39 protein-coding genes, 1 other RNA gene and 1 pseudogene are annotated in these 43,610 nt (G+C 72.1%); 19 read left to right on the forward strand and 22 right to left on the reverse strand.

Annotation, left to right across the window (positions count from 1 at the left end):
• Nucleotides 1-81: 81 nt before the first annotated feature.
• Together OKJ99_RS38140 and rnpB are read right to left on the reverse strand one after the other, a co-directional pair.
• On the reverse strand, nt 82-1,470 hold the full coding sequence (locus tag OKJ99_RS38140) for an MFS transporter (RefSeq protein ID WP_326023008.1): 1,389 nt from the start codon (nt 1,468-1,470) through the stop codon (nt 82-84).
• Nucleotides 1,471-1,564: 94 nt separating this feature from the next.
• Nucleotides 1,565-1,972: RNase P RNA component class A (rnpB, locus tag OKJ99_RS38145), an RNA gene on the reverse strand.
• Between the two features lie 84 nt (nt 1,973-2,056).
• On the opposite strand from rnpB, the gene OKJ99_RS38150 reads away from it, so the two are divergent.
• Nucleotides 2,057-2,821, forward strand: a complete 765-nt coding sequence (locus tag OKJ99_RS38150) for a MerR family transcriptional regulator (RefSeq protein ID WP_326023009.1) — start codon at nt 2,057-2,059, stop codon at nt 2,819-2,821.
• Nucleotides 2,818-3,600, forward strand: a complete 783-nt coding sequence (locus OKJ99_RS38155; RefSeq protein ID WP_326023010.1) for a hypothetical protein — start codon at nt 2,818-2,820, stop codon at nt 3,598-3,600. The genes OKJ99_RS38150 and OKJ99_RS38155 overlap by 4 nt, the downstream gene beginning before the upstream one ends.
• On the opposite strand, the gene OKJ99_RS38160 is transcribed toward OKJ99_RS38155, so the two are convergent.
• The gene (locus OKJ99_RS38160; protein WP_326023011.1) at nt 3,587-5,032 is read right to left on the reverse strand and encodes an RNB domain-containing ribonuclease; all 1,446 of its coding nucleotides are present in this window, start codon (nt 5,030-5,032) and stop codon (nt 3,587-3,589) included. The two genes, OKJ99_RS38155 and OKJ99_RS38160, sit on opposite strands and share 14 nt — an antisense overlap.
• A gap of 91 nt (nt 5,033-5,123) precedes the next feature.
• On the opposite strand from OKJ99_RS38160, the gene yaaA reads away from it, so the two are divergent.
• Together yaaA and eda are read left to right on the forward strand one after the other, a co-directional pair.
• The gene (gene yaaA / locus OKJ99_RS38165; RefSeq protein ID WP_326023012.1) at nt 5,124-5,906 is read left to right on the forward strand and encodes a peroxide stress protein YaaA; all 783 of its coding nucleotides are present in this window, start codon (nt 5,124-5,126) and stop codon (nt 5,904-5,906) included.
• 110 nt (nt 5,907-6,016) lie between these two features.
• Nucleotides 6,017-6,661, forward strand: a complete 645-nt coding sequence (gene eda / locus OKJ99_RS38170) for a bifunctional 4-hydroxy-2-oxoglutarate aldolase/2-dehydro-3-deoxy-phosphogluconate aldolase (protein ID WP_326023013.1) — start codon at nt 6,017-6,019, stop codon at nt 6,659-6,661.
• A 13-nt stretch (nt 6,662-6,674) separates the two neighbouring features.
• Here the strand turns inward: eda and OKJ99_RS38175 are convergent.
• The 3 genes and pseudogenes from OKJ99_RS38175 to OKJ99_RS38185 all read right to left on the reverse strand — a co-directional run.
• Nucleotides 6,675-7,334: pseudogene (locus OKJ99_RS38175) on the reverse strand (histidine phosphatase family protein); the annotation flags it as partial.
• Nucleotides 7,335-7,365: 31 nt separating this feature from the next.
• Nucleotides 7,366-8,109, reverse strand: coding sequence for a zinc ribbon domain-containing protein (locus OKJ99_RS38180; RefSeq protein WP_326023043.1), 744 nt, complete (start codon nt 8,107-8,109; stop codon nt 7,366-7,368).
• Nucleotides 8,106-8,966 carry a Nif3-like dinuclear metal center hexameric protein gene (locus OKJ99_RS38185; RefSeq protein ID WP_326023014.1) on the reverse strand — a complete coding sequence of 287 codons (861 nt, stop codon included), beginning with the start codon at nt 8,964-8,966 and terminating at the stop codon, nt 8,106-8,108. Before OKJ99_RS38185 ends, OKJ99_RS38180 begins: the two co-directional genes overlap by 4 nt.
• A 200-nt stretch (nt 8,967-9,166) precedes the next feature.
• Here OKJ99_RS38185 and OKJ99_RS38190 point away from each other — a divergent pair, with 200 nt between their 5' ends.
• Together OKJ99_RS38190 and OKJ99_RS38195 are read left to right on the forward strand one after the other, a co-directional pair.
• Nucleotides 9,167-10,345, forward strand: coding sequence for a hypothetical protein (locus OKJ99_RS38190; RefSeq protein WP_326023015.1), 1,179 nt, complete (start codon nt 9,167-9,169; stop codon nt 10,343-10,345).
• A gap of 55 nt (nt 10,346-10,400) precedes the next feature.
• Nucleotides 10,401-10,571, forward strand: a complete 171-nt coding sequence (locus tag OKJ99_RS38195) for a hypothetical protein (protein WP_326023016.1) — start codon at nt 10,401-10,403, stop codon at nt 10,569-10,571.
• A gap of 105 nt (nt 10,572-10,676) precedes the next feature.
• Here OKJ99_RS38195 and OKJ99_RS38200 read toward each other — a convergent pair whose 3' ends face one another.
• From OKJ99_RS38200 to OKJ99_RS38210, 3 genes are all read right to left on the reverse strand, one after another.
• On the reverse strand, nt 10,677-11,615 hold the full coding sequence (locus OKJ99_RS38200; protein WP_326023017.1) for a 3-oxoacyl-ACP reductase: 939 nt from the start codon (nt 11,613-11,615) through the stop codon (nt 10,677-10,679).
• 104 nt (nt 11,616-11,719) lie between these two features.
• Nucleotides 11,720-12,796, reverse strand: a complete 1,077-nt coding sequence (locus OKJ99_RS38205) for a Zn-dependent alcohol dehydrogenase (RefSeq protein WP_326023018.1) — start codon at nt 12,794-12,796, stop codon at nt 11,720-11,722.
• 42 nt (nt 12,797-12,838) lie between these two features.
• A complete protein-coding gene (locus OKJ99_RS38210) occupies nt 12,839-13,693 on the reverse strand; it encodes a MaoC/PaaZ C-terminal domain-containing protein (RefSeq protein ID WP_326023019.1) in 855 nt (284 codons plus the stop codon).
• Nucleotides 13,694-13,955: 262 nt separating this feature from the next.
• On the opposite strand from OKJ99_RS38210, the gene OKJ99_RS38215 reads away from it, so the two are divergent.
• From OKJ99_RS38215 to OKJ99_RS38230, 4 genes are all read left to right on the forward strand, one after another.
• Complete coding sequence (locus OKJ99_RS38215; RefSeq protein ID WP_326023020.1) at nt 13,956-14,903, forward strand: ABC transporter ATP-binding protein; 948 nt, start codon at nt 13,956-13,958, stop codon at nt 14,901-14,903.
• Complete coding sequence (locus OKJ99_RS38220) at nt 14,903-15,619, forward strand: ABC transporter permease (RefSeq protein WP_326023021.1); 717 nt, start codon at nt 14,903-14,905, stop codon at nt 15,617-15,619. Before OKJ99_RS38215 ends, OKJ99_RS38220 begins: the two co-directional genes overlap by 1 nt.
• A gap of 16 nt (nt 15,620-15,635) precedes the next feature.
• Nucleotides 15,636-16,871, forward strand: coding sequence for a sensor histidine kinase (locus OKJ99_RS38225; RefSeq protein WP_326023022.1), 1,236 nt, complete (start codon nt 15,636-15,638; stop codon nt 16,869-16,871).
• Between the two features lie 68 nt (nt 16,872-16,939).
• A complete protein-coding gene (locus OKJ99_RS38230) occupies nt 16,940-17,572 on the forward strand; it encodes a response regulator transcription factor (RefSeq protein WP_326023044.1) in 633 nt (210 codons plus the stop codon).
• A 74-nt stretch (nt 17,573-17,646) separates the two neighbouring features.
• Here OKJ99_RS38230 and OKJ99_RS38235 read toward each other — a convergent pair whose 3' ends face one another.
• From OKJ99_RS38235 to OKJ99_RS38265, 7 genes are all read right to left on the reverse strand, one after another.
• Entirely contained in the window at nt 17,647-19,101 is a 1,455-nt protein-coding gene (locus OKJ99_RS38235; protein WP_326023023.1) for a DHA2 family efflux MFS transporter permease subunit, read from the reverse strand.
• A gap of 108 nt (nt 19,102-19,209) precedes the next feature.
• Nucleotides 19,210-20,403, reverse strand: a complete 1,194-nt coding sequence (locus OKJ99_RS38240; protein WP_326023024.1) for a lipid-transfer protein — start codon at nt 20,401-20,403, stop codon at nt 19,210-19,212.
• 82 nt (nt 20,404-20,485) lie between these two features.
• Nucleotides 20,486-21,667 (reverse strand): CaiB/BaiF CoA transferase family protein, encoded by a 1,182-nt coding sequence (locus tag OKJ99_RS38245; RefSeq protein ID WP_326023025.1) that lies wholly within the window; start codon nt 21,665-21,667, stop codon nt 20,486-20,488.
• Complete coding sequence (locus OKJ99_RS38250) at nt 21,660-23,390, reverse strand: acyl-CoA dehydrogenase family protein (protein ID WP_326023026.1); 1,731 nt, start codon at nt 23,388-23,390, stop codon at nt 21,660-21,662. The genes OKJ99_RS38245 and OKJ99_RS38250 overlap by 8 nt, the downstream gene beginning before the upstream one ends.
• Nucleotides 23,391-23,418: 28 nt before the next feature.
• Nucleotides 23,419-24,777 (reverse strand): MFS transporter, encoded by a 1,359-nt coding sequence (locus OKJ99_RS38255; protein ID WP_326023027.1) that lies wholly within the window; start codon nt 24,775-24,777, stop codon nt 23,419-23,421.
• 155 nt (nt 24,778-24,932) lie between these two features.
• Nucleotides 24,933-25,856, reverse strand: a complete 924-nt coding sequence (locus OKJ99_RS38260; protein ID WP_326023028.1) for a LysR substrate-binding domain-containing protein — start codon at nt 25,854-25,856, stop codon at nt 24,933-24,935.
• A gap of 31 nt (nt 25,857-25,887) precedes the next feature.
• Nucleotides 25,888-28,089, reverse strand: coding sequence for an acyl-CoA dehydrogenase (locus OKJ99_RS38265; protein WP_326023029.1), 2,202 nt, complete (start codon nt 28,087-28,089; stop codon nt 25,888-25,890).
• A gap of 267 nt (nt 28,090-28,356) precedes the next feature.
• Here OKJ99_RS38265 and OKJ99_RS38270 point away from each other — a divergent pair, with 267 nt between their 5' ends.
• The 6 genes from OKJ99_RS38270 to OKJ99_RS38295 all read left to right on the forward strand — a co-directional run bounded on the left by OKJ99_RS38270 (nt 28,357) and on the right by OKJ99_RS38295 (nt 34,649).
• Entirely contained in the window at nt 28,357-30,090 is a 1,734-nt protein-coding gene (locus OKJ99_RS38270; protein WP_326023030.1) for an MFS transporter, read from the forward strand.
• Between the two features lie 97 nt (nt 30,091-30,187).
• The gene (locus OKJ99_RS38275) at nt 30,188-30,685 is read left to right on the forward strand and encodes a GNAT family N-acetyltransferase (RefSeq protein WP_326023031.1); all 498 of its coding nucleotides are present in this window, start codon (nt 30,188-30,190) and stop codon (nt 30,683-30,685) included.
• 115 nt (nt 30,686-30,800) lie between these two features.
• Nucleotides 30,801-31,466, forward strand: coding sequence for a class I SAM-dependent methyltransferase (locus tag OKJ99_RS38280; RefSeq protein WP_326023032.1), 666 nt, complete (start codon nt 30,801-30,803; stop codon nt 31,464-31,466).
• Nucleotides 31,467-31,488: 22 nt separating this feature from the next.
• A complete protein-coding gene (locus tag OKJ99_RS38285) occupies nt 31,489-32,517 on the forward strand; it encodes an N-acetylmuramoyl-L-alanine amidase (RefSeq protein WP_407700844.1) in 1,029 nt (342 codons plus the stop codon).
• Nucleotides 32,518-32,645: 128 nt separating this feature from the next.
• Nucleotides 32,646-33,512, forward strand: a complete 867-nt coding sequence (locus tag OKJ99_RS38290) for a hypothetical protein (RefSeq protein ID WP_326023033.1) — start codon at nt 32,646-32,648, stop codon at nt 33,510-33,512.
• A gap of 126 nt (nt 33,513-33,638) precedes the next feature.
• Entirely contained in the window at nt 33,639-34,649 is a 1,011-nt protein-coding gene (locus tag OKJ99_RS38295; protein ID WP_326023034.1) for an LLM class F420-dependent oxidoreductase, read from the forward strand.
• Nucleotides 34,650-34,673: 24 nt separating this feature from the next.
• Here the strand turns inward: OKJ99_RS38295 and OKJ99_RS38300 are convergent, their stop codons facing one another.
• Complete coding sequence (locus OKJ99_RS38300; protein ID WP_326023046.1) at nt 34,674-35,189, reverse strand: hypothetical protein; 516 nt, start codon at nt 35,187-35,189, stop codon at nt 34,674-34,676.
• Between the two features lie 164 nt (nt 35,190-35,353).
• Between OKJ99_RS38300 and OKJ99_RS38305 the strand changes: the two genes are divergently transcribed.
• The gene (locus tag OKJ99_RS38305; RefSeq protein ID WP_326023035.1) at nt 35,354-35,650 is read left to right on the forward strand and encodes a hypothetical protein; all 297 of its coding nucleotides are present in this window, start codon (nt 35,354-35,356) and stop codon (nt 35,648-35,650) included.
• Between the two features lie 55 nt (nt 35,651-35,705).
• Here the strand turns inward: OKJ99_RS38305 and OKJ99_RS38310 are convergent, their stop codons facing one another.
• From OKJ99_RS38310 to OKJ99_RS38320, 3 genes are read right to left on the reverse strand one after another with little or no spacing between them, the layout of a single operon-like run.
• Nucleotides 35,706-36,779: a prenyltransferase gene (locus tag OKJ99_RS38310; protein WP_326023036.1), complete on the reverse strand. Its 1,074-nt coding sequence runs from the start codon at nt 36,777-36,779 to the stop codon at nt 35,706-35,708.
• Nucleotides 36,776-37,516: a class I SAM-dependent methyltransferase gene (locus OKJ99_RS38315; protein ID WP_326023037.1), complete on the reverse strand. Its 741-nt coding sequence runs from the start codon at nt 37,514-37,516 to the stop codon at nt 36,776-36,778. Before OKJ99_RS38315 ends, OKJ99_RS38310 begins: the two co-directional genes overlap by 4 nt.
• Nucleotides 37,510-38,847 (reverse strand): glycosyltransferase family 4 protein, encoded by a 1,338-nt coding sequence (locus tag OKJ99_RS38320; protein WP_326023038.1) that lies wholly within the window; start codon nt 38,845-38,847, stop codon nt 37,510-37,512. The genes OKJ99_RS38315 and OKJ99_RS38320 overlap by 7 nt, the downstream gene beginning before the upstream one ends.
• 177 nt (nt 38,848-39,024) lie before the next feature.
• Here OKJ99_RS38320 and OKJ99_RS38325 point away from each other — a divergent pair, with 177 nt between their 5' ends.
• Complete coding sequence (locus OKJ99_RS38325) at nt 39,025-39,645, forward strand: TetR family transcriptional regulator (RefSeq protein WP_326023039.1); 621 nt, start codon at nt 39,025-39,027, stop codon at nt 39,643-39,645.
• A gap of 135 nt (nt 39,646-39,780) precedes the next feature.
• A complete protein-coding gene (locus tag OKJ99_RS38330) occupies nt 39,781-40,365 on the forward strand; it encodes a response regulator transcription factor (RefSeq protein ID WP_326023040.1) in 585 nt (194 codons plus the stop codon).
• 9 nt (nt 40,366-40,374) lie between these two features.
• On the opposite strand, the gene OKJ99_RS38335 is transcribed toward OKJ99_RS38330, so the two are convergent.
• Complete coding sequence (locus OKJ99_RS38335) at nt 40,375-42,108, reverse strand: ABC transporter ATP-binding protein (protein ID WP_326023041.1); 1,734 nt, start codon at nt 42,106-42,108, stop codon at nt 40,375-40,377.
• The coding region (locus OKJ99_RS38340) for an ABC transporter ATP-binding protein (protein WP_326023042.1) at nt 42,105-43,610 on the reverse strand (1,506 nt) is incomplete at its 5' end. The genes OKJ99_RS38335 and OKJ99_RS38340, both read right to left, overlap by 4 nt.

A 43,610-nucleotide genomic window follows, 5' to 3' on the forward strand; every position in this document is an offset into this window, starting at 1 on the left:
TCAACGGCACCCTGGCCGTCGCGGCAGTCGTCATCTGGCTCCGCGACACCGTCCAAGAGCCATCAGAAGCGCCCTAGCGCCTCAGATCGACTCCAGGCTCCGCCCCGTCGTGCGCGGACCGAGCAGCCGTACGTTCAGGCACAGGATCAGCATCAGCACGCCCGATCCGATGAACACCGCGTCCGCGCCCAGGTCTTCGAGCACGTCGATCGCGATGAACGGCAGCACCACCGAGGTGAGCCGGGACAGCGAGTACGCGATGCCGATGGCGCTGGAGCGCATGCCCGTCGGGAAGATCTCCGTCTGGTAGACGTGGAAGGCGTTCGAGAAGATGTTGGAGCACACGGTGAGCAGGAAGCCCGCCCCGACGATCAGCCAGGACGCCTCCGCGAACCCGAAGACGAGGCCGAACGCGGCGATGCCGAGCGCCGACAGGATGATGAGCGTGCGCCGCTCGATCCGGTCGATGAGCGGCACGGACAGCGCCGAGCCGATCGGGTAGCCGAGGAAGCTGAGGGCCGCGTACGAGAGGGACTCCGTGACGGTGTGGCCCTTGGCCTGGAGCACGACCGGGGCCAGCGAGCCGAAGCCGTAGTAGCCGACGGTCTGCAGGATCTGGAAGATCCACCACATGACGGTGCGGCGGGCGTACGGGGGCTTGAACATGTCGGTCAGCGGAACCTTTCCGCCCTCTACGGAGGGCTCGGCGCGCGGAGCCGGGATCGCCACGGGTTCCGCGTCCACCCGCTCCTCGATGTCCCGCACGACCGCGTCCGCCTCGGCCGTCCGCCCCCGCGAGGCCAGCCAGCGCGGCGACTCCGGCAGCCGGGTCCGCAGGAGCTGGATGAACGCAGCGCCGAGCGCACCCCCGACGAGCAGCCAGCGCCAGCCGTCCACCCCGAACAGCTCCTGCTTGGCGACGAGCCGGGCGCCGAGCAGCGCCGCGACGGGCACGCCGACGAATCCGAGGGTGTAGGCCCAGGCGATGTAACGGCCGCGCACCTTGCGCGGCAGGAATTCCGCCAAGTACGTGTCGACCAGCACCAGTTCGGCACCGAGACCGAGACCGGCGAGGAAGCGGAGCACGGAGAGCTGGGTGGCGTCCTGGGCGAAGGCGCAGGCCAGCGAGAACAGCGAGTAGAGCCCCAGGTTGACCAGGAACATCTTCCGCCGCCCGAAGCGGTCGGCGAGCACGGACAGCACGTTGGCGCCGACGAACATGCCCAGGAACCCGGAGGCGATCAGCCACGACTTCTCGGCGCCCGAGAGCTGCCAGGACTCGGCGAGCGCGGCGGCGAGCACGCCGCCGAGGAACACCTCGTAGAGATCGAAGAAGGCTCCGATGCCGACGATCGCGGTCAGTCGGCGGTGCCACGGACCGACGGGCAGCCGGTCGAGCCTGCGGACCGGGTCCGTCGTGTCGTTCAGGTCCGGGGTGGCGGCAGCCCCCGTGACGCCCTGCTCACTCATGCTCACAGACGTTAGCTGTAAGCGGCAGCTAAATGAAGACCTTGATTCCGCTTCTGACCTGGCGTATTGGGACAGGTGCCCGGCAGGAAAGGGGCAGACGAGTCGGGCTGTACGCCGGGTTCTGTGCCCCGGGACCTCGCGGTCGTCGGGGCGACGGCCATCCATCTACGACCGGCGTTGCCACCGGCCTCCTGCGGTCTACCCGCGAACATCGGGCGGGCAGCCCTCGATCGTCCGCGCAGAACCGTCTCCGAAGAGGCGGTCCCTCTTGACCTTGCTCCAGGTGGGGTTTACCTAGCCGCCTGAGTCACCTCAGGCGCTGGTGGTCTCTTACACCACCGTTTCACCCTTACCGAGGGCCTTGCGGTCCCCGGCGGTCTGTTTTCTGTGGCACTGTCCCGCGGGTCACCCCGGGTGGCCGTTAGCCACCACCTTGCCCTGTGGAGCCCGGACGTTCCTCGGGAGGTTCCGAAGAACCCCACGCGGCCGTCCGCCCGGCTCGTCTGCCGTGCGGCCATCCTACCTGGCGGCGCGGCGGCACCCGTCCGCTTGACCCTGCCGTAGCGTCAACGTTTCTACTGAAGGCATGCGGATCGGAGAACTGGCCCGGATCGTCGGTGTCACCACACGCGCCATCAGGCACTATCACCACCTCGGACTGCTGCCCGAGCCCGAACGGCTTGCCAACGGGTACCGGGAGTACGGGCTGCGGCATGCCATCGAGCTCGCCCGGATCCGGCGCCTGACCGAGCTGGGGCTCGGGCTGCCCGAGGTGCGGGACGTGCTCGCGGAGGACGCGGGGCGCGACCTCGTCGAGGTGCTCGCCGAGCTGGACGCCGATCTGGCCCGGCAGGAGGCCGCCATCCACGAGCGGCGGGCGCGGCTGCGGGATCTGCTGTCCGACGCCGAGCGGGGGCTGCTGCCCGCCGACGGGCCGCTGTCCCCCGAACTGAGCGCGTTCTTCGGCGAGCTGGGGGACGAGCTGCGCGAGTCGCCGATGGCCGTGAAGGACCGCGAGGTGCTCGCCCTCATCGACACGGCGGCGCCGCCCGAGGAGCGCGAGAAGCTGATGTCGGTGCTGCTGCCCGCCCTCTCCGGCCCCGACGCCCTCGCTGCCGCCCGGGACGTGTACGCGCGGCTCGACGCGCTCGCCGACGCCCCGGTGGACGACCCCCGGGTGACCGAGGCGGCGCGGGCGCTGGCCGCGTGCGTACCGCCGGATCTGCCGACCGGCGAGGCACTCGCGGAGGGGAACACCCTGCTCGACACCTTCCTCGCCGACTTCTCCCCCGCCCAGGCCGAGGCCGTCCGGCGTGCGCTGCGGATGGCCGCCGAGGGTGGTGCGCCGTGACGGCGCTGCGGACGTCGCTGCGCGTCCTCGCCTACGCGGCCCTGGCGGCCGAACTGGTCGTCACCGTATGCCTGTTGGCGGGCACGCGGCCGCCCCGTGCCGTCGAGGCGGCGGTCGTCGCGGTGCTCGTCGTCGAGGTCTGCGGGCTCGCCGTGCTGTACCGGCGCGGTGGCCGGGACGCCGTGCGGGAGGTCGTCCCCGCCAAGGTCCGCCGGATCGCCGGGCACGAGCTGCGGGTGTTCGCGAGCCTCCTGCGGTGGGTGGCCCGGCGGCGGCACGGGGTTCCGGCCGGGGCGAGCGCCTTCCCGTACGCGCGCGGCCAGGCCGTGATGATGTATTCGTTCGCGTTCGTGTGCGTCGTCGAGTCCTTCGGGATGTGGGCGCTGCTGCGCGACTGGCCCACGCTCCACCACATCGTCCTGTTCCTCGACGTCTACACGGTGCTGATGGTGCTCGGCCTGCACGCCGCGTCCGTCACCCGGCCGCACGTGGTCACCGCCGACGCGCTGCGGGTGCGCCGGGCCGCCCATGTGGATCTACGGATACCGCTGGAGCGGATCGCTTCGGTGCGCCGCGAGAACAAGTACACGCACACGCCGCGGGAGGGCGAGCTGAATCTGGACGTCGGCGCCCAGACCAGCATCACCCTCGAACTCTCCATTCCCGTACGGCACTTCACGTTCCTCGGGCGCCCGCGGGACATCCACCTGGTGCGGTTGCACGCGGAGGATCCCGACCGGCTCGCGCGCACCCTGGAGCAGCGGCTCACGCCGGCGTGAACAGCACCTTCGCCGTGCCCGGGTCCGCCTGCGCGAGCCGGACCCGCAGCCGCTCCCCCAGCGGCAGCGCGGACGCGCCGCCCTCGACCCGGGCGACGACGGCGGGCTCGGTCAACTGCACGGTACCGACGGCCTGTTCGTGGTCCTTCACGTCCACCACCACCGCGTCGAAGATCTCGCCGACCCGGTGCCTGAGGAGCGCCGCCTCGACGAGGTCGACGCACTCGCGCTCCACGGAGTTGGCGCGCCGGGTCCCGTCCGCCATCTCCTTCGGGAGTTCGTCCAGAGCCGTCAACACCCACTCGGGAACGCCTCGTTCGGCGGACGCGGCCAGGCACAGCTCGGACGTGTAGCGGTCGACGAGGCGGCGCAGCGGGGCCGTGCAGTGGGTGTAGGGCGCCGCGACGGCGGCGTGCGTGGCGAGGGCCGGGGTCTCGCCACCGCGGAAGGCCGTGTAGCCCGCGCCGCGCAGCAGCGTCGTGCACTCCTGGAGAAACGCGGCGTGGTGCGGGACGCGCGGGTCGAGGGAGCGGATCAGGTCGGAGTACGGGACGTGGTGCGGCCACTCGATGTGCAGGGCCTTCGCGGTGCGGCGCAGCCGGCCGACCGCGCCGTCCGGGGCGGCGGGCAGCGTGCGCAGGATGCCGGTGCCCGCGGCGAGCATCAGGTCGGCGGCGGCCATGCCGGTGAGCAGCGAGATCTGGGCGTTCCACGCGTCGGCGGGCAGCGGGGCCCGGTAGGCGAGTTCGTACGCGGTGTCGCTCGCGACGATCTCCTGCTCGGGGACGTCGAGCGAGATGCCGCCGCGCTCGACCTCCAGTTGCCCGCGCAGCAGCCCGATGTCCTTGAGCAGGGCGAGCGGCTCCTCGGCGGTGCCGTCGTCGATGGCCTTCTGCACGCCCGCGTAGTCGAGTTTGGCGCGGCTGCGGACGAGGGCGCGGACGACGTCGGTGGTCTCGGTGCGCCCGTCGGCGTCCAGGTCGATCGTCCACAGGACGGCCGGGCAGGTCTGGTCCGGCAGCAGGCTCGCGGCGCCCTCGCTGAGCACGGTGGGGTGCAGCGGGACCTTCTCGTCGGGGAAGTAGAGGGTGGTGACGCGGCGGTGCGCCTCGGCGTCGAGGGCGCCGCCGGGCGTGACGTACGCCGCGACGTCGGCGATCGCGTACCGCACGCGGTAGCCGCCGCCGGGGCGCCGGGACAGGTGCATGGCCTGGTCGAGATCGGTCGACGTGGGCGGGTCGATCGTGAAGAAGGGGACCGCCGTCTCGTCGCGGTCAGGGAGCCAGGGCGGCGCGGCAGCGACACGCTCCGCCTCCGCGACCACGTCGGCCGGGAACTCCTCGGGCACGTCCAGCTTCGTACGCAGTTCGCGCAGCACGGCGCCGAGCGGCTCCCGCGCCGCGCCGGTCACACGGAGGTGGCGACGGGGCATGGCACGAGCGTAGGCGCGGGTCGCGGGGACGGCACGCCGTAGGCTGGGGCGGCGACGACCGTTGTTCCCGTACGTGCTTGAGGAGTGCCCCGTGCTTGTGCTGTTGCCGCCGTCGGAGGGTAAGGCCGCTTCCGGACGCGGGGCGCCGCTGAAGCCGGAGGGCCTCTCGCTGCCGGGGCTCGCCGAGGCGCGGGCCGCGGTCCTGGACGAGCTGGTCGAACTGTGCGCCGCCGACGAGGAGAAGGCGCGCGAGGTGCTCGGCCTGAGCGAGGGGCTGCGCGGCGAGATCGCCAAGAACACGGAGCTGCGCACGGCGGGCGCGCGCCCGGCCGGCGAGATCTACACGGGCGTTCTGTACGACGCCCTGGACCTGGCCTCCCTCGACGCGGCCGCGAAGAAGCGGGCGGCCACGTCGCTGCTCGTCTTCTCCGGGCTGTGGGGCGCGGTCGGTGTCGCCGACCGGATCCCCTCCTACCGGTGCTCGATGGGCGTGAAGCTGCCGGGGCTCGGCGCGCTCGGAGCGTACTGGCGTGACCCCATGGCCGAGGTGATGCCGGAGGCCGCCGGGAGCGGGCTCGTGCTGGACCTGCGGTCGTCGGCGTACGCGAGCGCGTGGAAGCCCAAGGGCGAGGTGGCGGAGCGGACGGCGACGGTGCGCGTGCTGCACGCGCCGACCCGCAAGGTCGTCTCCCACTTCAACAAGGCGACCAAGGGCCGGATCGTCCGGTCGCTGCTGATGGCGGGGTCCGCTCCGGCCGGACCCGCCGAGCTGGTCGACGTACTGCGGGACCTCGGGTACGTCGTGGAGGTCGAGGAGCCCGCGAAGGCCGGGCGGCCGTGGAACCTGGACGTACTGGTGGACGAGGTCCACTAACGAGATCCGCTCACGCGGTCCACTAGCGAGGTCCGCTCACGAGCCGCACCCGGTTGCAGCATGTGCAACGCCCTTTGCGCATGCTGCATGCGGCGGGGCAGGATGGGGCCATGACCTCGACTGCCGCCGCCTCTGCCGGCTCCGCCTCCGTGCTGGATCTCGCCCCCGTCGTCCCCGTCGTCGTGGTGGAGGACGTCGCCGACGCGGTGCCGCTCGCTCGGGCGCTCGTCGCGGGCGGCCTCCCCGCCATCGAGGTGACCCTGCGCACGCCCGCCGCGCTCGACGCGATCCGGGCGATCGCCGCCGAGGTCCCGGACGCCGTCGTCGGCGCGGGCACCGTGATCTCGCCCGCGAACGTCGCCGACTCGGTGGCCGCGGGCGCCCGCTTCCTGGTCAGCCCCGGCTGGACGGACCTGCTGCTCGACGCGATGAAGGAGTCCGGCGTGCCGTTCCTGCCGGGCGTCTCCACGACGTCGGAGGTCGTGGCGCTGCTCGAGCGCGGCGTGCACGAGATGAAGTTCTTCCCGGCCGAGGCCGCGGGCGGCACCGCGTACCTGAAGTCGCTGGCGGGCCCGCTGCCGCAGGCCCGGTTCTGCCCCACGGGCGGCGTCTCGCCGGCCAACGCGCCCGGCTATCTCGCGCTGAAGAACGTCGGCTGCGTGGGCGGCAGTTGGATGCTCCCGGCCGACGCGATCGCGGCGAAGGACTGGGGCCGGGTGGAGGCCCTGGCCCGCGAGGCGTCCGCGCTGCGCTGAGCCGTCGGCCGAGCTACCTGAGGTGCGCTGTCTCGTTGAGGCAGCGCACGCTCGCGTTCCCGTCCGCGTAGTACGCGACCGTGGTCAGGGACGCCGCCGCGAGCTCCATGCGGAACATCGCCTCGGTCGGGGCGCCGAGCGCGAGGCGCACCAGCGTCTTGATCGGCGTCACATGGCTGACCAGCAGGGCGGTGCGCCCCCGGTACGCGACGGTCAGCCGGTCGCGCGCCTCGGCGACCCGCTCGGCGACCTCTGCGAAGCTCTCGCCCCCATCGGTCGGGGCGGCGTCGGGCGAGGCGAGCCAGGCGTTCAGGTCGTCCGGGTAGCGGGCACCGGCCTCCTTGAACGTGAGCCCCTCCCACGCCCCGAAGTGCGTCTCGCGCAGCCCCTCGTCGACCCGTACGTCGAGCCCGAGCCGCGAGCCGACGGCCTCGGCGGTCTCCCGGCACCGCTTGAGCGGCGAGGCGACGATCACCTCGACGTCCCCGCGCGCGGCCAGGGCCTCGGCGGCGGCAGCGGCCTGCGACCGCCCGACCTCGGACAGCTCGGGGTCCCCGCCCCCACTCCCCGAGAACCGCTTCTCGGGCGTCAGGGCGGTCTCCCCGTGCCGCAACAGGCAGAGGACGGTGCCGGTCATATCGAGCCCCTGCGGCGATTGAGCAGCGGGGTCCGGGGCAGAGCCCCGCGACCGCAACGCCATCCGCCTACAGCCCCGACTCGGACGTCCGCACCAGGATCCGCCGACAGTTCTCGCACCGCACCACCGCATCCGCCGCAGCCGCACGAACCTCGTTCAGCTCCGTGATGTTGAGCTCGAGCCGGCACCCCTCACAGCGCCGCTGGAACAGCTTGGCCGCACCGACCCCGCCCTCCTTCACGCGAAGCTTGTCGTACAGCTTCAGCAGCTCCGCCGGGATCGACCCGGCGACAACCTCGCGCTCCTTGGTGGCGGAGGAGATGTCGGCGTCGAGGACGGTCGCCGCCGCGTCGCGCCGCGAGGCCGCGTCGTCGGCCTTGGCCTGCACCGAGGCGAGCCGCTCGGCCAGCTCGCCCGCGCGCTCCTGCGCGGACTCGCGGCGCTCCATGACCTCGAGGACGACGTCCTCCAGGTCACCCTGGCGCTTGGCGAGCGAGACGATCTCGCGCTGCAGGTTCTCCAGGTCCTTGGGGGACGTGACCGCGCCGGAGTCGAGGCGCTTCTGGTCACGGGCGGCGCGCTGGCGGACCTGGTCGACGTCCTGCTCGGCCTTGGTCTGCTCGCGGGCGCAGTCGCTCTCCTCGGTCGTCGCGGCGACGTGCAGATCGCGCAGCTGCGTGAGGTCCTTGGTCAGCGACTCGACCTCGGCGTGCTCGGGCAGCGAGTGCTTCTTGTGATCGAGCTGCTGGAGGCGGGTGTCCAGGGCCTGGACGTCGAGAAGACGGATCTGGTCGGCGGGCGCGGCGTTCAGTTGGGGGCTCCAAAAGTAGATACAGACTGGGGGTTGGACGCCGCGTGGGCGGTCCAGGGATCGGTGACCGTCTTCGAGACGTGGACCCGCAGGTCCCATCCCGCACGGTCGGAGATCTCGTCGAGCTGAGCTGCGGCCAGCTCGCACCAGGGCCACTCGGTGGCCCAGTGCGCCGCGTCGAGCAGCGCCAGAGGCGTGGTCTCGCGGGCCTCGCTCACCGGATGGTGGCGCAGGTCCGCGGTAAGGAAAGCGTCGACGCCCGCCGCACGCACCTCATCGAAGAGGCTGTCGCCGGAGCCACCGCTCACGGCGATCGTACGCACGGTCGCGTCGAGGTCCCCCGCGACGCGGATGCCCTGCGCGGTGGCCGGCAGCCGGTCGGCGGCGCGGCCCGCGAGCTCGCGCAGCGTCAGCGGGTGATCCAGCTCGCAGATCCGGCCGAGGCCGCGGCGGCCCGTGGGGTCGGTGGGGTCCGGGACCAGCGGGCGTACGACGCGGACGTCGAGCGCGCCCGCGAGTGCGTCGGAGACGCCGGGGTCGGCCTTGTCGGCGTTGGTGTGCGCGACGTGCAGCGCGATGTCGTTCTTGATCAGCGTGTGGACGGCGCGGCCCTTGAAGTGCGAGGCCGCCACCGTCGTCGTACCGCGCAGGTAGAGCGGGTGGTGCGTGACCAGCAGGTCCGCGCCGAGCTTCACGGCCTCGTCGACGATCTCCTGGACCGGGTCGACGGCGAAGAGCACCCGGCCCACCTCGGCGTCCGGGTCGCCGGCGACCGTGCCGACCGCGTCCCATCCCTCGGCGAGGGCCGGGGGCCAGAGGGCGTCGAGCGCGGCGGTTACTTCAGACAGACGGGGCACGCAGACAGGTTACCTGCGCCGCCCACCCCATCCCCAAGCCCGGCCGTCCCGGAAGGGGAGAGCAGGAGAGCACACCGGACGCACCGTTCACAGCCAATTCGGGGCATGGCCCACCTTTCGTGTGAAACGGCGGGCGCGAGGTGCCACGGAGGTTCGTGCGAAAACTAGCGTCGGCCCGAACAAGCGGAGGTGACTGATCCATGACCGCCCTGGCCACCGAACCCACGACGGAGACTCGGGCACGACCGCCGCACACCGGATGTGTGCTCACGGCGGACGCGTCGTACGCGGCGCGCCTCGCACGGCACGGCGCGAGCCCCGACGCATGGTTCCCCGAGCGCTGGACCCTGGACGGACCCGAGCCGTACGCGGTCCCGCTGCCCGGCCCCCAGCCGGAGGAGCCCGGCACCGCCGTGCTGCCCCTGACCGACGGCCGGGTGCTGATCCAGCGCACCGCGGCGGGGCACCACATGTTCTCGCTGCTCTACCCGACGGGCCCCGGCACGGGCGAGGTGCCGCTCGGGGCCGTGGAGTGCGAGGAGCTCACCCTGCTGCCGCCCGCGCCCGACGGGCGGTGTGCCTACGCGCTGGCGGTCGGCGAGAAGTCGACCGCGGTGTGGCAGGTGGCGGGCGCCGGCTTCGGGCCCGAGCTGCTCGCCGAGGTGCCGGGGCACTGCTCGGGCGGGGTCTGGCTGTCCCGCGAGGCCCGGCTGCTCGCGCTCGACCGCGCACCGCCGCACGCGGACGGCGGCGACGGCACCGACGACGGCGACAGCGGCGGCCCGGTGAAGACGGTGGTGGTGGATCTGGACCGGGACGGCGAGGTCTCCCCGCTCCTCCAGATCGCCGACGACAGTGAGGACCGGCTGCTCCTCGCCGATCTCGACAGCGGCCTGATCCTGCTCCGCTCGGACGCCCCGACGCCGGGTGAACTCCGGCTCGGCTGGGGCGTGTTGGGCAGCACGCTACCGATCCGTTTCCCGGAGTCGCTGCGCCTCACCGACTGCGAGCTGACACCCTTCGCCGTCCAGCCCGGCCAGTCGCTGATGCCGGAGGGCTGCGCGGTGGCGCTGCACGTGGCGAGCGCGGAGGGCGGCTCCCCGTGGCTCGGCCTGTGGCGGCCCGCCGAGGGCCGGATGCATCAGGTCGCGGCGCCCGGCGGATGGCTCGCGGGCAGCGGCTTCTTCTCGCGCGACGGGGTGCTCTCGCTCCCGTACGTCACCGAGGACGTGCCCTGCGGTCTGGCGAGGGTCCCCGCGCCCGAACCCGGCACGGAGCGGCGGGAGCCGAAGGAGGGATCCACCCCACCGGAGCCCACGGCGACACGCCCCGTCCCACTGGCGCAGGCGCCCCTCGGTGGCCGTACCACGGACCGTTAGACTTTCCCGGCTGCAACTGAAGGATCTTGTACGTGTTTACGGGGTGAATGTTCCGATGGCGGAAGGCAACGGCACGAATGTCGAGTTCGACGCGGAGGCGACGCGCCATGCGCGGGTCGGCTCGGGTCGGCACCGCGGCGAGGTGTCCTCGCCGCCCATGGCGGGCGGCGACCAGGAGTCGAGGCCGCGCGGGCGGCACCGTGGGGCGCACGCCGACGAGGCGTAACGCTCGACACTCGATGTGAGGAAACGTATCTCTGAGGGGCCCGGCAGTAGCCGGGCCCCTCAGTCGTGCCGGTGGCCTGTCGGCCGGTCGGCCTGTCAGCCGGTCTCAGCCGTGCTTGAGGCCGAGCACCTCCGCGGCCGCGAACGTCTCGTTCGGGGGCCGGTCCTTGTAGTGCGGGGTGAGCAGCGCGTCGAGCTCGTCGTACGTGAACGCGTCCTTGGCCGTGTCGAACTTCGCCTGCACCCTGGGCCGGTCGACGACGGCGACCATGCCGCCGTGCACCACGATCAGCTGGCCGTTGACGTTCCCTGCGGCGGGTGAGGCGAGGTAGCCGACGAGCGGGGCGACGTGTTCGGGCGCGAGCGGGTCGAGCCCGTCCTCCGGCTCGGCGAACCCGGCGAAGACGTCCTCCGTCATCCGCGTACGGGCCCGGGGGCAGATGACGTTGGCGGTGACGCCGTACTTGGCGAGGGCGAGCGCGGTGGAGGTGGTGAGCCCCACGATGCCGCCCTTCGCGGCGGCGTAGTTGGGCTGGCCCGCCGAGCCCGCGAGGAAGGCCTCGGACGAGGTGTTGATGACGCGCCCGTAGACCGGGGCGCCGGCCGCCTTCGAGGCCTCGCGCCAGTGGCGGGCCGCGAAGTGGCTGGTGTTGTAGTGGCCCTTGAGGTGGACGTGGATGACCGAGTCCCACTCCCCCTCGGTCATCGAGAAGATCATGCGGTCGCGGAGGATGCCGGCGTTGTTGACGAGGATGTCCAGTTGGCCGTAGGTGTCGATCGCCAACTGGACGAGTTCCCCCGCCTGTTGGTGATCGGCGACATCGCCGATGTGCGCGGTGGCGGTGCCGCCCGCGGCCTCGATCTCCGCGACCACCTGCTCCGCGGGGCCTGCCGTGGCCTCGCCCGAGCCGTCGCGGCCCGGTTGGCCGAAGTCGTTGACGACGACGTTGGCGCCGAGGCGGGCGAGTTCCAGGGCCTCGGCACGGCCGAGGCCGCGGCCGGCGCCGGTGACGATGGCCGTCCGGCCGGTGAGCGGCGTTGACATACGGTTCGGCTTCCTCTCGTTGGGTGGGCAAATCAAGCCCCTGCGGCGATTGAGCAGCGGGGTCCGGGGCAGAGCCCCGCGACCGCAACGCCGGTGCGGCGCAACTACAGCTCGATACAAGTCCGCAGCGCGACACCCGTGCGCATCTGGTCGAGGGCCTCGTTGATCTCCGACAGGGGCACCCGGTGCGTGATCAGGGACTCCAGGTCGATGCGGCCCGCCCGCCACAGGGCGATCGCCCGCTCGTAGGACTGCAGGACGTCACCGCCGCCGTACATCGACGGCAGGATCTTCTTCTCGTCGAAGAACAGCTCGAACATGTTGAGTTGAAGGAAGTCGTCCATGGCCCCGGCGCCGACGACGCAGAGCGTGCCGCCGCGTCGCGTCGTCTCGTACGCCGTGCGGGCGGTGGCGGACTTGCCGACGACCTCGAAGACGTAGTCGAAGCCCTCGCCGCCGGTGACGTTCTGCTTGGCGTCGGCCAGCTCGTCCGGGGAGATCGCCTGCGTCGCCCCGAACTTGAGGGCCGACTCGCGCCGCGACTCCACCGGGTCGACGGCGACGATCTGCGCCGCGCCCTTGAGCCGCGCGCCCTGGATCGCGGAGATGCCGACGCCGCCGCAGCCGATGACGGCGACGGACGAACCCGCCTGCACATCCGCGGTGTTGATCGCGGCACCGAGTCCTGTGGTGACGCCGCAGCCGATGAGCGCCGCGATGTCGAAGGGCACGTCGTCGGGGATCGGCACGGCGCACGCCGCGTTGACCACGACCTCCTCGGTGAAGGTTCCGGTCCCGGCGAAGCCGAAGACGTCACCGCCGGGGCGCTTGAAGTTGGGAGTGCCCGCGTTCATGAATCCGGCGAGGCAGAGTTCGGTCTGGCCGCGCTTGCAGGCCGGACAGCTGCCGCAGGCGGGCAGCCAGCACATCAGGACCCGCTGGCCCGGGGTCAGGTTCGTGACGCCGTCGCCGACCTCGACGATCTCGCCCGCGCCCTCGTGTCCGGGGATGAACGGGGCCGGCTGCGGCAGCACCCCGTTCATCGCGGAGACGTCGGAGTGGCACAGGCCCGTGGCGCGCAGCCGGACCCGCACCTTGCCCGGGCCGAAGCCGACCGCCTCGACGTCGTCCAGTACCTCGAGTTTGTCCTGGCCTATCTCGTGCAGTACGGCTGCTCGCATGGCGTGCGGCTCCTTCGTACGTTGGTGTCCCTTTACCGGTGGTCAGTTGTGGTCGACGAGCGTGTCCGCGAGTACCGGCGCGTCCTCGCGCTCCACCGCGGTGACCGTCACCTGCACCTGTCCCGGCCGCTCCCACATGCGGACGCGCAGCGTCTCGCCGGGGAAGACGATCCCGGCGAAGCGCGTGCTGTAGCGGGTGATGCGGGAGACGTCGCCGCCGAGGGCCGTGTCCGCGACCGCCTTCAGCGTCATGCCGTAACTGCACAGCCCGTGCAGGATCGGCCTGTCGAAGCCGGCCAGCTTGGCGAACTCCGGGTCGGCGTGCAGCGGGTTCCAGTCGCCGGAGAGCCGGTAGAGGAGGGCCTGGTCCTCGCGGATGGTCCGCTCGACGGTGCGGTCGGGGGCGCGCTCGGGGACCTCCAGGCGCTCGGACGGCCCGCGCTCGCCGCCGAATCCGCCCTCTCCGCGCACGAAGATCTGGGAGTCGCTGGTCCACAACGGGCCGTCCGCGTCGGCGACTTCGCTGCGCAGCACGAGCACGGCCGCCTTGGTCTTGTCGTAGACGGCGGCGACGCGCGAGGTGGTGGTCGCGCTGCCCTTGACCGGGATGGGGCGGTGCAGCTCGATGGTCTGCCCGCCGTGCAGCACGTGGGCGAGGTTCACGTCGATGCCGGGCGCGGACAGGCCGCCGACGACGCCCATGCCGGCGCCCGCGACGGTCGCGAAGCTCGGCAGGACGTGCAGCTTCGACTCAAGGGTGTAGCGCAGCTCGTCGGGGTCGGTGGCGGGGGTGCCCGCACCGAGGCCCAGGTGGTAGAGCTGGACGTCCTTGTGGTCCCAGGTGATCTCGGCGGACCTGGGCTCGGCGGCTACGGCCTTCGCGGCGTCGATGGGCATAGAGGCAAACGCTCCTAAGGCTGGTCGAAGACCTCGGTGCGACCGTCCGCACCGTCGGCCGCACCGAGGTCGTCACGGGCCGGGTAGAACCTGTTCCAATTCCCCCGGCGCCCCCATGTATAGCCAAGAGCGCATCGCTTGGGAAGGGCCACAGCGCACCTTTCTGACGGTACGTCAGAAAGTCGGCAGTGACATTTGTACCGGCGAGGTGCGGACAACCGCATCTGCCGCCGCCCGGGCCGCCGTCCGTAGCGTCAGCGTCATGAAGACGACGAAGGCAGCGGCCGTCTCCTTCACGGGGGCCGTCAAGACGTTCGGTGAGGTACGGGCCGTGGCCGGCCTCGATCTGGAGATCGCGGCGGGCGAGACCGTGGCGCTGCTCGGCCGCAACGGCGCCGGGAAATCCACCTCGCTCTCCCTCCTGCTCGGCCTGGACGAGCCCGACGAGGGGCACGTGGAGCTGTTCGGCACGGCGCCGCAGGACGCGGTGCGGGCCGGGTGGGTCGGCGCGATGCTCCAGGAGGGACGGGCCGTGCCCCGGGTCACGGTCGCCGAGCTGGTCTCCTTCGTGGCCGGGCGGTACCCGCACCCCATGGACGTACGGGAGGCGCTGCGGCTCGCCGGGATCGAGGAGCTCGCCGGGCGCCGGGTCGACAAGCTGTCGGGCGGGCAGACACAGCGCGTGCGGTTCGCCGTGGCGCTCGCGGGCAGCCCGGCGCTGCTGGTGCTCGACGAGCCGACCGCCGCGCTCGACGTCGAGGCGCGGCACGCCTTCTGGGCGTCGATGCGGGCGTACGCGCGGCGCGGGCACACCGTTCTGTTCTCCACGCACTACCTGGAGGAGGCCGACGCCAACGCCGACCGGATCGTGGTGATCGACCACGGCCGGGTCGTCGCCGACGGCAGCGGCGACGAGCTGCGCAGGGCGGGCGGCGGCAGCCTCGTCTCCTTCGACCTGGCGGGGCGCGGCACGGCGGGGCTCGAACTGCTGCCGGGAGTGACGTCGGTGGAGGTGCGCGGGGACCGGGCCCGGCTGCGCACCGAGGACTCCGACGCGGCGGTGCTCGCGCTGGCCGCCCAGAGCCTCGTACGGAACCTGGAGGTCAAGACTGCTTCCCTGGACGACGCGTTCATGGCCCTGACCGCGGCCCCCGGCGCCTCCGCAGACCTCGACGAGCTCGACGATCCCGACCCCCTGGAGCGTGTGTGATGTGGGACTACCTGCGGCTCGAAGTGAAGCGCACGCTGCGCGACGGACGGTTCGTGCTCGGCACGATCGCGATGCCGGTGATGATGTACCTCCTGTTCACGAACATCGGTTCCACGGACGGGAGCTGGCGTACGGCATCGATGGTCGGCATGGCCGCGTACGGGGCGCTGGGCGCGGCCCTGAACACGGCGGGCGGGGTCGCCGAGGACCGGGCGATCGGCTGGCTTCGGCAGCTGCGGATCACGCCGATGACGCCGCGCCAGGGCGTACTGGGCCGGGCACTGACCGGGGCGGTGACGGTACTGCCCGCGGTCCTCGCGGTGATGCTGGCGGGCGCGCTGGTCAACGGCGTACGGATGGACGCCTGGAAGTGGCCGGCGATCGCGGTGCTGCTGTGGCTGGGCTCACTGCCGTTCACGATGCTGGGCCTCGGCAATGGCTACCGGCTGACCTCGCAGGCCCTGGGCGGCGTCAACATGCTCTGCTACCTGGGGCTCGCGGTGCTCGGTGGGCTGTGGTTCCCGGTGGCGCTGTTCCCCCAGTGGCTCCAGCAGATCTCCTCCTTCACGCCCACCAACCGCTTCGCCCAGCTCGGCACGGCCGTCGCGGACGGCCACGCGCCGTCCGTGGCGGCGCTCGTCGTGCTCACCGGCTGGCTGCTGGCCTTCGGTTCGTACGCTGTGGTCTCGTACCGCAGGTCCGCGCGCACCATCTGAGCTACGGGGGTCGGCCATGGCGTCGAGGAACAGGATCGGCAGCGGGATCCGCGCATGGCGGGACGCGCGGGACGAGTGGAAGGCCGACTACGCGCGGGTGAAGGCGGACCGCCGCCAACACGGCAGGCCGGCCGAGGAGTTGGGCCCGCCGCCCACCGGCTTCGCGCTGCTGCCGTGGCTGCTGATGGGGCTGGGCGCCGCGTCGAACCTCGTCCAGGGCAAGACGCCGCACCCGTGGGTCGGCGGCGCGGGCCTGCTCGTCTTCAACTCCCTCTACGTGTACGTGGTGTTCAGGGCGTTCCACAAGGAGACGCGGCGGGCCACGTCGACGCGGGCCGCGGTCGCCGCGATGGGGCTGCTCACGTGCGGGCTCGCCGGGGCGTACGGGGGCAGCTGGCTGGCGCTCTTCCCGCTGCTCGGGCTCGCGGTCGGGGCGGTGGCGCGGGGGCGGCACCTGGGGAAGGTCGGGCTCGCCCTCACGGTGCTCGCGGGCACGGTGTCCGGGCTGCGCGACGGGTGGGACGCGGTGAGCGTCGCGTACGGCACGTTCCTGTCCACGATGGTGACGGCGGCGATCCTGTCGCTCTCCGAGACGGTACGTGAACTGCGCGACGCCAGGGAGGAGTTGGCCCGCCAGGCCGTCGAGCAGGAACGGATGCGCTTCTCCCGCGACCTGCACGACCTGCTCGGCCACACGCTGTCGGTGATCGTGGTGAAGTCGGAGGCCGCGCGGCGGCTCGCACCGAGCAGCATCGACGCGGCCCTTGAGCAGGTCACCGACATCGAGGCGGTCGGCCGGCAGGCGCTCACCGAGATCCGGGAGGCGGTGACCGGCTACCGCGAGGGCAGCCTCTCCACAGAGCTGGACCGGGCCCGCTCGGCCCTCACGGCGGCGTCCGTCGAACCCGTCGTACGCCAGTCGGGCCCGCCCCTGTCGGCGCGGACGGAGGCGCTCCTCGGGTGGGTGGTGCGGGAGGCGGTGACCAACGCGATCCGCCACAGCGCGGCGACGAACTGCACGATCACGGTGGAGGGCACGGCGGACCGGGTCCGCCTTCGGGTGACCGATGATGGGGTGGGGCCCTCCGCAAGTGCCGGGGTTTCCGGGGGGACCGGGCTCAAGGGGCTGGCGGAGCGGCTCTCGGCCGCGGGCGGTTCCCTGCGCTCGGGCGAGGCCCCACGGGGCGGCTTCGAGGTGCGGGCGGAACTCCCCACGGGGGACCGCGAACCCACACTGGCCGCGCCCGCGTGATCCTTCGTCCCGGTCCGCCGTCCCCCGCGGCGGAGCCCGGAACCCGTAATCTCTGCACCGTGACCGAGATGCCGCAGGACCATCGTCCGGCCAAATGCATCCGCGTACTGCTCGCGGAGGACCAGGGCATGATGCGGGGCGCGCTCGCGCTGCTGCTCGGGCTTGAGGCCGACCTGGAGGTCGTCGCCCAGGTCGCCAGGGGCGACGCCATCGTCGACACGGCCCTCGAACACCGCCCCGACGTCGCCCTCCTCGACATCGAGCTCCCCGGCCGCAGCGGCCTCGACGCCGCCGCCGAGCTGCGCGACGAGGTCCCGGACTGCCGGGTCCTGATCCTGACCACGTTCGGCCGCCCCGGGTATCTGCGGCGGGCGATGGAGGCAGGGGCCGCCGGGTTCCTCGTCAAGGACGGGCCGGTCGAGGAGCTCGCCGAGGCGATCCGCAAGGTGCTGCGCGGGGAGACGGTCATCGACCCGGCGCTGGCCGCGGCGGCGCTCGGCGCCGGACCGAGTCCGCTGACCGCGCGCGAGGCGGACGCGCTTCGGGCGGCGGCGGACGGGGCGACCGTCTCCGACATCGCCGGGGAGTTGCATCTGTCGGAGTCGACCGTGCGGAATTATTTGTCGTCGGCGATCGGGAAGACGGGGGCGCGGAATCGGACGGAGGCGCTTCGGGCTGCCTCCGAGAAGGGGTGGCTGTAACGGGGTTGCGGTCGCGGGGCGCTGCCCCGGACCCCGCTGCTCAATCGCCGCAGGGGCTTAATTGGGCCCGCCGCTCAATCGCCGGCGGGGCTTGATCGCATGCCCGCCAGCAGTACCGTCGCGGCTACTACCAATATCGCCGAGCCGGTCGCGAATGCCCCCGCGTACCCCCTCGTCAGTGCGGTCGGGTCCACCGAACCCGCGGAGCGGCTCGTTGCCACCGTCGACAGGATCGCCAGGCCCAGTGCACCGCCCAGTGTGCGGGACGTGTTGACGAGGCCCGAGACCAGGCCCGCGTCGCCCGGCGCGGCTCCGGACGTCGCCAGTGACGCCAGCGGTGTCATCGCGCAGCCGGCCCCCGCCATCATCACGATTCCGGGCAGCATGATCGTGGTGACGTACGCGCCGTCCGCGCTCATCGTCGACTGCCACAGGAATCCGGCCGCGGTCACGAGCACGCCCACCACCGCCACGTTCCGCGCGCCGTACCGGGGCATGAGGCGCGGCGCGAACTTCGAGCCCGCGACGACCGCCAGCGAGCTCGGCACCAGCCCGAGGCCCGCCTCGATCGGCGTGTAGCCGAGCACGTTCTGCGCGTACAGCGTCATGAAGAACCACATGGCGAACGAGCCCATGCCGCACACGAACATCGCCGCGTTCGCGACCGCCACCGAGCGCACCTTGAACAGGCCCAGTGGCATCAGCGGCACCCGCGTGCGTGCCTCCACCACCAGGAACGCGACGATCAGCAGCAGCGCGATCCCCAGTGGCACCAGCGTCGCGGCAGCGCCCCAGCCCTGCTCCTCCGTCTGCACGATGCCGTACGCGAGGACCGCCGTGCCCGCCGTCACGAGCACCGCGCCGGGCAGGTCGAGCCGGCGCTCGCCGCCCGCGCGGGACTCCCGGATCCAGCGGGCCGCCGCCGCGAGGACGACCGCGCCCAGCGGAACGTTGATCAGGAGCACCCAGCGCCAGTTCAGCCCCTCGGTGAGGACGCCGCCGACGAGCCCGCCGGCCGCTCCGCCGCCCGCGCCGACCGCCGTCCACGTCGCGATGGCCCGCGCCCGCGCGGCCCCCTCCGGGACGGCGGAGGTGAGGATCGTCAGGGTCGACGGTGCGAGGACCGCCGCTCCCAGGCCTTGCACCGCCCGCGCCGCGAGCAGTTGCCAGCCCTCCTGCGCGAGCCCGCCCGCGAGCGACGCGAGCGTGAACAGGCCGAGCCCGACCAGGAACATCCGCTTGCGGCCGAAGAGGTCGCCGGCCCGGCCGCCGAGGAGCATGAAGCCGGCGAACGCGATCGAGTACGCGTTCACCACCCACTGCAGCCCGCTCGCGCTGAGCCCGAGGTCGGTGCGCATCGACGGCAGCGCGACGTTCACGACGGACACGTCGAGGACGACGAGGAACTGCCCGGCGCAGGCCACGGCCACCACCAGCCAGGCGGGCGGGGCGGCGGGCGTCCGCCCACGGGAACGTATCGCGTCGTCGGAGGCCGCTGTGGAAGCGGCGTCGGGGGGAGTCTGGGCCATGCGTGTCATGGTCTCAGTCGCCCGGCACCCCGTACATCCGGATTTCGCCGCAGACGCCGTGGGCCGCCCGGCATAGGTCCGTGGTCCTAGGGCCTGCCGCGGGCCCCTTCATGCCCGGCGCAGCATCGTCACCACCGCCGCGCCGCCGAGGCCGATGTTGTGCGCGAGGCCGACCCGCGCGTCCGGCACCTGCCGCGGGCCCGCCTCGCCCCTCAACTGCCAGGTCAGCTCGGCCGCTTGGGCGATGCCGGTGGCGCCCAGCGGATGGCCCTTGGAGATGAGGCCGCCGGAGGGGTTCACCACCCACTTCCCGCCGTACGTCGTCGCTCCCGACTCGACGAGCTTGCCGGACTCGCCCTCCGCGCACATGCCGAGCGCCTCGTACGTGAGGAGTTCGTTGATGGAGAAGCAGTCGTGCAGCTCGACGACGTCCACGTCCTCGATGCCGAGGCCCGACGTCTCGTACACCTGCCGCCCCGCCTCCCGCGACATCGGCTGGCCGACCACGTCGATGCACGAGCCGGACGCGAAGGACTCCTCCGTGTCCGTCGTCATCGACTGGGCGGCGATCTCGACCGCCTTGTCGCCCAACCCGCGTTCCTCCACGAAGCGTTCGGAGACGACGACCGCCGCTGCTGCGCCGTCCGAGGTGGGCGAGCACTGGAGCTTCGTCAGCGGCGTGTGGATGGTCTTGGCGGCGAGGATCTCGTCGACCGTGTACGCGTCCTGGAACTGGGCGTACGGGTTGTTCACCGAGTGCCGGTGGTTCTTGGCGCCCACCGCCGCCAACTGCGCCTCGCTCGTGCCGTACCGCTCCATGTGCTCGCGCGCGGCGTCGCCGAAGATCTGGGCGGTGGGCGGCGTCATCTCGAAGCCGTGGCGGGCCGCCATGATCCCGTAGTGCCGGGCGACGGGTGAGGTCTTGAAGTCCGAACCCGCGTCCGCTCCCCCGCCCAGCGCGCCGCGCTGCATCTTCTCGAAGCCGAGCGCGAGCACGCAGTCGCTGATCCCGCCCTCGACGAACTGGCGGGCCATCATCAGCGCGGTCGAACCCGTCGCGCAGTTGTTGTTGACGTTGTAGACCGGTATGCCGGTCAACCCCAGTTCGTAGGCGGCACGTTGGCCGGCCGTCGACGCCTGGAAGCAGTAGCCGACGGGGGCCTGCTGGACGTCCGCGTAGGAGATCCCGGCGTCGGCGAGGGCCGTGGTGCCCGCCTCCTTCACCATGTCCCAGTACTGCCAGTCCCGCGTCTCGGGCTTCTCGAACTTGGTCATGCCGACGCCGACGATGTACGACTTCATGGTTGCGCAGCCCTCCTGCCACTACCTTCATTAACTGACGGTTCGTCAGATAGTGGCAGGGTGAGCCGTCCAACGGAAGGCCTCAGGGGCCCAGCAAGCGGTCGATCTCCGCCTCCCCGTAGCCGATTTCAGCCAGTACCTCCCGGCTGTGCTGGCCCAGCGTCGGCGGCGCGGAGCGCACCGCCGGGCGCGCGCCGCGGAACGTGACGGGGAACGCGACCTGCTCCAGCGGCCCCACGTCCGGATGGTCGACCTTCTGCACCATGTCGAGGGCCGCCGTCTGCGGGCAGTCGTAGACCTCGTCGAGGGTACGGATGGGGGTGACGGGCACGCCGAGGGGCTTCAGCAGGCTCACCCAGTGGGCCACCGGCTCGTCGACGAGGACCGCCTCCAGCTTGGCGTTCAGGGCCGTACGGTGCGTCACCCGGTCCCGGTTGCTCACGAAGCGCTCGTCGTCCGCCCACTCCGGGTGGCCGAGGGCGGTCACGAGGCGGCGGAACAGCGCGTCGTTGCCGACCGCGATCACGAAGTGCCCGTCGGCCGCCCGGTACGCCTGGTACGGGACGAGGCTGGGGTGTCCCGAGCCGAGCCTCGCGGGGCGCTCACCCGTCGCGAAGTAGCCCGTCGCCCAGTTGATGTGCAGGGCGAGCTGGGACTCGTAGAGGGAGGTCGTGACGTACTGGCCGCGGCCCGTGCGCTCGCGCTCGACGAGGGCCGCGTTCACGCCGATCAGGCCGAAGAGGGCGGCCCCGAGGTCGCCCATCGCGTAGCCCGCCTTGACCGGGGGTCCGTCGGGTTCGCCGGTGAGCGACATCAGTCCGGCCGACGCCTGCGCCACCATGTCGTAGCCCGGTTCGTCGCGCAGCGGTCCCGTGTCGCCGAAGGCCGAGATGTGCAGGATGACCAGGCGCGGATAGCGGGCGCTCAGCTCCTCGTAGTCGAAGAGGCGGGCGAGCGAGGAACCGGGACGGAAGTTCTCCACCATGACGTCCGCGTCGGCGAGCATCCGGTGCACGGCCTCCTGCCCTGCCTCCGACTTGAGGTCGAGGGCCACCGAGCGCTTGTTGCGGTTGGCCGCCAAGTAGTAGGTGGCGTCGGGGCCGTTGAAGGGCGGGCCCCAGGAGCGGGTGGGGTCGCCGCCCTCGGGGTGCTCGACCTTGATGACGTCGGCGCCGAGGTCGGCGAGCGACATGGTGACGTAAGGACCCGCGAGGATCTTCGACAGGTCGACGACCTTCATGCCGGTCAGGGGCGTGTCAGGCACGGTGGGGCTCCTGGAGCTCGGCGAGCGGGACCTGTCCACCGTCGGCCAGCGCGGCGAAGTGGTCCAGGGCGGTGCGGGGCGGCGCGTCCGGGTCGTCGGCGAGCGCCGTGTAGGTACGGGCGACGAGCAGCGCGCGGCCGTCGCCGCTCGTACGGGCCTCGTGCTCGGCCTGCTCGTACAGGAGCGTCTCCATGACGGCGCGGGTGAGCTCGTCGGCGTAGCGGCCGATGCGCATCTCCTGTTCGTCCGCCGGGAGTTCAAGGAGGGCGTCGCCCTTCTTGCGGAGGAGCTCCCAGCGGTCGCCGGGCAAGGTGTCGGCTCGGAAAAGTGTCGCACTGACAGGTGTCAGTGCGACACTTTCCGCAGCAGGCACCTCTTCCGGCGCGACACGCGGGCTGCCGTACGTGTCGGCGAGGGTGTGGTGGGCGTTCTGGCGGCGCATGCAGCGCAGCACGTCGAGGGCGATGACGTTCGACGAGCCCTCCCAGATGGACCCGAGGTGGGCGTCGCGGACGAGCCGCGGGTTGACCCAGTCCTCGATGTAGCCGTTGCCGCCGCGGATCTCCATGGCCTCGCCGGTGACGGTGCGGGCGCGCTTGCACAGGGTGTGCTTGGCGAGGGGGGTGAGGACGCGGACGAGCGCGCGGGCACTCTCGTCCCCCTCGTCGGCGGCGGTCAGACGGGCCGCCGCTTCCAGCACCAAGTGCAGCGCCGCCTCGGTGTCGAGGATCATCGGGAGCAGCGTCGCCCGCATCAGCGGCTGGTCGAAGAGGGGCTTGCCGAAGACGTTCCGTACGCGGGTGTGGTCGACGGACTCGCGGACGGCGCGGCGCATCAGGGCCGTGGCGCGCATGGCGTTGGAGAGGCGGGAGACGTTGAGCATCTCGGCCATCTGCCGGAATCCGTTGGCGAGTTGACCGACGGGGGTGGCGTACGCCTCTTCCAGTGTCACCTCGCCGCTGGCGATGGAGCGCGACCCCAGCTTGTCCTTGAGCCGGTCGATGCGGATGGCGTTGCGGCTGCCGTCGGGGCGCAGTCGCGGCACGAGGAACATGCCGAGGCCGCGCGTGCCTTCCCCCTGGCCGGGGACGCGGGCGAGGGTGAGGATCACGTCGGCGGACGGGTTGGAGGCGAACCACTTCTTGCCGCTGAGGGTCCAGTGGTCGCCCTGGTCGGTGGCGACGGTCTCGGTCAGCCCGACGTCCGTGCCGCCCTGCTTCTCCGTCATGAACATCGCGCCGGTGGACCGGAGTTCGGGGTCCGTGGAGGAGAGGGCGGCGATCTCGTCGGCGTACCGCTCGGGGTCGAAGAGGCGCAGGATGCGGGCGGCGGAGTCGGTCATGGACAGCGGGCAGGCCATGCCGAACTCGGACTGTACGTAGAGGTAGGACAGGGCGTACTTGACGGTGTGCGGGACCTTGGTGGGCCAGCCGAGGACGCCGGGCCTGTGGGACATGCCGGCGAGGCCGAAGCGCTCGTAGGCGATGGCGGCGACCTTGTCGTGGGCCGGGTGGAAGGCGATCTCGTCGACGCGGGTGCCGTCGGCGGCGTACTGGACGAGCTTCGGCGGATTCGCGTCGGCGAGGGCGGCCTGCCGGTCGAGCTCCCCGGCGGCCAACTCCCCGAGCTCGGCGAGCAACGGCTCGACCCGGCCACGATCCTCCGCGGACAGCACGCGCCCGAGGAGAGGACGCAGGACGGGATCACGGTCGGCGTAATTCAAGAGGGAACCTCCAGATCAGGTGGGTACATCAAGCCCCGCCGGCGATTGAGGCGCGGGGTCCGGGGCGGAGCCCCGTGTCGTCGGGACGCCGGGGCGCGTCAGATCCGGTCCGGGCCAACAGCGGCAGCACCCCCGCAAGGGTGATCGCCGTATAGGCAAGGCCGAGCGCGACCACCGGCCAGATCGAGTCGAAGGCGTTCAGGAGATACTGCGAGACGATCGGCGCGGTCCCGGCGAAGAGCGTCGTGCACAGCTGGTACGACAGCGACATGCCGGTGTAGCGGACTTCGACGGGGAAGACGCGGGCGAGGATCCCGGCGAGCGCCGCGTAGTACATGGCGTGCGGGAAGGTCGCGAGGCCCATACCGAGGACGGCGAGCCAGAAGTTGCCGGTGCCGACCAGCATGAACATCACCGGCAGCACCACGAATTCGGGGATCAGCATCCACAACACGGCCTTGCGGACCGGCCACTTGCTCGCGAGCACCGCACCGAAGGGCTGCACGATCACCTGCACCACGAGGGCGAGCGCGATGACGGTGAGGAACGTCGACCGGTCGAAGTCCAGGTCGGACGTGGCCCACGACAGGGCGAACGTCGTCTTCACGTAGGTGATGGCGACACCGGCGGTACCCGCGAGAACACCCAGGAACACCAGCAGCGGATAGCGGGTGAGGACGGTCTTGATGGGCAGCTTGACCGGCTTGTTGCGGGCGAGCGCGGCCCGCATCTCGGGCGTCTCCGCGAGCTTCAGCCGGATGAAGAGCCCGACCGCGACGAGCACGGCGGAGAACAGGAACGGCACGCGCCAGCCCCACGACTCGAAGGCGGCGTCCGGGAGCTGGGCGATGCCGAGGAAGGAGAGCGTGGCGAGCAGATTGCCGACCGGCGAGCCCTGCTGGGCGAACGCCCCGTACAGCAACTTCCGCTTGGGCGGGGCGTATTCGGTGGCGATGAGCACGGCGCCGCCCCATTCACCGCCCATCGCGACGCCCTGGATCATGCGCAGGAGCACGAGCAGGATCGGAGCGGCTGCGCCGATCCGGTCGTAGCCGGGCAACAGGCCCACGCAGAAGGTGGCGCCGCCCATCATGGTGAGCGTGGTGATCAGGGCCTTCTTGCGGCCGTACCTGTCACCGAAGTGCCCGAAGATCAGGCCGCCGAGGGGGCGGGCGAGGAAGCCGACCCAGAACGTGGCGAAGGCGGCGAGCGTGCCGACGGCGGGCGAGGCGTCGGCGAAGAAGATCTTGCCGAGGACCAGCGCGGAGGCCGATCCGTAGATGTAGAAGTCGAACCACTCGATGGTGGTGCCGACGAACGCGGTGACTCCGGCGCGGCGGGCGTCCCGGGCGAGGGCCGGATCGGGGGCGGGGGCGTCGTGCTGCATGCGAGCGTCCTCTCGGTGCGGCGGATCCCGCCCGTGTGGGCACGGACACCGCGGCCCGTGCACGCTCCGTCGCGAGACGCGGATCACTCTGCCCCCACGCATTAGGCGCTGTCCAAGACCAATTCCGGGGCCGATTGAGCTGCGATCGCGCGCAATCAGCTCCCGGGCTCCGAAGCCGCCGGGGCGTCCCCCGGCGTCGGCAGCACGTCCTGCGCCACCCGCAGCACCGCCTTCAGCGCCGCCGACGGATTGCCGCTGCGCCAGCCGAGCGCGATCGGCAGGACCGGCACCTCGTCCCCGGCCAGCGGCCGGAACACCACGTGTTCCAGGTGGATGTTGCGCGCCGACTCGACGACGACCGCGACACCGACGCCCGCACCGACGAGCGCCAGCATGTTGTACGAGTCCGGGGCCTCCTGCGCGATCCGGGGCGCGAACCCGGCGTCGTGGCACGCCTGCACCACGGCGTCCCGCACCGCCGACTCACGGGACAGCGGGAACGTCACGATGGGCTCGTCCGCGAGCGCCCGTACGGGAACCTCGGCGAGGTCGGCCAACGGATGACTGTCGGGCAGGGCGATGACGAGGCGCTCCATGCGGACGACCCGGGCGGTGATGCCGCGCCGCACCGGGAGCGCCACGAAGCCGATGTCGAGGGTGCCGTCGGTGACCCGGCGCAACGCCTCGCCGCTGTAGGTCTGACCCTCCAACACCAGCTCGATACCCGGGAGTTGGGAGGTGACGGCACGGGTGAGCAGCGGCAGCGCCGCGTAACTGCTGGCCCCGGCGAAGCCGACGGACACCCGCCCGACCTCACCCAGGTGCGCGGCCCGCACCGTCCTGTGCACGGCGGAGGCGTCCGCGAGCAGCCGCCGGGCCGGCTCCACGAGCGCCTGCCCGGCGGACGTGAGACGGACGGTGCGGGTGGTGCGATCGAAGAGCTTCACGCCCAGGTCACGTTCGAGCAGCTTGATCTGCTGACTGAGCGGCGACTGCGCAATGTGCAGCCGCTCCGCAGCCCGCCCGAAGTGCAGCTCTTCCGCTACCGCCACGAAGCCGGTGAGGTGTTTCAGTTCCACGGAACGAGGCTACGGGGCCATATCGGTTCGGCTAATCCCTCGGCAGACCCAGGATCCGCTCCGCCACCACGTTCAGCTGCACCTGTGTCGTGCCGCCGGCAATCGTCAGGCAGCGCGACAGCAGGAACCCGTGGAGTGCCCGCTCTCCCGGGCCCTCGCGGAGCGCCCCCGCCGGGCCGAGCAGTTCGAGTGCCAGCTCCGCGATCTTCTGCTGGTGCGGCGTCTGCACCAGCTTCCGTACCGAGGCGCCGGCGCCGGGCTCCTCCCCTGCCACCTGGAGCATGGTCGTACGCAGACCGATGCAGCCGAGCGCGTGCGCCTCCGCCGCGAGGGCGCCGATGCGGGCCCGGTACGCCCCGTCCAGGTCACCCGCCCGGGCGAGCAGCGCCTCAAGGCCCGTGTCGAACGTCAACTGGTCGGCCATGTGCACCCGTTCATTGCCGAGCGTGTGCCGGGCGACCCGCCAGCCGTCGTCGACCTCGCCGACCACGGCGTCGGCGGGCAGCACCACGTCGTCGAAGTAGACCTCGTTGAAGAGGGAGTCGCCGGTGATCTCGCGCAGCGGCCGGATGTCGATGCCCTCGGTGTTCTTCATGTCGAGGACGAAGTAGGTGAGGCCCTTGTGCTTGGGCGCGTCCGGGTTGGTCCGGGCGAGCAGGATGCCGTGGTCCGCCCACTGCGCGGCGCTGGTCCACACCTTCTGCCCGTTGATCCGCCACCTTCCGTCGGGCATCCGCTCCGCCTTCGTACGCAGCGAGGCGAGGTCGGAGCCCGCGCCCGGCTCCGAGAACAGCTGACACCACAGCGTCTCGCCGCGCAGGGTCGCCGGGAGATGACGGTCGCGCTGCTCCTGGGTGCCGTACGAGATGAGGGAGGGCACGACCCATGTGGCGATGCCGAGGTCGCTGAGCTTCACCTCGGCCGCCTTCAACTCCTGTTGCACAGCGAGCTGTTGGACTGGTCCCGCGCCGAGGCCGTACGGGGGTGGAAGGTGCGGTGCCGCGTACCCGGTGGGCGCGAGGGCCCGGCGCGCGGCCTTCGGGTCGAGGCCCCGCGCCTCCTCGATGACACCCCGGGCCGCCTCCCGGTGCCCGTCCGCCTCGGCGGGCAGCGCGAACCGCAGCTCGCGGCGCACGCCGGACTCGGCGAGCCGCACGGCGCGCAGCCGGTGCGCGTCCCCGGCGCCGAGCAACTGGCGGGCGACGACGGCCCTGCGCAGATAGAGGTGGGCGTCGTGCTCCCAGGTGAAGCCGATGCCGCCGAGGACCTGGATGCAGTCCTTGGCGCAGGAGTACGCGGCGTCGAGCGCGGTCCCCGCGGCGAGCGCGGCGACGAGCCCGCGCACGTCCTCGCCCTCGTCCTCGCCCTCGTCCTCGCCCTCGTCCTCCTCAAGGGCCCGCGCCGCGTCCCACGTCAGCGCGGCCGCCTGTTCGACCCGCACCAGCATGTCGGCGCACAGGTGCTTGACGCCCTGGAACTGGCCGATGGGACGCCCGAACTGCTCGCGCACCTTGGCGTGTTCGGCGGCGGCGTGCAACGCCCAGGCGGCGGTGCCGCAGGCGTCGGCGGCCAGCAGCACGGCCGCCAGATCGCGCACGAGGGCGCCGTCCACGGCGAGGACCCGGTCGGCGGGCACGACGACACCGGACGCCGTGGCTTCCACGGTGGGCCGGGTGGGGTCCCCGCTCTCGTGCACGCGCACGGTGAGGCCGGAGGCCTCCGCGTCGACGGCGAACCACACCACCCCGTCGGCGCTCTCCGCCGCGAGCACCAGCAGATCCGCGTCGGCGCCGGTGAGGACGGGCGGCGCCGCACCGTCGAGCACGAACCCGTCGGGGCCCGCGACGGCGCTGAGCCCGCCGGGCCCGAACGCGACCGCGCCGATCCGGTCCCCTTCGGCGAGGGCGCGGGTGAGCTCGCGCCGCCCGGCCCTGCGCAGCACTTCGGCGGCGAGCACGCTGCCGACGAACGGCCCGGGCAGCGCCGCGCGCCCCGCCTCCTCCACGACCACCGCGAGATCGAGCAGGGTCCCGCCCCCGCCGCCGTACGACTCGGGGAGGTGCACCCCGAGGAGGCCCTGCCCGGCGACACCGTCCCAGTAGGAGGGGCGGCGGCCGGGGGCGGCCGGGGCGTCGAGCAGCTTGCGCACCTCGTCGGGCGGTACGGCGCGCGCGATCCAACCGCGCACGGCGTCCGCGAGTTCCCGCTGTTCCTGCGTGATGGCGATGCCCATGCGGCGCACGGTAGAACACGTTCCAGTAGACCGGAAGAGCAAATCTGACACCGAGTCAGAAACAAGCGTTCACCCAGCAGTGACGTAATGAAGAGGTAAAGGATTCCGCTCGTACGACGACCGTCGGAATAGTCGCCCCAGCCGACCGGTTCGACATACACACAACCTGCCCGCACACCGACCGCACAACGCGCGCCCCGACCCCGGTGGCGCGCGTTCGCCGTCCCGAATATGGGGACCCAGACCGCCTTCCGGAGGCCTTTCTTCATGTCCCAGCCGACGACTCAAGCCCGCCCCTCAGGCGGCGTCGTCCCCGTCCTCGCCTTCGCCGGCATCACGGTGGCGGTCATGCAGACGCTGCTCGTGCCGGTGATCAAGGACCTGCCCGAGCTGCTGAACACCGCCCCCTCCAACGCGACCTGGGTCATGACCTCGACCCTTCTCGCGGGCGCCGTATCGACCCCCATCATGGGCCGCCTCGGAGACCTGGCCGGCAAGCGCCGGATGCTGCTCACCAGCCTCGCGATCATGGTGATCGGTTCCCTGATCTGTGGCTTCACCGACAACCTCATCGTCATGATCGCCGGCCGCGCGCTCCAGGGCTTCGCCATGGGCGCCATCCCGCTGGGCATCGGCCTGATGCGCGACATGCTGCCGCGCGAGAAGCTCGGCTCGGCGATGGCCCTGATGTCCTCCTCCATCGGTGTCGGCGGCGGACTCGCCCTGCCGGCGGCAGCGCTCGTCGCCCAGCACGCCGACTGGCACGCGCTGTTCTTCGGCGCGGCGGGCCTCGGCGTCGTAGCGATCATCCTCACCGTCGTCTTCGTCCCGGAAAGCCCGCTGCGCGCGCGGGGGACGTTCGACGTCGTGGGCGCCCTCGGCCTCACCCTCGGCCTCATCCTCTTCCTCCTGCCCATCACCAAGGGCAGCGACTGGGGCTGGAGCTCGGGCACGACGCTCGGCCTGTTCGCCGCGGCGCTCGTCGTCCTCCTCGCCTGGGGCGCGATGGAACTGCGCCTGAAGGCCCCACTGGTCGACCTGCGCACCACGGCCCGCCGCGAGGTCCTGCTCACGAACCTCGCCTCGATCATGGTCGGCGTCGCCTTCTACGCGATCTCCCTGGTCCTCCCCCAGCTGCTCCAGCTCCCGAAGGAGACGGGCTACGGCCTCGGCCAGTCGATGGTCGTCGCGGGCCTGTGCGTGGCGCCGCTCGGCCTGACGATGATGCTGACGGCGCCGGTCTACGCCCGGCTCTCCGCCGCGTTCGGCCCGAAGGTCACCCTGCTCCTCGGCCTGCTGATCATCGCGATCGGCTACGGCGCGGGCCTCGGCCTGATGAGCGCGCCCTGGCAGACCATCATCATCTCGGTCCTGGTCGGCGCGGGCATCGGCCTCGCCTACTCCTCCCTCCCCGCCCTGATCATCGGCGCGGTGGACGCGTCCGAGACGGGCGCGGCCACCGGCCTCAACACCCTGATGCGCTCCATCGGTACGTCGGTGTCCTCCGCGGTCATCGGCATGGTTCTGGCCAACACGGCGAACCACGTGGGCGGCGTCGCCGTCCCGACGATGCACGGCTTCCGCGTCTCCTTCCTCATCGCCACGGCCGCGGTCGCGCTCGGCGTGCTGCTCGCGTTCGGCCTGCCCGGCCGTAGCAAGCCCACCGTCCAACTCCGCGCCAGCAGCGAGGAGGATGCGGTGCTCGACCGCGTGGAGGAGGCGCTGGACGCCCAGTTCCACGGCCGCGTCCTCGACCCGGCGGGCCTGCCGGTGCCCCGCGCCAAGGTCACCCTGATCGACCGCCGCGGCCGCCAGGCGGGCTCGGCCCTCACCGACACGGAAGGCGCGTACGCCCTCACGGTCCCGGCGGGCGGCTCCTACGTCCTCGCGACCACCGCCTCCGGCCACGCCCCACGCGCCTCGGCCGCCACCCACCACGGCGAGAACCGCCCGGTCCGCGTGGACCTGGCCCTGGAGGCGCTCGCGGAGTCGGTCCGGTAGCCGTCTTATTCGGTAGCCCCCTTATCCGTAGCCCCCTTATTCGGTAGCCCTCTTATTCGGTACTCCGGTCCCCGCACCGCCAGTACGCTCGCCCCTCATGAGCTGGCTACCCGCGGACTTCGTCCACCCCACCCACGTCCCCGTACCCGGAACCGCCCTCCACCTGCGGCCGATCCGGGAAGCGGACGCCGCGATCGACTACCCCGCGGTGATGGGCTCCCGCGAGCGCCTGTGGGAGACCTTCGGCCCGGCCTGGGGCTGGCCGGCGGAGACCATGACGTACGAGGCGGACCGCATCGACCTGCTGCGGCACGAGAAGGAGATCGCGGCGCACCAGTCGTTCAACTACGCCCTGCTGAACGAGGAGGAGACCGCGCTCCTCGGCTGCGTCTACGTCGACCCGCCCGAACACACCGGCGCGGACGCCGAGATCGCCTGGTGGGTGGTCGACGACCTCGCCGGCGGCGCCGACGAGCGCGCGCTCGACGCGCTCGTCCCCGAGTGGATCGCCGCGGACTGGCCGTTCCGGCAGCCGCGTCACCTGGGCCGCGACATCAGCTGGCAGGAGTGGCTCGCGCTGCCTCCGGTCCCGTAGGAGGGGCTAGGAGGGGGTGGGACTGTGACGTCGTCCCACGGAAATATCGTGGGACGACGTCACAGTCCCACCCCCTCCCACCCCGGCCCCGCTCACGTAGGGCAAAGTGACCGCCATGAGCATCACAAGCCGCAGCCACACCCCCTCCCCGGACGTCCTCGCCGCCTTCGAGGCTGCCAAGGGATTCATGCCGCGCGGTGAGGGGCTCGCGCTGTACGGTGCCGCCGTCGACGCCGGGGCGCTCGGGCTGCCGCTCCTCGAAGTCGGGACGTACTGCGGGCGGTCCACCGTCCTGCTCGCCGACGCCGCGCGCACGGCCGGGGTGACGGCGCTCACCGTCGACCACCACCGGGGCAGCGAGGAGCAGCAGCCGGGCTGGGACTTCCACGACCCGGAGACCGTGGACCCGGCGGTGGGGTTCATGGACACCCTCCCCACGTTCCGGCGCACGCTGCACGCGGCGGGCCTGGAGGACCACGTGGTCGCGCTCGTCGGGAAGTCGCCGCGGGTCGCGAAGGTGTGGGGCGGGCCGCTCGGGCTCGTCTTCATCGACGGCGGCCACACGGACGAGCACGCGAACGCCGACTACGAGGGGTGGGCGCCGCACGTCGCCGACGGCGGGTACCTCGTCATCCACGACGTCTTCCCCGTGAAGCACGACGAGTGGACGGGGCAGGCGCCATACCGCGTGTACCAGCGAGCACTCGCGTCCGGGGCGTTCACCGAGGTCTCTGAGTGCGACTCGCTGCGCGTCCTGCGCCGAAGTGGCGCAGGGATCTGAGCTCGCGGTTAAGGTCAGAAACGTGTCGTATGTAGGTCCGGAACCCGATGGCTTCGATCCCGATGGGTGGGACGGCCGGGGCGGGGCGCCACGCCGCCGCTTCGGTGGGCGTCCCGTGCTCGTCACCTTCGCCGCGCTGGTGCCGACGGCGCTCGCGGCGTGGCTGGTCTGGCAGGTCGTGAGCGGGCCGGGTGAGAGCGAGCCGCCGAAGGTGCTGCCCGCGCCCGGCCAGTCCTCGACCGTCTCGCCCTCGCCGCAGGACGGGACGGCCTCGACGAGTCCGGCGCCGTCGAAGTCCGAGGAGCGGTCCGCCTCGCCGTCGAAGTCGAAGGCGTCCAAGGCGTCCAAGGCGCCCGCGAAGCCCGCGGGCGGCTCAGGACCCCTCAGGGGCAAGGTCGTCGTCATCGACCCCGGCCACAACCCGGGCAACTTCCAGCACGCGAGCGAGATCAACCGGTCCGTGAACGTGGGCAACGGCTCCAAGGAGTGCGACACCACCGGTACGTCGACGAACGCGGGCTACACCGAGGCCCGGTTCACGCTGGACGTGGCGAAGCGGATGCGGACGACCCTTGAACGGCAGGGCGCGACCGTCCAGTTGACCCAGGACGGGGGCCGCGCGTGGGGGCCCTGCGTCGACGAGCGGGCCCGGATCGGCAACAGCGCGAAGGCCGACGCGGTCGTCTCCGTCCACGCGGACGGCTCGGGCGAGGGCAACCGCGGCTTCCATGTGATCCTTCCCGCATCCGTGCGCGCGGGAGCCGCCGACACCACCCCGATCGTGAAGCCCTCGCGCGACCTCGGCGAGCGGATCGCGGGCAATTACCTGAAGGCCACGGGCCAGGCCCCGTCGAACTACGTCGGCGGCGGCACGGGCCTCGACACCCGCAGTGACCTGGGAGGACTCAACCTTTCCAAGGTTCCGAAGGTCTTCATCGAGTGTGGCAACATGCGGGACTCACAGGACGTCGGGCGACTGACCTCGGGCGCGTGGCGGCAGAAGGCGGCGCAGGGCATCTCTGAGGGAATCGTGAGTTTCCTCGGCGGGTAACTGTCACCCTATGGATCTCGGCAGACACTCCCCGGACCCGGGCGATAGTGTCCTCCGTAGGGTGTGGGGCCACCCCTGCGCTTTGCGCCGCCTCCACCGATGACCGGACGACTGACGAAGGACTTGAAGTGAATATCCGCTCCCTCACTCGAGGCGACGGCGTGGTGATCGGAGCAGCGGTATTGCTGTTGATCGCCTCGTTCCTCGATATCTACTCCCTCGACGGGGCGCCCGACAGCGTCGACTTCCCGAACTCCTGGGAGAGCGGCCCGCTTCTCATGAGCGTGGTGCTCGCGGGCATCATCGGCGCCGTGCTCATCGTGGTCAGCCGCGGTACCGCGCAGCCGCGCAAGGTCGCGGGGATCGACCTCGGCCAGTTCGGCATCGCGGCCACGGTGCTGGCGGCGTGGGCGGCGCTCGGCAACGTCTTCGACCCGCTGGGCGGCGCCGACAACGGCGGCAGTGCCGCCAACACTCCGAGCGCCGGCATCGGCCTCATCCTCAGCCTCGTCGCCACGCTGGTCATGGCAGCCGCCGCGATCGCGACGCCGCTGGTCCCCGCCCTCAAGGGTGCCCTCCTCGGTGCCCCGCGCCCGCAGCAGCCGCAGCCGTACGGCGGCCAGCCGCAGCAGGGTTACGGCTACCCCGGCGCCCAGCAGCAGCCCGGTGGCCCCGGCCAGCAGCAGCCCTACGGTGCGCAGCAGCCCGGTCCCGGTCAGCAGCAGCAGCCCTACGGCGGTCAGCCGCAGCAGGCCGGCGCCCCGGCGCCGCAGGCCGCCGCGCAGCCGCAGGCCGCGGACTTCTCGCCGTTCTGGTTCGCCGTGCCGGTGCCGCGCCCGCTCTTCGCGGAGGACGGCTCGCAGGCGCAGATCGCGGAACTGGCGCCCGGTACCTGGTACTTGGCGGTCGAGCAGCGAGGCCCCGGCCTCGTCGCGCAGACCCAGGACGGCCGCCGCGGTGTGCTCCAGGACACCTCGGGGATCCAGCGCGGCTGACCCGATTCGCCTTACGGGGATCAAAGCAGTTCAAGGCCCCTCGCCCGTCTTCCGGGCGAGGGGCCTTTCGCGTACAGTCGCGCACCGTAGCAGTGAACTGACGGTTCATCAGATATGGGGGCGCGCATGCGGCTCGGGATCGCACTCGGCTACTGGGGGCGAGGGCCCAACCCGGATCACCTTCAACTCGTGCGCGATGCCGAGGGGTTGGGGTACGACTCGGTGTGGACGGCGGAGTCCTGGGGAAGTGACGCGTTCACCCCCCTCACCTGGTTCGCGGCGCACACCTCGCGGATCCGGCTCGGCACGGCGATCGCGCAGATGGCCGCCCGCTCCCCCACCACGACCGCGATGCACGCGCTCACCCTCGACCATCTCTCGGGCGGCCGGATGATGCTCGGGCTCGGCCTGTCCGGGCCGCAGGTCGTGGAGGGCTGGTACGGGCGCCCGTTCCCCCGCTCCCCGCTCACGGCCACCCGCGAATACGTGGACGTCGTACGGCAGGTGCTGCGGCGCGAGGGGCCCGTCGAGGTCGACGGGCGGTTCCACTCGCATCCGTATCGGGGCGAGGACGGGACCGGGCTCGGCAAGGCGCTGAAGCCCATCACGCATCCCCTGCGCCCCGATCTGCCGATCCTGCTCGGCGCGGAGGGGCCGAAGAACATCGCGCAGACCACGCGGATCGCGGACGGCTGGCTGCCGCTGTACTGGTCGCCGACGCGGACGGACGTGTACGAGGCGTCGCTGGCCGAGCTGCCCGACGACTTCACCATCGCCCCGATGGCGCGGGCCAAGGTCTGCGACGACGTCGCCGAGGGGCTGCTCCCCGTGAAGGCGATGCTCGGCTTCTACATCGGCGGCATGGGGCACGCGACCCGCAACTTCCACGCCGACCTCATGGCGCGCATGGGGTACGAGGCCGAGGCCCGGCACATCCAGGACCTGTTCGCCGAGGGGCGCAAGGAAGAGGCCGTGCTGGCCGTGCCGGACGCGTTCGCCGACGAGATCTCGCTCGTCGGACCGCGTGAACGGATCGCGGAGCGCCTGGAGTTGTGGCGCAAGGGCCCGGTGACGGATCTGCTGGTCCTGTCGCCCGACCCGCACACGATGCGCGTGCTCGCGGAGCTGAACTCGTAGACCGACAGGGCTCTCTACAGGGCCCTATGAGCCCTTCGTAAGCTGTGAGGCCGAGGGAACCTTGTTCGTCACGTCGGCACCCGCGCTCTTGCCCGCGTCCTTGACGCCGCTGATGACCTCGTCGAAGGAGGAGGTCACGTCACCGAGGCCCTCGCCCTTGCGCAGCTTGGTCGACAGTCCCTTGAGCGACGCGATGCCGGCCGACAGCGGCCCGACCGCCTTCGAGAGCGTCGGGTCGCCCTTGGCGTTCTTCACCGCGGCGTTCAGCCTGTTGTACGTGAACGCGCCCGCGAGGCCCGCCTTGACGAGCGCGAACCTGCGGCCGTCCGCGCCGGCCTTGAACTTGCCCGCGCGGTACGGCTTCACGATCCACTGGTACGTGGCCCCCGCGGCGAGCCCCGCGTTCGCCGCGAACCGGGTCTTGGCGAACTTCTGCTTCTCGGCCTTCGTGGTGGCGCTCGACGACGCCTTGGTCGCGGACGCCGAGTCGCTGTCGGAGCCGCACGCGGTCGCGCCCGCGAGCAGCGCGCCGCACAGCATCAGGGCCGTGAGCAGGCGCCGTACGGGAAGAGAGGAACGGGTTACCACCGACTACCTCCGTGGCTGAAGGGCACTCGTGGCAGCGTGACCCGGCCGCTGCGCGTGCGCCACTTGAGGAAGCCCGTACGGGTTTCGCCGGGGCCGATGGGGAAACCCGGATCGACATGTCTGCGAATCGGCATTACCGAGGGACCAACGAGGCCGCCCGGACCGTGGCGATCGTCGCCGATGCACTGGCCGTGATCCTCGGCCTGTGGATCCTGATGTACCTACTGGACGCGAACCGCGGCAACGACCTGGTCCAGGTCGTCCACGACGTGTCCGCGTGGCTGGCCGGCTGGTCCCATGACCTGTTCACCTTCGATGCGGCCTGGGCCCGCGTGGTCGCCGGCTACGGCCTCGCGGCCATCGTCTACCTCTTCGTCGGCCACGCCGTCGCGAATCGGCTGCGCCGGTACTGAACCGGCGGTCGGCTCGTCGCCAACCGACTGCGCAGGTACTGAACCGGCGGTCGGCCTACGCGCAGCAGTCCGGTTCGACGCCCGTCGGGAGCAGGCCGCCGCCGAACACGGAGCACGTGGCGTCGTCGCCGCCGAGGGCGGCTACCGCGAGCAGTACGGAGCCCGCGGTCCACGTGGTCAGTTCCTCCGGCCAGATCGCCTTGTCGTCGAAGACGTAGCCCGTCCAGTACAGGCCGGTCTTCGGGTCGCGCAGGTGCTGGATGTCCTGGAGGATCTCCAGCGCCCAGTCGGAGTCGCCCATCGCCCAGAGCGCGAGGGCGAGTTCGGCGCTCTCGCCGCCGGTCACCCACGGGTTGGGGACCACGCAGCGCACGCCGAGTCCCGGGACGACGAAGGTGTCCCAGTCGGCCTGGATGCGGGCCTTCGCGTCGGCTCCGCGCACGGCGCCGCCGAGGACCGGGTAGTACCAGTCCATCGAGTAGCGGCCCTTGTCGAGGAACCGCTCGGGGTGGCTGCGGATCGCGTGGCCGAGCGCGCCGAGCGCCAACTCCCAGTCGGGTTGCGGCTCTTCGCGCTCGTCGGCGATGGCGAGCGCGCAGCGCAGGGCGTGGTGGATGGATGAACTGCCGGTGAGGAGCGCGTCGTTGACGGACGTGCCGTCGGGTTCGCGCTTCCAGCCGATCTGGCCGCCGGGCTGCTGGAGGCGGAGCACGAACTCCGTCGCCGCGCACACGGACGGCCACATGCGGTCGAGGAAGGCGTCGTCACCGGTGGAGAGGTAGTGGTGCCAGACGCCGACGGCGATGTACGCGACGAAGTTGGACTCGCGGCCGTGGTCCGTCACGTCGTGCGGGTCGCCGTCGCGGTAGGCGGCGTACCAGGAGCCGTCCTCGCCCTGGTGCCTGGCCAGCCACTCGTAGGCGCGCTCGGCGGCCTCGTGCTCGCCGGCCACGTCGAGCGCCATGGCGGCCTCGGTGTGGTCCCACGGGTCGAGGTGGTGCCCGCGGTACCACGGGATGGCCCCGTCGGCGCGCTGCACGGCGAGGATCCCGGCGACGGTCTGCGCGGCCTGATCCGCCGTCAGTACGCCGGGGAGTACGAGGAGTTCGGTCCGCTCGGGGCTGCTCACTCAGCGGCCCCGGCGGCCTTCGGCAGGTGCGGCTTCGTGGCGTACGCGACGAAGCTCTTGCCGACGACGGGGTTGAGGAGTCCCTCGGCGACCCGAGTGAGCGCGGGCTTCTTCATGATGTCCCAGACCAGGAGCTTGTGGTACGCCTTCACCGGCAGCGCCTTGTCGTTGTCCACGCCGAAGGCGCACTTGAGCCACCAGTACGGCGCGTGCAGTGCGTGCGCGTGGTGCGTGCCGTACGGCTTGAGGCCCGCCTCGCGCATCCGGCCGAGGAGCTCGTCGGCCTTGTAGATGCGGATGTGGCCGCCCTCGACCTCGTGGTACGCGTCGGAGAGCGCCCAGCACACCTTCTCGGGGCCGTAGCGCGGCACGGTGACCGCGATCCGGCCGCCCGGCTTCAGCACGCGCACCATCTCGGCGAGCACACCCTTGTCGTCGGGGATGTGCTCCATCACCTCGCTGATGATGACGACGTCGAACGACTCGTCGGGGAAGGGGAGTTGGAGCGCGTCACCCTCCATGGCGGTCGCGGTGGCGCCCGCGGGGGCCTCGCCGGCCTCCTCCATCGCGGCGAACCACTTGGCGACCTCGGCGATCTCCTCGGTGTTCTGGTCGAGCGCGACGACCTGCGCCCCGCGCCGGTAGCACTCGAACGCGTGCCGTCCGGCCCCGCACCCGAGATCGAGGACGCGGTCGCCCGCGGCGAGCGGGAAACGGGTGAAGTCGACGGTCAGCACGTGGCCCTGCTTTCCTGGGGGGTTTCGGTGACAACTTCGGTGCGTGCGGGGCGGGTCGGCCGCGACCCGGCCGCCATTGCCTCGCGGTAGAGCTCGGCGGTGCCCTGTGCGGCGCGCGCCCACGTGAAGCGTTCCAGGACGCGGGTGCGGCCGTCCGCGCCGAGCCGGGCGCGCAGTTCACGGTCGCCGAGCAGCCGGCCGAGGGCCGCCGCGAGCGCGCCGGGGTCGCCGGTGGGCACGGCGAGGCAGGTCTCGCCGTCGCGGCCCGCGACCTCGGGGATCGCGCCGCCGGTGGTGGCGACGAGCGGGGTGCCGGTGGCCATGGCCTCGGCGGCGGGCAGCGAGAAACCCTCGTAGAGGGAGGGCACGCAGGCGACCTGCGCCGAGCGCACGAGGTCGACGAGCTCCTGGTCGCTGATGCCCTTGACGAACTCGACGGCCCCTTCGAGCCCGTAGCGCGCGATGGCCTGCGCGACAGGCCCCTCCTCGGGCCGCTTGCCGACCACCACGAGATGCGCGTCCGGCTGCTCGGCCCGCACCTTGGCGAGCGCCTCGACGAGGAAGACGAGCCCCTTGAGCGGCACGTCGGCGCTGGACGTCGTCACGATCCGGCCCGGCACCTCGGCAACGGCCGGGTCCGGCGAGAACAGGTCGGTGTCGGCGCCGATGTGCACGACGTTGATCCGCCCGGGGCGCACGCCGAGGTGCTGGACGATCTCGTCGCGGGACGTGCCGGAGACGGTGACCACGGAGGGCAGCCGGCGCGCGACCCGCTTCTGCATGCGCGTGAACGCGTACCAGCGGCGCTTGGACATGCGCTGCCGCCAGTTCTCGGCGGCGTCCAGCTCCAGCTGCCGGTCCACGGTGATCGGGTGGTGGATGGTGGTGACGAGCGGGCTGCCGATGTCCCCCAACAGTCCGTACCCGAGCGTCTGGTTGTCGTGCACGATGTCGAACTCGCCGCGTCTTGCCCGCAGATGACGGCGGGCGCGCAGCGAGAACGTCAGCGGCTCGGGAAACCCGCCGGTCCACATGGTGCCGACCTCGAGCGCGTCGACCCAGTCGCGGTACTCGGCGCGCTTGGGTGTACGAAAGGGGTCGGGGCTGCGGTACAGGTCGAGGCTCGGCAGCTCGGTGAGCGAGAGCCCCTCCAGGGCGGCACCGTCGACGGTCTCGTCGAGCACGGGGTACGGCTGGGAGCCGATGACCTCGACACGGTGCCCGAGCCGGACCAGCTCCCGCGAGAGGTGTCGGACATACACGCCCTGACCACCACAGAACGGGTTGCCTTTGTACGTGAGGAGAGCGATACGCAACGACTCCGCGGTCACTCCAGGCCACCCTTCTTCCTGCTTGCCCGTGGACACTACGTGGGGACGCTAATCTAGAACAAGTTTCAGACTTGATCGTTCAAGAGCATCGAATCTACCGGCTGGTAGCCGGGCCGTAAGTGGTGGATCAGGTGATTCACGCCACGGCGGGCTCCACGGGACACGGAAAGCTTTCTGATGACAGCTCCGGACGCGAGAACCACCACCCGCACGACCCCCGCGCTCACCGAGCGTCAGGAGGCCAGGCGCCGCCGGATCCTGCACGCGAGCGCGCAGCTCGCGGCGCGCGGCGGCTTCGAGGCGGTGCAGATGCGGGAGGTCGCCGAGTCGTCCCAGGTCGCGCTCGGCACGCTGTACCGCTACTTCCCGAGCAAGGTGCACCTCCTGGTCGCCACCATGCAGGACCAGCTCCAGCACATGCACACGACGGTCCGTAAGCGGCCGCCGTCCGGCGACTCCCCGGCCGAGCGGGTCGCCGAGACGCTGATGCGCGCCTTCCGCGCGCTGCAGCGGGAGCCGCATCTCGCGGACGCGATGGTGCGGGCGCTGACCTTCGCGGACCGCAGCGTGAGCCCGGAGGTCGACCAGGTCTCCCGGCAGACCACCGCGATCATCCTCGACGCGATGGAGCTCGACGACCCGACCCCGGAGCAGTTGTCCGCGGTGCGGGTCATCGAGCACACCTGGCACTCCGCGCTGATCACGTGGCTCTCCGGCCGGGCATCCATCGCCCAGGTCAAGATCGACATCGAGATGGTGTGCCGGTTGATCGATCTGACGACGCCGGCCGCCGACTGAGACAGGGCGTCCGACAATATCGACGGTGTTGGCCAGTTCCGCCCATCCCTCTACGGGGAACCCGCCGCTTGAATTGTTTCCGCACTCAAGGACTGGAGGAAGCGACCGGAGCGGCGCTTCATGGGAGGGGTTGACGTGACCCGCGTACTTCTCGTGCACGACTCCTGTCTGATGCGTTCGGCGCTCGCCGAACGCCTTGCCAGGGAACCGGACCTGGAGGTCCACCACACCCCATGGCGCGGCGCGCCGCGGCAGGTGGGTGCCCTGCGGCCACAGATCTGCGTGGCCGACCTCGAATGCGAGCCGGCCTACGGAATTCCGCCCCTGGGTGAACTGCGCTGCTCCTTGGTGGTGTTGGGGACGCCGACCCGGCCTGGCCTGCTGCGGCGGGCGATGGAGGCCAAGGCGCTCGGCTACGTAGACAGGGCCGGTCCGGTGGAGCGGCTGCTCGCGGGCATCCGGCACGCCGCCCGCGGGGAACGTTTCATCGACGAAGCCCTGGGCTTCGGCTTCCTCAAGGCGGCCCAGAACCCGTTGACCCGCCGGGAGTTGATCGTCCTCTCGCTCGCCGCCGAGGGCGCGCCGGTCGCCGAGATCGCGCGCCGTCTCCACCTCTCCAGAGGCACAGTCCGCAACTACATGGCCGCGATCACCCGGAAGATCGGCGCCCGCAACCGGATCGACGCGATACGAATCTCCCAGGGTGAGGGGTGGCTGTAGGCCGCCGCCCTACGGGGACGTGGGCAGCGACGGGCGCCGTGGGGCCTCCCAGATGCCTGCCAGGTCGCGGTAGAGCGGCGAGCGGTCGAGCAGGTCCTCATGGCTGCCGCAGACGGTGCGGCGGCCGTCCATGACGAGGACGCGGGCGGCCCGCCGGGCGGAGCTGACCCGGTGGGCGACGACCACGAGGGTGCCGCCGGGCCGCGCGGCGAAGGCCCGTTCCGCGCGGGCCTCCGCCACCGGGTCGAGATGGCAGGTGGCCTCGTCGAGGACGGCGAGCGGCGCACGCGCGAGCCAGGCCCTGGCCAGCGCGATCAGCTGTCGCTCCCCCGCCGACAGGGCCGCCGGGTCGACCGGGGCGTCGAGGCCGCCGACGCGTTCCAGGAGCGGGGCGAGGCCGATCGCCTCGGCGGCGGCGTGCAGCTCGCCGTCCGGGACGGGGTCCGGGCGCAGATAGCCGAGGTTGGCGCGGAGACCGCCACCGAACACATACGCCTCCTGCGGAATCAACACCCTCCGCTCCACGGCCTGTTGGGCGCGGGCGGGCACCCCGCACACCCGGACCTCCCCCGCTCCGGGTACGAGCAGCCCCGCGACGAGCCCGGCGAGCGTCGACTTTCCGACCCCACTCGGCCCGACGACCGCCAAGTGGCCTCCCTGGGGGACGGTCAGGTCAAGACCGTCGACCACGGGCGCGGCGCCGGGACCGTAGGCGAAGGTGAGGGCGGAGATCTCCAGGGCGGGGGCAGGGGTGGTCGGAGCGGGTGTGAACGCCCTTGCCAAGGTGGGGCGTTCGCCGGTTTCGTACGGATCCGTCAGTCGGCGCAGCACGACCACGAGGCGGGAGCCGCCGACGCCCAGGCCGTGGACCAGGCTCTGCAGGGCGGGCAGCAGGGACTGGGTGACGTACGCGATGGCACCCACCAGGGCCCCCGGTGTCACACCGCGGTCGAGGGTCCAGGGCGCCGTCGCCAGGATGAGCAGGAGGGGGAGTTGGCCTCCGACGGCGAGGGCGACGACCCGTACGACGGACCAGCGGGCCAGCGTGGTCGACGTGCGGCGGCCGGCGTCGATCACCGTGCCCGCGGACGCGGCCGTCGGCTCCTCCGCACCGGCCGCCGTGACGTCCCTGAGCCCGGCGCACACCGCGCCGAGCCGGGCCGATACGGCCTCGTCGGCGGCGAGGAACTCCTCCTGCCTGCGGGCGAGGGGGCGCAGCGTGCCGAGGAACAGGGCGACCCCCGCGGTTAGCGGCGGCGCGACCACGAGGAGCAGCGTCGGGGCGAGCGAGAACAGGCCGACCAGGGCGCCGGTCGCGGTGACGACGAAGGTCCTGGCCACCATGATCAGTCCGGCGAAGGTGTCACGGGCGATCTCCACCTGCTGGGTGAGGCGCGACACCGCTCCCCCGTCGCCGTCGCGGACCCCGCGCTCGACGACCTTCTTCAGGAGCACGTCCCGTACGGGTTCGACCAGTTGGGCGACGGCGGCATAGACGCGAGCCGTGCCGAGGGCGCCCGCGAGCACGCCGACCGCGGCGCCGCCGAGCCACAGCAGCCCCACGCCCGCCTGCCCGGCGAGGAACCCGTCGTCGAGGGCGCGGGCGACGGCGTAGCCGAGGAGGAACGTCTGCCCCGCCTCCAGGACCGACCAGGCGGCGAGCCGGGCGAGCACGGCGCGGCGGCCCAGGAGATAGCGGGCACCGCGCCGGTACGTGCCGTGGGCCGTTCCCGCGCGGGTCATGCCTGCTCACCGCCGCCGCCGTCGCCGTCGTCGCCGTCGTCGCCGTCTTCTTCGGCCGCGAAGACCGCCCGGTACTCGGGCTCCGCCCACAACCGCGCATGCGGGCCGAGCGCGCGGATCCGGCCGCCGTCCAGCCAGGCCACCGCGTCAACGCGGGCGGCGGTCGTGGCGCGGTGGGCGACGACCAGTCGGGCCGTGCCCGGAGCGTGCCCCAGCAAGGCGGTGGCGATCTCGCGTTCGGTGAGCACGTCGAGGCTGGACAGGGCGTCGTCAAGGACGAGAAGTCGGCCACCGTGCGCGAACGCCCGTGCCAGACCGAGGCGTTGGGCCTCGCCGCCGGACAGGGGCGCGTCCACGCAGGGCGTGTCGTAGCCCCTGGGCAGCCGCCGCACGAACCCGTCGGCGTGGGCGGCACGCGCGGCGCGGACGATGTCGTCCCGGGCGCGGGGGGCGGGGCCGAGGGCGATGGTGTCGGCGAGCGTGTCACCGAGCAGAGCGGGCCGCTCGAAGGCGTACCCGATCGCGCGGCGCAGGGCGGCGCGGCCGAGGTCCGGCAGCGGGGTGCCGTCGAGGAGAACGACCCCCTCGTCCGGGTCGGCGAGCCGCCCCGCAAGCGCGGCGAGCACCGACTTGCCCGCACCGGACGCGCCGACCACCGCGAGCGTCGCCCCCGCGGGCACGGCGAGGTCGACACGGTCGAGCACGGTTCGCCCCGCGTGCCGCACAGTGACACCTCGGAACTCCAAGTGCCCCTCTCTGGATGGGAGTTGACTGCCCGAGTGCGCGGGCGGCCCGGCCGCGAGTTCGGCGCGTCCGTATGCCACCACCGGCGCGTCCAGAGCCTCGCCGAGACGGCGCCCCGCCGCCCGGGCGCGGGTCAGGCCCGCGATGTCACCGACGAGGACGCCAACTCCGGTGGCGAGCACCACGTAGCGCGAGGCGGCCAGCAACTCACCGACCGACAACTTGTGTTGGAGAAGGAAGACCCCGGCCGTCGCGAGCACGGCGATCTGCAGCAGCGGCGCCAGGGCCACCGCGCCCGCGCTCGCCCGGCCCTGCACGCGCCACATCCGGTGGCCCTGGCGGGCGAGTTCGGGCAGCGGCTCCAGGATCCGTACGGTCTCCCGGTCCGCCGTGTGCGCGGCGGCGATGGTGCGGGCCCCGCCGATGGCCTCGGTGAGGCGGGCCGCGATGTCGCCCTGGGCCCGCAGATACGCCGCGACGCAGTCCGACGAGGCCCGCGCGAAGGCGCGCAGCAGCAGCGCGAGCGCGGGCGCCCCCGCGAGGAGGGCGAGGGCCAGCCACGGGTCGATGAGCCCGAGGGCGAGGACGGCTCCGGCCGGCGTGAGGAGGGTGGCGAGCAGGGCCGCACCGATCGCGGGGGCGGGTCCCGCCTGCCCGGCGCCGCCGACGAGCCGCGCGACCGCAGGAGGAACACGAGCGCGAAGCCCGCGAGGCCCTGGTGCTCGGCCTTGATGTGGAAGTCGGCGGTGGGCGCCTTC

This window comes from Streptomyces endophyticus (assembly GCF_035798155.1).
In the GTDB taxonomy this organism is placed as follows: domain Bacteria; phylum Actinomycetota; class Actinomycetes; order Streptomycetales; family Streptomycetaceae; genus Streptomyces; species Streptomyces endophyticus.

Excerpts from the sequence above, each read along its gene's own strand:
- OKJ99_RS38140 (WP_326023008.1), bottom strand. The coding sequence starts at position 1,470 with ATGAGTGAGCAGGGCGTCACGGGGGCTGCCGCCACCCCGGACCTGAAC.
- OKJ99_RS38150 (WP_326023009.1), top strand. The coding sequence starts at position 2,057 with ATGCGGATCGGAGAACTGGCCCGGATCGTCGGTGTCACCACACGCGCC.
- OKJ99_RS38160 (WP_326023011.1), bottom strand. The coding sequence starts at position 5,032 with ATGCCCCGTCGCCACCTCCGTGTGACCGGCGCGGCGCGGGAGCCGCTC.
- eda (WP_326023013.1), top strand. The coding sequence starts at position 6,017 with ATGACCTCGACTGCCGCCGCCTCTGCCGGCTCCGCCTCCGTGCTGGAT.
- OKJ99_RS38190 (WP_326023015.1), top strand. The coding sequence starts at position 9,167 with ATGACCGCCCTGGCCACCGAACCCACGACGGAGACTCGGGCACGACCG.
- OKJ99_RS38195 (WP_326023016.1), top strand. The coding sequence starts at position 10,401 with ATGGCGGAAGGCAACGGCACGAATGTCGAGTTCGACGCGGAGGCGACG.
- OKJ99_RS38200 (WP_326023017.1), bottom strand. The coding sequence starts at position 11,615 with ATGTCAACGCCGCTCACCGGCCGGACGGCCATCGTCACCGGCGCCGGC.
- OKJ99_RS38205 (WP_326023018.1), bottom strand. The coding sequence starts at position 12,796 with ATGCGAGCAGCCGTACTGCACGAGATAGGCCAGGACAAACTCGAGGTA.
- OKJ99_RS38210 (WP_326023019.1), bottom strand. The coding sequence starts at position 13,693 with ATGCCCATCGACGCCGCGAAGGCCGTAGCCGCCGAGCCCAGGTCCGCC.
- OKJ99_RS38215 (WP_326023020.1), top strand. The coding sequence starts at position 13,956 with ATGAAGACGACGAAGGCAGCGGCCGTCTCCTTCACGGGGGCCGTCAAG.
- OKJ99_RS38220 (WP_326023021.1), top strand. The coding sequence starts at position 14,903 with ATGTGGGACTACCTGCGGCTCGAAGTGAAGCGCACGCTGCGCGACGGA.
- OKJ99_RS38225 (WP_326023022.1), top strand. The coding sequence starts at position 15,636 with ATGGCGTCGAGGAACAGGATCGGCAGCGGGATCCGCGCATGGCGGGAC.
- OKJ99_RS38230 (WP_326023044.1), top strand. The coding sequence starts at position 16,940 with ATGCCGCAGGACCATCGTCCGGCCAAATGCATCCGCGTACTGCTCGCG.
- OKJ99_RS38235 (WP_326023023.1), bottom strand. The coding sequence starts at position 19,101 with ATGGCCCAGACTCCCCCCGACGCCGCTTCCACAGCGGCCTCCGACGAC.
- OKJ99_RS38240 (WP_326023024.1), bottom strand. The coding sequence starts at position 20,403 with ATGAAGTCGTACATCGTCGGCGTCGGCATGACCAAGTTCGAGAAGCCC.
- OKJ99_RS38255 (WP_326023027.1), bottom strand. The coding sequence starts at position 24,777 with ATGCAGCACGACGCCCCCGCCCCCGATCCGGCCCTCGCCCGGGACGCC.
- OKJ99_RS38265 (WP_326023029.1), bottom strand. The coding sequence starts at position 28,089 with ATGGGCATCGCCATCACGCAGGAACAGCGGGAACTCGCGGACGCCGTG.
- OKJ99_RS38270 (WP_326023030.1), top strand. The coding sequence starts at position 28,357 with ATGTCCCAGCCGACGACTCAAGCCCGCCCCTCAGGCGGCGTCGTCCCC.
- OKJ99_RS38275 (WP_326023031.1), top strand. The coding sequence starts at position 30,188 with ATGAGCTGGCTACCCGCGGACTTCGTCCACCCCACCCACGTCCCCGTA.
- OKJ99_RS38280 (WP_326023032.1), top strand. The coding sequence starts at position 30,801 with ATGAGCATCACAAGCCGCAGCCACACCCCCTCCCCGGACGTCCTCGCC.
- OKJ99_RS38295 (WP_326023034.1), top strand. The coding sequence starts at position 33,639 with ATGCGGCTCGGGATCGCACTCGGCTACTGGGGGCGAGGGCCCAACCCG.
- OKJ99_RS38300 (WP_326023046.1), bottom strand. The coding sequence starts at position 35,189 with ATGCTGTGCGGCGCGCTGCTCGCGGGCGCGACCGCGTGCGGCTCCGAC.
- OKJ99_RS38305 (WP_326023035.1), top strand. The coding sequence starts at position 35,354 with ATGTCTGCGAATCGGCATTACCGAGGGACCAACGAGGCCGCCCGGACC.
- OKJ99_RS38325 (WP_326023039.1), top strand. The coding sequence starts at position 39,025 with ATGACAGCTCCGGACGCGAGAACCACCACCCGCACGACCCCCGCGCTC.
- OKJ99_RS38335 (WP_326023041.1), bottom strand. The coding sequence starts at position 42,108 with ATGACCCGCGCGGGAACGGCCCACGGCACGTACCGGCGCGGTGCCCGC.